This is a genomic window from Acinetobacter sp. CIP 102529, from assembly GCF_000368325.1.
Taxonomy (GTDB): domain Bacteria; phylum Pseudomonadota; class Gammaproteobacteria; order Pseudomonadales; family Moraxellaceae; genus Acinetobacter; species Acinetobacter parvus.
This window is the reverse complement of sequence record NZ_KB849354.1, coordinates 565707-608543: the sequence shown is the minus strand read 5'-3', so window position 1 is coordinate 608543 and position 42837 is coordinate 565707. Positions and strand designations below refer to the sequence as shown.

Below are 42837 nucleotides of genomic sequence, written 5' to 3'. Positions count from 1 at the left end.
AAAACTAGTTAAAATGCTGAACACAAAGTTAGACTCAATATCTAATCCGTTAATAACTCTTTGGTTCGTAAGTAAGGCAGACATGAAGTGAAAACACAACATGATCAATAAGACCCCAAAACACCACAACAGTTTGCTGGCGACAATAGCAAGAGTGAACCACCTGATCCCTTCCCGAACTCAGAAGTGAAACCTCTTCGCGCTGATGGTAGTGTGGCGTTTGCCATGTGAGAGTAAGTCATCGCCAGCTTTTAAATACTAAACCTCCCAACCAATGTTGGGAGGTTTTTTATTTCTATTTTAACTCAAGTATTTATCTCAAAATCAAGTAGGAATGAGAATTATAAAATCACAGTTTCCTTGTCTTGGTATTTATTGAACAATATTTTTGCATTATAAGTAACAAAAAAATTTAAATATTTTTTTGCCAAATAGTTCACTTTTTTGACGATAAAAGTGGTATTACGAATTGATAAAATATATTATTTCGAGTAAATTTTTGTACAAAAGTCTTAATTCTATTGTAAGACTATTATATTAAATAAGATGGATATTACTGATATGGCATATTTGAAAAATTTAAAGAAAATTGGGGTAAATACTACGGTATTAACAACTTCCCTTGCTCTTGCTGCCTGTGGTGGTGGTGGTGGGTATTATGGGGATACAAACTCTAATACAAACACAAATAATCCTAATGATTCAGGCACTGTAAAAGAAGTTGCAGGAGTTACAATTCAATTAAGTAAAAGTACTTTAAAAGCTACAGGAGATACCGTTGAAATTATTGCAAAAGCAGTAGACAAAGACGGTGGAGGGGTTTCAGGAAAAGAAATTAATTTAAATATTAAAGATAGTGCTACTAATGGAGCTACAAGTGATGCTTCTACAAAAACAACAGGTGATGATGGTACAGTTAAATTTACAGTTACCCTTGATGGTTCAAATAAAGCGCTGACGGAGTTACTATTTACCACTACAATTGTGGGTACAAAAATTCAAAATCAAAGTAAAGCAACGGTTACAGGTGCTGGAACAGTTGTTCAGAGTCAATATGAACTAAAGTTTGATGATATTACACCTTTACAAGTATCTGGTAGTGAAGGGGCTGTACGTGTTCGTGTGTTAGACAATAATGGTGGTGGTGTTCCAAATGAGAATGTATCGCTTACGGTAAAAGATTTTAAGAATAATAATGTAACAATTAAAGGTGCCTCTAGTGCAGTAACTGATAATGAAGGCTATGTTGTATTCACTCTAGTACTACCAAAAGGTAAAGAAGCTGATCGAGCAGCATTAATTGCATCAGGTATTGCACTTGAAGCGACTTTGACAGAACAATCTGGAGCTATTAAAACCCAAATTTCTACAGCTCAAGTCATTTCAGTTAAGAATACAATGAGCAGTTTGACATTGTCTACCTCAGCAAATAATAAGATAGATGCGATTGGTGGTACAATTAACGTAGAGGTTATTGCAAAAAACCCTGAGGGCTTGGTTGTTGCAGGTAAGGATATTACTTTAAAGCTGGATGATGCAGCCGTTGAATATGGAGCAAAATTAGCGAATGCCACTGTAAAAACAGATGAAAATGGTAAGGCTATTTTTACAATTAAAACTGAAGCAAATAGTTTAAATCCAACTGGTCAATTGTTGGTGAATAATGGGATCAATATTACAGCAACTTCAGCGGATGGTACTGTTTCATCTCAGGTCAGTAAGATAACCGTTGTTTCTGTAGCAACGGAAGATGTATCTTATTTGATGGCGATTGGTTCAAATACAATTGATGTCGATAATGGTGAAGCAACTGTTACAGTCACTGCTAAAGATGCAAAAGGTGGAACTGTTGCAAATAAACAAATTAATTTAACTGTGCCAAACAGTCAAAATAATGGGCTGACGATTACAAATGGTTCTAAAATAACAACTGATGCAAATGGTCAGGCGGCTTTTACTTTAAAATTCAATAAGGCTAGTGTTTCTGCTAATGAACTGAATAATTTACTTGCAAATGGTGTAACTGTTGTTGCAAGTTATAACACCGTTAATAGTAATACATTAACCCAAACCACCCGAATTAATTTTACTAATAAAAATGCAGTATTGGAAAAAGATGTACAACGTATAGAGTTGACTCCAACGAAAGGTGTTGTTTCAGCAAAAAATGATACTGTTCAGGTGAAAGTACGTGCTATCAGTGCTGATGGTAGTTTTGTTGCAAATAAATCAATCACACTTGGTTTAGCTCCAGCGGTTACCGAGAATGGTGTATCAGTCGGTGGTGATAAAGCAGTAGTTAAACAAACAGATGCTAGTGGTTATGCAATATTTACTTTAAATGTAGATGCCTTTAATCAGCAATCTATTGATAATTTAGTAAAATCAGGTATTGCAGTTGCTGTGAGTACGACGCTGGCAGATGGTTCAACTGTTAAGCAAAACACACAAATTATGGTCGAGGCCGCACCATTACAAGCGGTTGATGTGAGTTATTTAAGTATTAATCCAAATTCAATGATTAATGTAAAAGGCGGGCAGACAACAGTTACCGTTCGAGCTGTCGATCAAAATGGTGGTGTACTTACAGATCAGGATATTACACTAAATATTGATCAGGCTCAGGCTTATGGCTTAACAATTAAAAATGGTTCTAAAGCGAAAACTAATGCTCAAGGTGAGGCAGCTTTCATTGTTGAATATGATGGCCGTACTTTAGATTCTGCTGTATTAAATGAGCTTAAGACAAAAGGGGTTTTACTTACTGCAAAATATCAACCAACAACTGGCGCTGCAATCACTCAAACTTCCTATGTGCGTTATTATGAGCAAAGTGATAATGTTGAGGTAAAACAACTTGCTATTTCTTTAGGTAAAGGCGTTGTGGTTGCTTCAAATGATATGTTTGAAGTTTCAGTCAAAGCGATTGATGAGAATGGTCAGCCAATTAATGGACGTAAAATTAATTTAACGCTTTCTGATGTGGCAAAAAATAATGGAGTAAAACTTGTTAAACCAACAGAACTCACTGTTAATGGTGAGGCGAAGTTTACAGTACAGTTGGCTGCGCCTAATACAGATGCAGTAAAGGCTTTAGTCGATGCTGGCTTGTTAGTTACTGCATCTGTAGATAATACAAATGTTTCGCAAACAGCAAAAGTCATGGTTGTGGCTTCAAATCAGGGAACTGTTGATGTTGCTTATTTAGCGATTGAGCAACTTGATGCAATTAATGTTGCCAACAATGCTGAAAGAATAGTGACAGTTAAGGCGTATAATAGTAGTGGTATTGCGCTTACGAATAAAGATATTGCATTAAGCTTATCGCAATCGAAAGGAATTCGTATTAAGGAAGGGGCTGTACTGACCACAAATGCTGCTGGTGAAGTGAAATTTACAGTAGTGTATGAGCCAACAAATCTTTCCAAGGTAGATCAAGCAAAATTATTACAAGATGGTTTAGTGATTGACGCGAAGTATGGAAATAGTGTTTCACAAACAGTTAAGTTGACTTATTTTGAAACAGAAGTAAATATTCAGCGCATGGATTTGGTTGTTGACCAACCTGTCTTGGTTGTGAAAGCTGGGGTTGCGCAAACTGTCAAAGCAACTGGAACGCTAAAAGATGATGCTGGAAATGTGATTCAGAACCGTCAAGTCACTGTGGCAATTAATCCAGAAGCCTTGCAAAATGGCGTGAGTATTAATGGCGCAATAGGTGGTTCAATGACTGTGGTGACCAATGCAAGTGGTCAATTTACAGTTGATTTAACGGTTCAACCCAAAGATGGTAATGCAGTTGCTGCGTTAATTGCTTCAGGTCTTGGCATTGGTGCATCTGCTTTACAAGCGGATGGCAGTAATATTGTTCAAAGTACTAAGGTTAGTATTTTGTCTCAGGCAGCTTTAAATGAAGTCAGTTATTTAACCACGGACAGTGATAATACGATTTCGACAACAGGCGGTTCAACCAAGATTACAGTTAAAGCATTCAGTGCGAATGGAATAGCTTTAAGTGGTAAAGCAGTTAAATTGAACCTGAATAATGTACCAGCAGGTTTGAAAATTCAGGCTGATGCAGCTACTAAAACCACAGGTGCAGATGGTACAGCACAGTTTGTCGTGACTTATATTGCGCCAACAAGTTTAACGGCTGATCAGATCAAAGGTTTATTGGCAGGCGTTCAAGCAGCTGCTACTTATACATCTGATGCAGGTACAAATGTTACTCAAAGTACCATGTTACAATTTGCTGTTGATCAGATGAATATCCAGCGTATGGACTTGGTGGTTGATAAATCAGCCTTGGTTGTGAATACCACAGCGGCACAAACCGTTAAAACCACAGTCACCTTGAAAGATCGCGATGGTCAGGCCATTAAAAACCGTCAAGTGACCTTGGCCCTGAATGCAGAAGCTGTCCAAAATGGCGTGAGCTTCGCTGCTGCTGGTGGTTTAATTGCGGTTTCAACTGATGCAAATGGTCAAGCGATTATTGATTTAAATGTCAAACCAACAACTCAAGCGGCAGTGGATGCTCTGGTTGCATCAGGAATTGGTATTGGCGCATCAGCCATTCAGGCGGATGGCAGTGGTACCATCACCCAAAATATTAAAGTCAATATTTTATCTGCGGCCACACAAGGTGAAGTTGCATATTTGACTAGTGATAGTGACCGTACAATTGCCACAACAGGCGGAACGTCAACCATTACCGTTAAAGCTTTTAATAGTGATGGCACAGCCTTAGGCGGTAAAACAGTTAAATTGAACCTAAACAATGTCCCAGCAGGTCTGGATGTTAAGGTTGATGCCGCAACGAAAACAACGGCTGCGGATGGTACAGCTCAGTTTAACGTGACCTATACGGCACCAACAGTTTTAACACCTGAACAGATCAAGGCATTATTAGCAGGCATTCAAGCCCTTGCAACGTATACCAATAGTGCAGGCAAGAATACTACTCAGAGTACTATGCTACAGTTCTATGCTGATCAAGTGAATATTCAGCGTATGGACTTGGTGGTTGAAAAAGGCTTGGCTTTAGTCGTAAACACTACGACATCACAGGAGTTATTAACAACCGTCACCTTAAAAGATAAAGATGGTAATCTGATTAAAAACCGTCAAGTGACAGTATCACTGGATGATCTAGGTACAGATAACAACATCCTATTTACAAGTGTGAATTTTAAAGGCGTGATTGGTGGTTCAACTGTTGTTTCAACAGATGCCAATGGTCAGGCAGTGGTGACACTGGAAGTTCATCCAGATACTCAGAAAGCAGTTGATGCGCTTGTTGCCTCGGGGATCGGTATCCGTGCTGCGGCAGTACAAGGTGATGGTTCAGGCACAGTGACGCAAAGCTTAAAAATCAATGTGTTATCTGAGGCATCTCAAAATGAAGTGGGTTATTTAACCTCTGAGAGTAATAACACGATTGCCACAACAGGTGGTTCATCGATTATTACGGTGAAAGCCTTTAGTGCAGACAATAAAGCACTGAGTGGTAAAGCGGTTAAATTAAGCCTGAATAATGTACCAGCAGGTGTCAATATTCAAGTTGATCAAGCCAGCCAAACAACAGATGCAACAGGTAGTGCTAAATTTAATGTGACTTATAATGCCTCTACCAGTTTAACCCCTGAACAGATCAAGGCGTTGCTGGCTGGTATTCAGGCAAGTGCAACCTACACGACTAGCGCAAATAAGGCAATTACACAAAATACCGTCATCCAGTTCTATGCGGATCAAGTCAATATTCAACGTATGGACTTGGTGGTTGATAAATCAGCTTTAGTGATGAATACCACAGCGGCACAAACCGTTAAAACCACAGTCACCTTGAAAGATCGCGATGGTCAGGCCATTAAAAACCGTCAAGTGACCTTGGCCCTGAATGCAGAAGCTGTCCAAAATGGCGTGAGCTTCGCTGCTGCTGCTGGTGGTTTAATTGCGGTTTCAACTGATGCAAATGGTCAAGCGGAAATTATTTTAAGTATCAATCCAACCTCTCAAGCGGCAGTGGATGCTCTGGTTGCATCAGGAATTGGTATTGGTGCATCAGCCATTCAGGCAGATGGCAGTGGTACCATCACCCAAAATGTTAAAGTCAATATTTTGTCAGAAGCATCTCAAAATGAAGTGGCGTCCCTAATTACTGAAAGTAACAATGCGATTGGTACCGCAGGTGGTACATCAACAATTACTGTTAAAACATTGAATAGTGATGGTAAGGCACTAGGTGGTAAAGCGGTTAAGTTAAGTCTGAATAACGTGCCAGTTGGTTTGGATGTTAAAGTTGATACTGCAACTCAAACAACTGCTCTGGATGGTACAGCACAGTTTATCGTGACTTATACTGCACCAACTAATTTAACAGCTGAACAGATCAAGGCATTGCTGGCTGGTATTCAAGCCAATGCGGTCTATACCACCAGCACCAACAAAAATATCACACAGAGCACCATGTTGCAGTTCTACGTTGATCAGGCAAATATCCAGCGTATGGACTTGGTGGTTGATAAAGCCGCATTGGTTGTGAATACTACAGCTGCACAAACGGTTAAAACTACGGTTACGCTCAAAGACCAAAATGGTCAGGTGATCAAGAATCGTCAAGTGACCTTGGCGTTGAATGCAGAAGCTGTCCAAAATGGCGTGAGCTTCGCAGGTGCGACAGGTGGCCTTGTTGTAGTTTCAACGAATGCCAACGGTCAGGCGATTATTGATTTAAATGTCAATCCAACAACTGAAAATGCAGTGAATGCCTTAATGGCATCGGGAATTGGTATCACTGCTTCCGCAGTACAATCTGATGGTAGTGGGACAGTTACACAAAATACCAAAGTAAGCATTAGCTCTGAAGCAGTTGGTTATATGACTGTGAACAGTTCTGGACTGATTGCGACAACTGGCGGTACTTCAACCATTATCGTTAAAGCGTTTAATAGTACAGGTACAGCTTTAAGTGGTAAAACGATTCAGTTAGGCCTTAATAATGTGCCAACAGGTTTAGATATTAAACTTGATATGGCAAGCAAACCAACAAATGGCAATGGTGAAGCAACATTTACGGTGACTTATAATGCAGCAAAAGTTTTAACACCTGAACAGATCCAGGGCTTATTGTCAGGGGTTCAAGTGATTGCAACGTATACCAATAATAAAGGTATTAATACAACGCAAAACATGACGCAACAATTTGCTATTGATCAAGTCAATATTCAACGTATGGATTTGGTCGTTGAAAAACCTAGCTTGGTAATGGATACCAGCACACCTCAAACAGTTTTGACCACAGTCACCTTAAAAGACAAAGATGGTAATTTGATTAAAAACCGTCAAGTGACTTTAGCGATTGATAACTGGAGTGTTGATAATAACGTCATTAAAAATAGTGTTAATTTTGAAGGTGTTATCGGTGGATCAACTGTTGTTGAAACCAATGCGAATGGTCAGGCAATCGCTGTCTTGGAAGTAAAAACTACGACAAAAGAAGCGGTAGATGCTTTAGTGGCATCAGGTATTGGTATTAGTGCATTAGCGATTCAAGGTGACGGCACAGGTAGTGTAACGCAAAAGACACAAATTACGGTGAGTTCTGCGGCAACATTATCAGAATTAAGTTATTTGACCTTAGACAATGTAACTGGTGCAATTAAAACAACAGGTAGTAATACTGCAACTCTTACAGTAAAAGCCTTTAATAGCAAGGGTAAAGTGCTTGCAGGTAAGCTGGTTAAATTAGTTTTAAGTAATGTTCCAGCAGGTTTGACAATTAATGTTAGCCCAGCTCAAACAACTGGCACTGACGGTTCAGCAAGCTTTACGATCACTTATACAGCTCCAGCAAATTTAAGTGCTGAACAAATTAAAGGCTTATTGGCGGGTGTTCAAGCAAGAGCAATCTACACCACTGATGCAGGTACAACGGTAACACAAACAACCGTATTGCAGTTTGTGACGGATGATTTGGAAGCAGCTAAGGATGCACAGCGTTTGGAATTAATTACTTCCAAAGGTATTGTCACTGCTGATAATGATACTTTTACATTTACAGCAAAAGTTTTTGATAAAGATGGTAATCCGCTTCAAAATAAACAGGTTGGTTTTGGTTTAAATGCCGCAGCGACTGCAAATGGTGTAACCTTTGTGGGTGGTGCAAGTAAAAAGACAGATGTAAATGGCAATGCAACCTTTACAGTAAACGTAAAAGCTGGCAATGATCAAATGATTGAAAATTTGGTTGCTAATGGTATTACACTTGCTGCATCTGTTGTACAGGCTGATGGTTCTGTACTGAGTCAAACCATTCAGGTGATGGTGAAAGCCCCAGTTGCAAAAGATGTTGTAGCATTAACCACAACATTGTCAGAGCCAGTAATTTCAGTTTTAGGTGGTACAAGCATTTTAGCTGTTAAGGCTGAAGATGCGAATGGCAATCCTTTAGCAAATAAAGAAATTGATTTTGGTTTGGCAGGAGGTTTAAGTTCACGAGTCAAAGTGGATAAGACTAGCGCGACAACCAATGCGAATGGTATCGCTTATTTTACTGTGACAGTCGAGAATGGTGATAGTATTGATCAACTATTGGTTGAAAAAGGTATTACCTATGCTGTTTCAACCTATAATAATAACAGTACGACGCAGCCTGTTGTTACACAAGTTGGTAGAGTGAATGTTTCTGTGCCAACAGAAGCGATGAATTTAACAATGGATAAAACCAAAGCTGATTTATTGGCAAGTGGCGATACTTCTGAAGTATTTGCTAAATTAGTTGATAATACTGCGGCTGGTGTTAAGAATTATCCTGTTACTTTCACTGTTGTTGATTCTGCATTAAATGGTGTCACGATTAATGGTCAGGCAACATCTGTTGTTACAACAGATGCGAGTGGTAATGCAAAAGTCGCGCTGAAATTAACTAAAATTACTGGCAAACAATATACGGACTTATTGGCAAATGGTGTTACTGTTCGTGCTTCAATTACTTTACCAAATGGGGTTGTTCGTACCCAAACAGTTCACTTTAATGTGAATGAAGCCAGCAGTAATTACCATCTTGTATTTAGTAATGTCAGTAAGTCAGCCATGGATGTGAATGGTGATCGTTCAATTGTGACGGTGACGTTGTTGGATCGAGCTAATCAACCTGTACGCAATCAGGAAGTCATACTTGCCGCAAATAATGCAGGTGGATTAATTATTGGTAATCCTGGTTCTAGTAGTCCAGTCAATACAAGTGGTGAACCACTTGCAGTCAAAACGGATTCAAATGGTAATGCTTTCTTCTCTGTTGCAATTGATGAAACAACGGTTGATAAACAGTTGTTGCTTGCAAGTGGTATTGAGTTAACAGCAACGAATACGGATGAAATTGGTGGAAAAGCTACCCAGATCTATCGTATTGCAACAGTTGATAATTCAGGTACACCAACAGTACAACCTGCTCGATATTCTTTACGTATTGCAGCAAAACCAACCATGAGTGTACGTGATGACACAGCAGATGTTACTGTGACTTTACTTGATACGAATGGTGGTGGTGTTTCTGGAAAATATATTACGCTAGGTCTTACTGATTTTGCTCGCAATGGTGCTGTTATTGTTGGTGCTTCAGGTTTAACCACTGATGCGAATGGTCAGGCTGTGTTTAAAATCAAGGTAGATGAAAATGCACGCCGAAATTATACAGCTACCGAATTCGTTAATGATGATTTGCATTTGACAGCACGCTTTAATGAAACAGGCTATGCCGATGCCACACAAATCTCAATGATTGATATCGTACAGGCTGCAGTACAAGCACCTGTTGCTTCAATTGTAATTGGTGTCAATCCAACAGAAGTCGCATCTTCAAGTGATGGAGTTTATTACACCAAGAATATGTCTGTGAGTGTGGTTGATTTTGATGGTAAGCCATTAGCTAATCAAGTCGTCACTTTAGATTCTACACCACTGACGTATATCAAAGGACGGAACTTATGGGCATTGGCTCCGAAAGCTGGTTCTGATCCAGCAGAGAAATGGGTGTTTGGTAATCAAGAGTATTATAATTTGTCAGCTCCTAATATTTATCTGGATGCTAATGGTAGACCAATGAATAACAATGGTACACCAAGTGATTTAACGGATGATTATATGGCAAGTACTACAACCAACAGTATACATGCTTGTGTGGCAAGCCCAGCAGGTACGGCTGTGGGAGCGAATAATACGCCTGTGAAAGTGGTGACGTTTGTGAGCCAGTCTGGTGCTGAGCAAAATACATTTACCACTGATGCTAATGGTAAGTTTGACTTTGCCATGCGTTATCCAAAAATCTATGCACAGTGGTTAACAGTGCAGGTAGGAGCATCAGCAACTGTTGCATCATTACCAAATCGTACGACTTATAGTTTAGGTCTAGCTTCACTAGCAAGTGATTATTCTAGTGATGGTACATATTCACCAAATGAAGTTAGTCCTTATGGTACATCATTCACTTGTCCATAATGCCTGAATGAAAAAAATGGAAGCTTTCGAGCTTCCATTTTTATTTGAAGATTTTTTATTAATCCTCCAACAAATCCATTTGCTTTGCTAGCTGATATAGGTTGTTAGAACGATTACCTGTGCGGCAGAACATCAGGATTGGCTTTGGCAATTCGTTATAGTGATTAGCAAATGTGCGAACATCCAGCTCTGTAATCTGACCTGCAACAACTGGTTGATGCACATAATCCAAACCTGCATTACGTGCTGACTCTTCAATCTGTGCGCTTGTAGGTTGTTCAGAACCACCTTCCATGTCTGGACGATTATTGATAATAGATTTAAAGCCTTTTTCGACAACTTGATCTACATGCTCAGGGCCGATTTGACCTGCAAAACCAACATTTTCTGACATCTTGTCACTCCCAAAACAAACAAAACATTTTATGCTCTATCATAGCATTAAGCTTGATCTTGAGTTTAAATGTCTATAGTAAATAAATGATGATAAGTCATAAGATAAAACATTGGAGCGCGCATGCACACCTACACAGTTGAGCCGTTGTATGTTCCTAGTGGCGAAGAAACCATAGCAGCAGATTTCTACCTACCAAAGACCAATATTAAACCTGCTGTAATTCTTATGGCACACGGATTTGCTGGTTTACGTCAATTCAAACTGGTTCAGTATGCACAGCGTTTTGCACAGGCAGGTTATGCCGTTATCCTGTTTGACTATCGTTATTGGGGGGGGAGCACAGGAAAACCGCGTGAATTGGTTTCACTTGGTGCTCAACTGGATGACTGGAAAACCATTGTTCAATATGCTTCGAATTGTAAATTAATTGATAGTCGACGTATTATTTTATGGGGAACTTCTCTAAGCGGTGGATATGCGCTTAGTTTAGCCACTGACCTTAAAAATATTCAGGCCGTGATGGTACAAGTACCTTATGTAGATGGCGCTGAAACAGCAAAATTATACCCATTACAACGTTATCCAGAGGCTTTAAAGCGTTCTAGTCAGGATTACATGGGGTCTAAGATGGGTTTAGTACCTAAAACTTTGCCAGTTGTAGATCAACATAAACTATGCTTTTTACCGACCTCCGATAGTTATTATGGTTATCATTCGATTGTAAATCCTGACTATTATTGGAGTGGTGAAGTTCCTGCACGTGTATTTTTTAATTTAATGCGCTATCGTCCAATTCAATTTGTACGCAAAATTAATATTCCTGTTTTGTTTATTGCTGCGAAACATGATTCTTTGATTCCAATTGCATCCAGTCGTGAAGCTGCGACCAATATTGCACCATTTGTAAGCTATCATGAGTGGGATATGAAACATTTTGAGGTTTATCACGGTTCATGGTTTGAAAAAGCAGTCACAACCCAATTAGAATTTTTACATCAACATATCGGAGTGATGTAAATGATTATTGTCTGTGCATCCTGTGGTGCAAAAAATCGTGTACCTGAAGAAAAATTAGCAGTTCATCCCAACTGTGGGCAATGCCATCAACCCTTATTAACGTTAGCGCCAATTGAACTCAATGAACAAAACTTTAGTCAGTTTATTGCCAATACTGATTTACCTGTGCTGATCGATTTATGGGCAGAGTGGTGTGGACCTTGTAAGATGATGGCTCCCCATTTTGCCCAGGCGGCAAAGCAAAATCCGTATGTGGTTTTTGCCAAGATTGATACCGAGGCAAATCCACGTTTAAGTGCTGCATTTAATGTCCGCAGTATTCCGACTTTAGTCTTAATGAATAAGACGACTGAATTGGCCAGAATAAGTGGTGCATTACGTACACCAGAGCTACAGCAATGGTTAAATCAGCAATTACAGCACCATCAAGGACATTAACATGACTGAACGTTCAAATCATCCAGAAGGGGTTTTATCCTTGCAGAATATTGCTATGCCAGCAGATACAAACTGGAGTGGTGATGTATTTGGAGGATGGATTGTTTCACAGATGGATCTCGCAGGAGCGATTCATGTTGAGCGTTTGAGTAAGGGACGATGTGCAACAATTGCGATTAATGAAATGACTTTCCTTGTGCCTGTTAAGGTTGGAAATGTGATTAGTTGCTATACTAAAATTTTGAAAGTCGGCAATACTTCCGTACAGGTGCAAATCGAGGTATGGAATAGTCACGACAATTCACGTGAACCGATTCGAATTACTCAAGGTGTTTTTACATTTGTTGCTGTGGATGTGAATGGTAATAAACGACAAATCTCAGAACAAATTAAGCAAGATTTTTTAGCAAGCTGATAAAACAATAAAGCCCAAATTGAATTGGGCTTTATTTTAAAATCTAAGATTATTTTTTACGTTTTGGTAACCATGCCCAAAGCATTTGGCATTGGATCGGCTCGTTACCAGAATCATCAATAACGGTCACAGGAATCAATAACTCGCCTTTTTCATTGTCAGCGATAAACTTTTGTTGATCGGCTGATAAAGTTGCTGTTGCTGTTAAACCACCTTGCGCAACCTTTAAATAGTCTACGTGCAGTGATTTGATCAACAAAATCCGATCATCAGGAATATGTAGACCTGTTAGGAAACCCGTTGCCGTTTCAGCGAGTAAGGCCATTGCTGCTGCGTGAACCCCTTTAATATGATTTTGCATATTACGTTGGTTTTCAATGCGCACAGTGACATGGTCTTTATCGACTTCCAAATAGCGAATGTTTGCAGTGCCCACCATTGGAACAACTCGTCCAAAGGCTTTGCTCCATAATGTACTGCGAATACCTTTTGGAAATTTAGAAGTGGTTTTAACCAGCGTATAAAGACGGTTATCTTTTGCCATAGTGAACCTATTGCTTAGTCTTTGAAATTATTAAATTGAAGCGGTAGACCAAATTGCTGTTCACGTAAAAAGTTCATGACCTGTTGCAAAGTATCACGCTTTTTATCAGTGACACGGATTTTGTCTCCTTGGATAGAAGATTGCACCTTGATGCCACTTTCTTTAATGGCTTTATTAATTTTTTTTGCGGTATCTGAGTCAAGTCCATCTTTCAGCTTGATCACTTGGACCACATTTTTACCAGAAGCAGTGGCTTTTTGTGGATCTAAAGCTTGTACATCAATCTTACGTTTATAGAAGTGATTTTCAAGCATGGTATAGACTTGTTCACATTGGAAGTCACTTTCAGTTGAGATTTTGATTTCTTTATTTTTTTCATTTAACTCAATTGAAACGTCTTGTCCACGGAAGTCAAAACGTGTTGCAATCTCTTTTTCTGTATTTTGTACAGCGTGATTGACTTCAAATAACTCTAATTCAGAAACAATATCAAAAGAAGGCATGGTTAGACCTTTACAAAGGGAAAGAATATTTGAGATGCTAAGGGTGTTTTCTTCATTTGCCAAGTGTTGTTTACATCAAAGGAGTGCACAATGATCCGTAAACAAGAAATTACAACATTTGAGTTCCCAGAAGGCGCAGTCATTTGGGATGTCCGAGATGCCAAAGCTTATGCAGAGGCACACGTCAAAGGGGCGTTGAATCGTCCAATTGCTGAATTAACTGCGGATAGTTTGACTCAGGTTGCAGCGGATCAGCCGATTTATATTCTATGTGGTGGTGGTAGTAAAGCACCACGCGCAGCAGAGCTTTTAGACGGTTTAGATGATTCTCGTGAATATGTTGTATTGATGGGAGGTACTCGTGCAGCACGTGATGCTGGCTTAGCTTTAGAACAGGGCGCATAGATCAGTTAAATTTGCCAAAATACTTGGATATTTTGGCAAATTTAAAGAATGAACAACAAAAATAATAATTTACCCAGAATAATAAGGTTTTTTAGCTTTTAATTTCTTTTCAAATCTTTGAGGATTTAATTTATCCAATAAACTTTGAGGAACTGGGCAAAGTTCACCTAAAATTAATGCTGCCAAGATTTCACTACATAATGGCGCAAATAAGAAACCTTTCGATCCTAAACCAGCAAAAGTATAGATTTGACCAAGATTTTGTATTTTCCCAACTAAGGGGAAATAATCTAAACTTTGTGCGCGAACCGATGCTCTTCCTTGCCAAGTATCTACAGAGGGAAGTCCTTGCGCATATTTTGGAAAGACATTGTGGATAAGTTCGTAGTTATGCACATGGTCTTCTGTTAGCACTTCTGCATCATCCCGATTAGGATAAAAAGATGCGCCTAGAATCAATTGAGCAGTATCCAGTTGCATGCAATAGCCGCCATAACTATAAGCCTGATCCAGTGCTAAAGGCCGCTGGCTATTCTCAACCCAGCTGACTTGTCCTCGAATTGGTTTTAGGACAGGATAATTTTCAAATAACTCAGCACTTTGTTTAGCACAACAGACAATCGCATGATCCGTTATGGCAATTATTTGTTGGTCTTGCCAGAGTGTAACTTGGCTATCAGTCGACTCTAATCGAGAAATTTTTACTTTTTCTATTCGAATATTAGCATGTTGTAAAATCTCATCACGTAACTGATGAGGGGAAACTGCACCTGCCTGATTTAAGGTTATGCTTGAAAACTCAGTCTGCGGAATAGAGTTGTCTGTTTGCTTTGTATTTGCAGATAATACTTTTTCAGGATATTGCTCAACCAGACCTAACAATTCATCCGCATTTTTTAAGGCAATCTGTTGAACCTGAATGGATCTAAAAGCCTTGAATCTGGGATAAAAATTCAAGGCATGTTGCCAACTCAAGGTCATCAAGTGTTCATGCGCCTGTTCAATTGGGCATAGTTTTGGATTGAGCAACGCCAGTGGATTGCCAGATGCACCTGAAAGTGGCTCATTTTGCTCGTAGATCGTAACTTGATGTCCTCGTTGAGCAAATGCCCACGCTGAGCTTAAACCTGCGATTCCTGCGCCAATGATGGCGATTTTACGTTGCTTTGATGTTTCGGACTTTGGTGGAGCTGCAATAGTTGTTTCTGAATCTTGCGACTGGGTTTCAGTTTGGGAGGTATCTAGCCAAATCGCCTTGAGCATTTCTCGTTTATGACCAAAACCTCGTGGACGGCTGATTTGGATGCCGTGTTGTTTAAGCCCACGTTTGAGTACACCTGCGACACTAAAGGATGCGAAAGTTGTTCCAAAATCAGATAAACGCACCATATGATCTAAGACATTTGCTTGCCACATATCTGGATTACAAGATGGGGCAAAACCGTCCAAAAACCATGCATTCACTGTTTGGGTTTTGGGAATCGTTGGAAAAATATCCTGAGCATCACCTAGCCATAAATCAATACTAAAACGCTCTTCAGGAAAACTTAAGCGATGACAACCTGCAATTGGCAAGGGATATTGCTGAATCAGTTTTTCTGCTAAAGGTTTGAGTTCAGTCCAAACATTCAGTGCACGGATCAAATCAGCTTTATTTAATGGAAATTTTTCAACGCTGACAACATGTAAATGGCTGTGATTATCTAAGCGAACTTGTTGCCAGAGTTGCCACAGGGTCAAAATATTGAGTCCTGTACCAAAACCAGTTTCACCTACACAAAAATATTGATAATCATGTAATTGAGAAAGGCGTTCGGTTAAATCATTGCCATTTAAAAATACATGTCGGGTTTCAAGCAAACCATTGTCTTTAGAGAAGTAAACATCACCGAATTGCTTAGAAATAGGAATTTCGATGTCATCGACTATTTCCCAGTCTAATTCAGCAGTTTGCAATTTTGATGAGTGAGACATAAATAAAGAAATCGTGTTTTACCACTGACGGCGGCGTTTAGTGTGAACATAACTGGCAATAAAGAAACCTAGAATTACCCCGACCGCAATGGTCATCGCGCCATAAAGGAACATTTGGGCACTGCGTTCACTTTGTAGAACCTGCACCTGAACAGTAAGATTGTCATTTTTGAGTTGTAATTCTTGATTTTGCGAGAGCGCTTCAAGATTGGCATTTTCAAGTTGTTTTAGGCGATTGGCTTGATCTTGAACCAATGCTTTGACTTTGGCTTCTTGTTGCTGTTTTGCCTTGGCAATTTGTTCAGCCGTCAGAGGCTTTGCTGCCGTGCCAGTCACATTTGTAGCAGTGGCTGTAACAGATGATTTCGGTTGTACTGCTGGTGTGGGAGATGGAGGTTCAACGGCCCATACGCTTGAGCTGAATAAACAAAAAGCGAATAGACTTTTAATGGCAACTTGCATGACTTACCCTTTTGGAAAAGCTTTGTTGAAAGGTTTTACTTCAATCTTTGCGTAAATCCCTTCTTTTAAAAATGGCTCTTCCTGAATCCATGCATCCAGTGCTTCACGACTCTCAAATTCAACAATGATGGTGCTGCCTAAAAATCCAGCCTGTGGATCATTCGGGTCTTTTGGATGCGCACCCGCAGCAATTAAGCGACCCTCATCATCCAGCTTTTGTAGACGCTCTACATGCTGGGGGCGAATTGCTAAACGTTTTTCTAAGGTACCTTCGTGATCAGTACAGGTCAGGACAAAATATGGCATAGTAGTCGCTCAAATGATTCAGGTTAGTCAGTGGCTTTAAAATGCTTTCTTAAGCAAATCAGTATAACAGCAAGGTAACTGATAGAAACGATAATATCGCCGAAAGCCGTGAATTCGCCCCAGTATTTTCCCTGCATAAATACAAAGCCAAAGAAGAAATGCAGTGACGCCAACAAGAAGAACTGCCCACACCATGCCCAGTTTAGACGCATCCAGCCTTTTGGTGTCAGTTCAAGCAACGAACCCAAAAGTTTTTTAATAATCGGTTCACGTTCTTTGTTAAACAGGGGCGTAACCAGAAAACCTATTCCAATCCCGATATTGATAATGACCGCTTTCATTTTGATATAGGTCACATCACTGAATGCCAGTGTAATTCCACCAAAAACCACTGACATGACAACGATAAACCACTGCATTTTTTCCAGTTTGAACTTCTGGAAAAAGAACAGGCAACCATAGACCACAAGGGTCGAGATCAGTAGCGCACAGGTCGCAACCAGAATATGGTTTTGATCAGTATTTCCTGCACTGCCCACAAGCTCCAGTAATGGATGGTGACTATCTTTGGGATCGGTGGTTTTATAAAAATAAAAGAAGATAATCAGTGGGAGGTAGTCGAGCAACGCTTTCATGTTACAGTACAGTGGTGAAATAGGTCAGATAGCATAATACAAACCATGTTCGGTGTCGATTTACATACGCATAGTTTCATTTCAGACGGTACCTTGTCTCCTGAACAATTGGTACAGGCTGCGGTTGACTTAAAAATCCAGACCTTAGCCCTGACCGACCATGACACGATGGACGGTGTGGCAAGGGCGAGAGATTATGCTCAAGATCATGATATTCAAATTATTTCTGGTGTGGAAATTTCTAGTCAGTGGTCACGTCCCAGCACTAAAAAGAGTTATGGGGTGCATATCGTTGCATTGAATATGCAGGATGAGGTTCCTATCAAGGCAATGCTGGAAAATCAGAAAAAAGTGCGGGCTGAGCGGGCAAAACTGATTTGTGAGTTATTGGAAAAATGTATCGGTTTTGATATTTATCCAGATGTATTGGCAAAAGTGGATGGTCAGGCAGATCGGGTGACGCGAACCCATATTGCCAAAACTTTGGTTGAAAAAAATGTTGTCGCTCGTCCTCAACAGGCATTTGACCGTTTCCTGAAAGAGGGCAAAAAGGCTTTTGTCAAATTTGATGGGGTAGGTTTAAAAGAGACCATTGATGTGATTCATGCCAGCCAGGGCTTTGCGGTATTGGCACATCCGACCCGTTATGATTTGTCTGCAACCAATATCCGTTATTTGATTCAGTTATTTGCTGAGTTTGGTGGTGATGCGGTTGAGCTTCCTGGCAGTAGTGAAGCGCTTTCTACGCGACACATGGTGGATCGGATGATTCAGGAATATGGTTTAGCGGTTTCAATTGGCAGCGATTTTCATGGAGACAACATGCCGTGGATTAAGCTTGGTAATACCCCAAAAGTTGCTGATGGACAAAAAGGGGTGTGGGAAAGTTTTAGATGATAATGGAATGAAAAAGTTAGAAATATTTTTGATCAATTATATTCTTCATGATTCTGTTATGGAAAGCGCATTGGATGCCTCATGGATTTCCATTGTTCTATACTACGACTGCCAAATAATATCTTGAGTCTGCTGGTTCTTAATGGTCAGGTATTGCTTTTGTGAGAACATTAAAAGCTTGGTGAAGAAAATTGTTTCCATCAGCTTAAGTTGGTTTTCATCCACTGGTATTTGAAAATTTTGTTGTTTAAGCCAAATGCACAATCGTGTCTCTGTTTGAGAAGTGCCGATTTCAACTTTTTGAATATTGTTATATCGACACTTTTTATATTGACCACATAAGTGAAAAAATTATAATTTACAACAGATTATGATCATGTGCCTGAATCGGTGGTGGTGTTGGACGACCTAAGGTACTCAATAATTCAATTTCAATGGTACGTACCATTGCATCCAGTGGCAGGTCATTACTCTGAGTACCGAAAGGCTCTTCAATTTCTGTACTTAAGGCATCGAGGCCTAGAAAGGTATAAGCCAAAATTCCAACCAAGAGGGGTGTCACCAAACCCAGTAAAGAACCCAGGCTAAAAGGCAACATAAAGCAGAAGAAATAAACGGTTCGGTTCAGCAAAACTGAATAGGCAAAAGGAATGGGAGTATTGGCAATCCGATCACAACCCGTATGCATTTCACTTAAGGCCGCGACATGGTGATTCATCTGCGTATAAATAATATCGGAGATTTCCCCATCTTTCAGGGCCTGTAACAGCTCCCACTGGATCAGGCTCAGGGTATATTGTGGCGCATTGTGCTGCTGGTAAAGCTGGTTAAGCGCCTGCTGGCTTAAACCACTGGTTTCTGTCAGTTCAGTTGGGTTGGCGGTTTGATGGCGTAAACGGTCGCGTAACACATTGGCAAATACAATCACATGCTGAATCACACGTTCACGCCGTGCCTGGGTCAAGATTCGGCAATCGCGGTCAAAGTGTCGTGATGTGGCAATCAAAACGCCCCAAAGTTTACGTGCTTCCCACCAGCGGTCATAGCATGCGGTATTTTTAAAACCAAGGAAGATTGAAAGCACAACACCAATCAGGGTAAAGCCGACAAGGGGGATTTCAGGGAAGCGGTATAGATCAATATATTCAATTCCACCAATAATGGCGGAGATCAACATGACAAAACCAAGAGAGGGTAAAATTTTGGGTAAAATCGTCCCACGCCATGAAAATAAAACCTTAAAAATACTTGGCTGGTCACGGACAATCATGTTGTTTGAATCATTAATTTTATCTGCTGATGTTCCTGTTTGCTCTAGGCTTTGTCAAGACCAGATTGTTTGATTCGGACAGGTTTGAGTAGTTGTTGCTCAGAAAAGGAAAAATGGTTTTCAGGTGAAATAATAAAGTGATCAAGCAACTGGATTTCAAGTAACTGGCAGGCTTGTTTCAATTGCTGGGTGAGATAAATGTCTTCGGGTGAGGGCTGGGCAATGCCATAAGGATGATTATGTGCAATCACGATTTGGCAGGCCTGTTGCTGAAGCACATAACGCAAGGTCTGGTTAATGGATACACTGCAACTATGCTGTGATCCAAAAAACAGTTTCTTAAAATGCAGTTTCCTGAGCTCAGCATCCAGACACAGCACCGCAAACACTTCCTGTTTTTCACCTTGCAGTTCATAGCGTAGATAGTCAAGCACCAATGTAGATGTATCTAGGCAAAGCCGTTGCTGGTGAAAGTAATTATTCAGATAACGCCGTCCAAGTTCCTTTACCGCCATCAGTTGTGCGTATTTGGTATCGGCAATGCCGTTAAACTGGGAAAGTTCTTCAAGTGATGCATCAAAAATTGGGTTGAGTCCACCGAAATGCTGGATCAGAATACGGGCAAGCTCAACCGCTGAGTGCTGTCTGGAGCCTGAGCGCAGGAAAATCGCCAGTAACTCAGCATCGGATAAACTCTGCGCCCCCTGTGATAATAAGCGTTCCCGTGGTCGTTCTTGTTCTGGCCATGCCTTGATGGACTGTTTTATGGATTGATTCATGGTGAATATTCACGTTCATTTTATTGTAGTGTATGTTTTTCCGAGCGCATGGCTTGGGTATGACCGTATTTAATGCTATTGTGAGCGCCACTGCAACAGCAAGGTATCCTGTTTGTGAGCTTCGATCTTAGTGTTATTCCTCATAAAAACATTATATTGGCGGTTACGGGTGGCATTGCTGCTTATAAAAGTGCCATTCTGGTTCGTCGTCTAAAAGATTATGGCTTTGATGTCCGTGTAGTGATGACACAGGGCGCACAGGCTTTTATTACCCCGCTTACTTTTCAGGCCCTTTCAGGTAATCCAGTGCATACTGAACTGCTTGACCCAGAAGCCGAAGCAGGCATGGGGCATATTGAGCTGGCACGCTGGGCAGATTTGATTCTGGTTGCGCCTGCAAGCTGTGACAGCATTGCCAAGTTTGCCAATGGCTTGGCGGACGATTTGCTGAGTACTTTATATTTAGCCACCAAAGCACCTGTCTGGGTTGCGCCTGCCATGAACCAGCAAATGTGGGCAGCCAAGGCGACACAGCGCAACTTGCAAACACTGGTAGAAGACGGTGTGCATGTGATTATGCCAGATGCAGGTGAGCAGGCGTGTGGTGATGTTGGGTTGGGGCGTATGCCTGAACCTGAGGACTTGGCGCGTCAGGTGGCGGCCTATTTCCATAAAGCCCAGCGTGCTATTGCAGAAAAGTTTGGTTTATTGGCGGGTAAACGTGTCACCATTACCGCTGGCCCGACCCGCGAAGCGATTGATCCTGTACGTTATATTTCCAACCACAGCACTGGAAAAATGGGCTTTGCCTTGGCGGCAGCCTGTTATGCCGCAGGGGCAAAAGTGACTCTGGTGGCAGGGCCTGTCAGTCTGGATACTCCAAATGGTGTGCAACGTATCAATGTCAGTTCAGCCATGCAAATGCTGGATGTCAGCATGAACCAGTTGCAACAGGGCTGTGACATCTTTATTGCCACGGCTGCGGTGGCGGACTACCGTGTGGCACAGGTTGCAGAGCATAAAATCAAGAAAGCGGGTGACGAGCTTGCAGTATCCTTGGTGAAAAACCCCGATATTGTGGCGACCATTGCTCAGCAACAGCAGCGCCCATTTATGGTCGGTTTTGCTGCTGAAACCCAGAATGTTGAGGAATATGCCGCAGGCAAACTGGTCGCGAAAAAGCTGGATATGATCGCCTGTAATGATGTGTCGCGCCCTGATATTGGTTTTGCATCTGATGAAAACGCCATGACGGTGTTCTTTGCCCAGTCCTATCACATGAATAAGCGTGAACTGGAAAAAGCCTCAAAACAGGAAATCTCACAACAATTGGTTGAGTCTATTGCCGATGCGTTGCGTCGTCGTTTATAAAAAGCCTGGGAGGGCGTGTGTTTACGCCCTCTTTTTTTTAAATTTGAGCTGATATAAGCAAATGGATGTGCCAACCATTGCCATAAAAATGCAGCTATAAAAAAGAGCAGAATAAGAAGTTGATAAATGAATAGCATCTTTCGGATTTTCTTGGCGCAAGAAGCTTGTTAGTGTGGAGAGACAGCAGCAATTAGAGGATAGAGAAATGCAACAGCAGCGTACTTATGATCGTATTGCTCAAGCGATTGCCTATATCCAGCAAAATTTTCAGCAGCAGCCACAACTGGGTGAAGTGGCAGCACATATTCATTTAAGCCCAGCACATTTCCAGCGTTTGTTTACCGATTGGGTGGGAACCAGCCCTAAAAAATTCCTGCAATACACCAGTGTTGAATATGCCAAAAATATTTTAAAACAACAGGGCAGTGTGCTGGATGCGACCTTTGAGACAGGACTTTCCAGTACCAGTCGTTTGCATGACCTGTTTATCCAGATTGAGGGCATGACCCCAGCCGAATATAAACAGGGCGGACAAGATTTAATAATTCATTATTCCTTTGCTGAAACCTTGTTCGGTGAGGTGCTGGTTGCTTCCACACATAAAGGCATCTGCGCATTAAGCTTTGTGGAAGATCAGGCGGAGGCCTTGCAGCAATTGAAATTACAGTTTCCTAAAGCTCAGCTTGTTGAGCAAATAGATGAATTTCAGACTAATGCGCTGGCTTTCTTTCAAAAAGACTGGGAAAAACTGCCTGAAATTAAACTACATCTAAAAGCAACCGATTTTCAACTGAAAGTCTGGCAAAGCCTGCTTCGGATTCCAATGGGGCAGCTTTCCACCTATGGGCAGATTGCGCAAAATATAGACCATGCCAAGGCAGCCCGTGCGGTGGGCACAGCGATTGGCAGTAATCCCGTGGCTTTCCTGATTCCATGTCATCGGGTGATTCGGTCCACGGGTCTTTTGGGTGGCTATGAATGGGGAATCCTAAGGAAAACAGCGATGATTGGCTGGGAGGGAGCACAGACGCATGCAATTGTTTGATATTGAAGCTGACCCAAGGCATAACCATTTACCCTATGATGGAACGGTGCAGTATTATGGCAAAGTCATACAGGAAATGGTCGCTGATGATTATTTTGAAAAGTTGATGCAAAATATTGCTTGGGAAAATGATCAGGCCATTATCTTTGGTCGGCAGATCACCACCAAAAGAAAAGTGGCATGGTATGGCGATCAGGGGTATGAATATACCTACTCCAATGTCAACAGATACGCCTTGCCGTGGACGGTTGAACTGCTTGAGTTAAGGCAACGGGTGCAGCAGTTGACAGGTGAGCGCTTTAATTCATGTCTACTGAATCTTTACCATACAGGTGAGGAGGGAATGTCCTGGCACAGTGATGATGAAACCGACTTGAAGAAAAATAGCGCGATTGCATCACTCAGTTTTGGTGCGGAACGGAGATTTGCCTTTAAACATAAACAAAGCAAGGAAAAGGTGGAGCTGTATCTGGAACATGGCAGTCTACTGGTGATGAAAGACACCACACAAAGCCACTGGCTGCACCGTTTGCCACCCACCAAGAAAGTGTCGACTGCCCGTATCAACCTGACCTTTAGAACGATTGTTGAATAGCATCATCAGTGGCCTTAAACATAGTGATAAAGCTCAACGTCCGTAAAAGTCTGGTTAAATGCCTCGATCAGGCGATTAATTTGTTCAGCCTGATCTGGCACCAGCATCCAGTAAGGGTTTTCATTCGAGATTAATAACAGTGCCAGCCCATGTTGTTCTGCAACCGCATAGATGTTGTCAAAGTGGATGGCATAGATATATTCCCTAACATCAGGCTCATTTTGAGCATCTAAGTCTGAATTATCATCTTCAGCAAAAAGTTGTTCTATTTGCTCCTCAATACGGTTGTTCAACTGTTCAATATCTACCTTGGCCTGTTATAGTTGGTGGCATTCATCTGTGCCATTGTCATAATATTGTTTTAATTCGACATATTGGATGTTTGAGTATGGGCTATTAACCCATTCAATAAATTGATAAAAATCATGTAGCTTACGAGGGACAAGGCTTGTGGCAAGCTCAGGAAATACCTGCTGGCAAAGGGTATATGGTACTGTGGACATTATTTGTTCTCATTTTATCTTATCCATATCGTTCTCATTATAAAATAATAAAAAACCACAGCAGGTGCTGTGGTTTTTTGCGCGCTTAAAGTGTTATGCCTGACCTTGGGCATCACCTTCAGCTTGTAGACGCTGCATATTGGCTTCAAATTCAGCATCAAAGTTAATTGGGGTAAGCAACAATTGTGGAAAGCTACCCTTGGTCACTAGATCATTCACTGCTTCACGCAAGAACGGGAACAGGATATTCGGGCAGTAAGCACCCAGAACGTACGGAAGACGATCTTCCTCCACGCCATCAACCAGGAAAATCCCTGACTGGGTCACATCAACAATGAATGCGGTCTCACTTTCATTGGTGGCCTGAACCACAACTTTTAAAGAAACTTCATAATGATTTGGATCAATCTTTTCTGCCGCAGAAGATAAATTGATGTTGAGTTCTGGCTGCCACTGCTTGGTAAATACCTGTGCCCCTGGAACTTCAAAAGAAATATCTTTGGTGTAAATACGTTCTAACGCGAGTTGTGGTTGAACTTGTTCTTCGCTCATTGTTTTTCCTTAAATCGTGGAGTGTTGTTAAGCTAATAATTGGTCGAGTTTCCCTTCACGCTCTAAGGCATAAAGTTGGTCAAAACCACCGATAAACTGGTCTTTGATAAAAATTTGAGGCACGGTACGGTGATTGGTACGTTGCATTAACTCAATACGAACTTCAGGCGCCTCATTGGAAAGGTTAATTTCCTTATAGGCAACACCCTTACGCTCAAGGAGCTGTTTTGCTCTCACACAATATGGGCAAGAAAGCGTTGAATAAATGGTGACGTTGGTATCGGTCATTTTATTTCTCCTTAAGCTTTGGTTTTGCTTTTAACTAAGGGTAAGCCCTGGGCTTTCCAATTGCTGACACCACCATCTAGACGGTAGCTGTCGGCATGGCCGACTTTCTGCAATGCGGAGCCTGCAACTTGCCCTAGGTTGCAAATAAACACCAATGGACGGTCACTTGCTTTTAATTCATCAACATGAGTTGTGATTTGGCTGTATGGAATGTTGCGGCTACCGCTGATGTGACCATCACGGAAATCTTTCGCATCACGAAGGTCAATCAGCATGGCATTTTTTGCCTTGACCAAAATACCGAGTGATTGTGGTGAAATTTTACGACCATTGCGCTGACCCTCTAAAATGAAGAACAGCACGATGAGCACGCCGAGCGTACCAAACAAAAAGGGGTGGTTCCCCATAAACTCTAACCAGCGTTCCACAAGTCACCTAAAGTTAAAATCAAAATTGACCCTGAGTATAACTTATCTCTATGGTGATCAAAAATGTTAGTTCAAGGGTAAAAACCCAAGAAAACTAACTTTTTTGCTGGGCTTCCTGAATTTCATCCATTAGGCGTAGATAGCTGTCCAAACGTCTTGGTAAAATCTCACCTGCATCAACTGCCTGTTTTAAGGCACAATTTTTCTCATGGCTATGGGTGCAGTTACGGAACTGGCAATGACCCAGATGGGTTTCAATCTCAGGAAAACCTGTTCGCACCTTTTCCAGGCTCAAATGCCACAGACCAAATTCACGGATTCCTGGGGAGTCAATCAGTGCGCCGTTTGTTCCAAATTTAATCAAACGGGTTGAGGTGGTGGTGTGTTGTCCCAGTGCCGAGTTTTCGGAAATGACATTGGTCTTCTGTGCCGCATCTGGAACAATGGTGTTAATCAATGAGCTTTTACCCACGCCTGACTGACCAACAAATGCAACCGTTTCATTGTCGATTCGTGCTGAAAGTGCGGATAAATCACCTTTTGCATGACAGATCAGAGTTTCATAGCCCAGGGTTTCATATTCACTGAGCATGGTCAGGATCGGATCATTTTCAGTGAGCAGGTCTGATTTGTTCAGTACCAGCAAGGCGGGAATGTTGGCATCGGCACAGGCGACCAGATAACGGTCAATCAGTGTTGGTGCGGGTTCTGGCAGTGGTGCGAACACAATCACAATCAGGCTGATATTGGCGGCAACGGGTTTTACCTTGTGGTAGCGGTCTGGGCGGGTCAATAATGATTGTCTTGGATAAATCGCAGTGATAATCCCCAGGCCTGTATTTGGGTCGGCCTGCCATTTCACACGGTCACCCGTCACCAGCAACTCCAGGTTGGTACGGGTATGACAGCGCCAAATACTGTCCAGTTCAATCGGTTTCCAGAATGGTTCAGGTTCGCCCTCTGCCACCTGTGGTTTTTCAGGGTGCTGTTCAGGTATGGACAGGGCTTGTACTTCGAGTTGACGGCCATAATGCTGAACAACCAGCCCATCTAAATCCTGCGACGTGTCAATATCATCCTGACGCGATTTATGCTGTTTTTCAATACGGCGCTGCTGTTGCTCGGTTAAACGACGCTTACGAATTAAAGCCATTCATATCCCAGAAAATCCACATGTTGAAGACCGCAAAAATAGCATGAAGCCGCTATGGAATTACAGCCAAGATGTAATTAATTTGCTACTATTGGTGTTTTTAAGCACTTTAGAATCAGCATTCATGAGCAGTACCCCTGATACACGATTAATCTGGATTGACCTGGAAATGACAGGCCTTGATACCGATAACGACAAGATCATTGAAATCGCAACCATTGTTACAGATGACCATTTAAATATTTTGGCTGAAGGGCCTGTTTTGGCTGTACATCAATCTGACCTAATCCTGAACGCAATGGATGAGTGGAATACCAAGCAGCATGGACAGTCGGGACTGATTGAACGGGTGCGCCGCAGTAAACTCACCGCTCAGGACGTAGAGCAGCAAACGCTGGAATTTCTGAAAAAATGGGTCAATCCAAAATCATCACCCATGTGTGGCAACTCGATTTGTCAGGATCGCCGTTTCCTGCATCGTTTAATGCCTGAACTGGAACAGTTTTTTCATTACCGCAATCTGGATGTATCTTCAGTCAAGGAACTGGCGAAGCGCTGGAGACCTGAAATCATGAGTGGTCTCAAGAAAAATGCTTCACACTTGGCAATGGATGATATTCGTGATTCGATTGCTGAATTAAAATATTACCGTGAATACTTTTTTATTATGAATAAATAAATTAAGGGGCATAAGCCCCTTTTTTTATGTGAATAAAAGATTTGGGCCTGATCAAAAAATCGCTTAAACTCGGTTTTTTATTGCCAACTATAAAAAGAGAGTGTACATGCAAAGTCATAATCCTATTTTAACCCGGGTGGAAAGCTACAGCGATTTGGCTGAACCAATGACCATTCAGGGGGCAATTCAGAAGTCAGTGCTTTTAACTGTGATTGCCGCTGTTTTAGGTATCGCATTGTTTTTCTATTGTGCCATCACTGCAAACCTGTCCATTGCCTATGCGGCCGCGATTGTCGGGGCTGTGGGTAGTTTTATTCTGGCCTTGATCACGACATTTAAAACAAAAACAGCCCCTGCTTTAGCCATTCCTTATGCTTTATTTGAAGGGGCATTTTTAGGCGGCATTTCGTTTATATTCCAATTGAAATTTCCTGGTGTACCTTTACAAGCCTTGTTGGCGACTTTTGTCACCACTTTGGTGTTATTTGCCTTGTATAAAATGCAAATTATTCGCGCCACTGAAAAATTCAAAGCCGTGGTAATTTCTGCCTCTGTGGCAATTGCATTGGTGTTTGTGGTGCAAATCATCTTGCGTTTAGCATTTGGTTCAAGCATTCCATTTATTTTTGAAAGTAACTGGTTAGGCATTGGCTTTGCTGCATTTGTAGCGGTGATTGCATCGTTAAATTTGATTTTAGACTTCGATCTAATTGAAAGTGCGACGGCGCAAGGCGCACCGAAAGCATTTGAATGGGTCTGTGGTATTGCCTTATTGGCAACTTTGGTTTGGATGTATTATTCATTTATGCGTTTGTTAAGCCTGATTCAAGGTGATGATTAAGCTTCAATGAATATAAAATACAAATCGCTTTCTAATTGAGAGCGATTTTTTTTATGCAAGCATGTAAAAATGAACAATGATGCAATTCCGTAATTGATGAAATATTGGCATCATGGTGGGAAAATTTTTCGAGTGAGAAGATTATGTCGCAAGGGCTTTTAGCGGGTAAACGGTTTTTAATTGCAGGAATTGCCAGTAAATTATCCATTGCTTATGGAATTGCTGCGGCACTGCATCGTGAGGGTGCAGAGTTGGCATTTACTTACCCCAATGAAAAACTAAAAAAACGAGTCGATGATTTTGCAGCACAATTTGGTTCAAGCCTTGTTTTCCCTTGCGATGTGGCAATTGATGCAGAAATTGACAATACTTTTGTTGAGTTGGCAAAACACTGGGATGGTTTAGATGGTGTTGTGCATTCGATTGGTTTTGCACCTGCACATACGCTAGATGGTGACTTTACCGACGTAACGGATCGTGAGGGTTTTAAAATTGCACATGATATTAGTGCCTATAGTTTTGTCGCGATGGCTCGTGCGGCAAAACCATTATTACAAGCACGTAAGGGTTGTTTATTGACTTTGACTTATCAAGGTTCTGAGCGTGTGATGCCAAACTATAACGTTATGGGTATGGCCAAAGCATCTTTAGAAGCGGGTGTTCGTTATTTAGCGCTAAGCTTGGGTAAAGAGGGGATTCGTGTGAATGCGATCTCTGCGGGTCCAATCCGTACATTGGCAGCTTCTGGTATCAAATCATTCCGTAAAATGTTGGATGCCAATGAAAAAGTTGCGCCGTTAAAACGTAATGTCACGATAGAAGAAGTGGGCAATGCAGCATTATTCCTTTGTTCGCCGTGGGCTTCGGGTATTACGGGTGAAATTTTATATGTCGATGCAGGGTTTAATACTGTTGGTATGAGCCAGTCGATGTTGGGTGATGAGTGATTAGATTTATCCAAATTTTTTGACAAAGCCGCTTTTATAGCGGCTTTGTTTTTCAAGATTGTGAGATCTTCAAATTATAAAGTTGGGGTTAAGGCGGCGCGAAGCGTCCGCCTTAAATGAGTTGTTAGATTACTTTGTTGTACCCACAGTGCGATAGTTGCAGCACACGCAGGAGTGGATAATTCTCAGATATTGCGTTGCTCCTCATGACGCCACACCCAATAATTTTTGAGCGAATCTCTGCCATTAGCTCATCAATGGATAAAATCTGAGCGCCAGCAATAGTGTGCCTATCTTTCGGGTGTGATGGGAATACGGCAATTTGACGTAGTGGTGTTTCTGGCGGTAGCCAAGAAAAAACCTCCAAGAAGATGAGCTTTCTAGCGGCATCAAATTTCTTCTTGTATCTCATTTCTCTAGTTTCCCAAGTATGGGCATCTACAGATGGTTCATAGTGAACAAGATCACCGCAGTGGGGATTGAAGCCTATGACATCAAGTTCCATTTCCCATCCACCATGCTTCAATCGTCCGACTTTAGTATTTCTGCGAACGAGATAGCCTTGCCAATCAAGGTATTCAACGATAAGTGACTCTAGATGTGACATAAAAGTAATCTAACGTTAAAGGTAACCGGCCTGCCGGAGGCAGGTCCGGTTGACCGACAGGTTAGCGCCGTACTGCCTAACCTTTAAATCCATCAAGTCTAGCGCCCGATATCATTGCCAATTGCCGACCGCCATAGCAGTGCTGACAAAATAAGCGCATGGCATCATTCAAATGACCTGCACTATGTGTGTCTAGCCTTAGAGCAATATCGTTTGCTTCCGCCTCACTTTTCCCATCAAGTCTGGCCGCAAGATACACGTAAGCCTGAACGGCCTTTACTCCTCGTTTCATTAGGAAAGCGAATGCGGCGATGATTGCAATTACAGTCAATATGACTACTTCCATGATCTCTCCATGTTTCTAATGCATTTAATGCGCGACCAATGATACCGACGTGATCGACAATCCTCCCGCTCCTGAGGCATGAAATCTCACTGAGTCTTTAAGGGCTGCCTCAATGACCGCTTGATCTGTCGTTGTTGGTTCTTGCGCTGACTCGAACTCAACCTGACCGGAAAATAAACCATTTCCGGTTCTGCACTCATAACAAATGAGGAATTTCATGTGTTCCACCTTTGCTTGATAGGCGCTAACTACAGTTATACGGCAAGTCTGCCGCATAACCAAAATGAAAATGCCATATAACCAATTTGAATCCTATTGGATGTAACTATATTTTGATAAGCATATAAAATAGCAATATTTGCATCAACACACAAACAATGTGAGATTAAATCAAAAGCGATCAACCCATTAAAAATTAACTAGAAGTTGAAAGGAATAATCATTAAAACAAGAGCACGCTCAATGCTATTGTTCAGGTAATTCTTTCACAGGACTCCCACCCAAAGCCTGCATTAAGGTCACATAGGCATTGTATTGATTCTGCTTGGTTTCCACCAAGCTCAGTCGTGCATTACGTGTAGTCGCTTGCGCATCTAGTAAGTTCTTTAATGCGATTGCACCGTTACGATAACGTACTTCGGTAAGTCGCTCAGTTTTATTAGCTAACTCGACATTACGTTGTTGCAGTTGTACTTGCTGATTCAGTTGAGTGCGATTCGACAAGGCATTTTCCACATCGGCAAAAGCTTGGTACAGCGTTTGGCGATATTGAATAATGGCTTTTTCATACTCAAGATCACTAATCGCAATATCTTTCTTCATATCATTATATTGAAGAAAAGGTAGGCTCAGGCTTGCACCTAAAGTTAAAGTAGGGTTCTTTAACAGTTGTGTTAAAGAGGTGCTAGAAGAACCTAGATTTCCCGTTAAATTGATGGATGGATAATAGCTGGCTTTGGTCGCATCTTTATTTGCTAAGGTTTTGCGTAGGCGTAATTCAGAAGCTTGTAAGTCTGGACGACGCGATAAAATATCAGCAGGGAGTCCAACCGCGATATTCGGTAGGGGATTGCGCGGTAACTGTGCGGGTTCCTGAATATTCAGTTGCTGTACAGGCATATGTAGCAATACAGCAATCGCAGTACGCGCTTCAACACGAAGCTGCTCAATTTGGCTTAAACTTGCTTTTTGGCTTTGCACCGATTGTTCCGCTTGAGTTAAATCTAAACCTGAAACCGCACCCGCTTTGTATTGTGATTGCACCAATGAATAAATTTTTTGAGTAGAAGCTAAGTTTTGCTGAATGGTTTGGTAGCGTTCATTCAAATAGCCCAATTGCCAATATAATTTTGCCGTTGTGCCCACAAGGCTTTGTGCAGTGGCTTGTAAGTCTTGCTCACTGGCTAAGGCTTCCCAGCGGCTCGCTTCAGTTTGATTCATCAATTTACCGAATAAATCCAGTTCATAACTGACCCCAACACTGGTCGATAAACCACGGTCAGAACCATCGCCTGAACGGAGGTCATAGTTATGACCTGTGGAAACACTCGAACTGGTACGAATGCCTTGTTTATTTTCAGCCAAACCTGCCTGTAAACGAGCTTGTTTAAGGGTAATCCCTGCAACGCTTAAATCACTATTTTTAGCGAGAACCTGATCGACCAATTGATTCAGTTGGGTATCATTAAACAGTGTCCACCACTGATCAGTTAGATTCACATTCTTATTTTTTTGCGCATCATACTGAAACTGTTGTGGCACTTGGACGGTTGGGGCGTTATAGGGGGTTTTCACCACAGCAGAACAGCCAACTAGAGAGCTACTTAAACATAACGCAAGACTAAGCTTTTTCATTTCAGGTGTCCTTTATAGAAACAGGGCGGTGTCTTGCCGAGTTCTCATCGTATTACAGAGTAAGCCGTCGGCTTGACCTACTTTTCTTTCGGGATGAGGAGCGAAGCTCCGCAAGGGCAACCATCTTGCGCAGCTATCGCTGCTCACCGCAAAACTCGTTGACTACCGTCACTTAAGCTAATGAATCGCAGAAACAATACTTTATTAACGGAGTCCTGTCTCAAACAATTGCGGATGACGTTTCCGAGTATCATATTTTTTGATCAGTCCTAGTGGGCTTGAATTTATTCTCTCGCTAAAGCAGCAACTGGATCGAGTTGTGCCGCATTTCGTGCTGGCAAGAAGCCAAATACAATACCAATCATGCTTGAGCAGACAAAGGCCGCTACGATTGAGGTGGTCGAATAACTCATTTCAATGATGCCTTTGGCGAAGTGTCCGATGATCTGTCCAATACCCAGAGAAAGCAGCACACCCAGCACACCACCCAATAAGCAGACTAAAATTGCTTCAATCAGAAATTGCTGCAAAATGTCACTTTGTCGAGCGCCAACGGCCATACGTACGCCAATCTCTTGGGTTCGTTCGGTCACAGAAACCAGCATAATGTTCATCACGCCAATACCACCGACCACCAGAGAAATCACCGCAATCGCTGAAATCAGCAGGGTCATAGTGGCTGTGGTTTGCTGAATGGTTTCCCGAATACTGTCGGAGTTTTGGGTAAATACGTCCTGTGCGCCGTGACGTTGTTCAAGTAGAGTCAAAATGGCATTTTCAGCGGCACTACTTGGATATTCATCTTTGATACGAACAATAATGCTGCGTACATTAGACTGCCCCAGCATACGGCTCATGACTGTCGAATAAGGCAAGTAAACATTCAAGCTGTCAGAGTTGCCCATAAAGCCTTGTTGAGCATCAATCACGCCAATAATACGGCTGGGTACACTGCCCAACAACAACACTTGACCAACAGGGTTGGTCCCATCAGCAAAGAAAGTTTTTTCCGTATTGGTATCAATCACCACGTCTTGGGCACGCTGAGTAACACTATTTTTGTCAAAAGCCTGTCCTGATTTAAATGTCATGCCACGGACATAGAAGAAATCTGCACTGACACCATTTACGGTTGCCGATGCTTCGGTATCCTTATAACGCAAGGTGACGCTGGTGTTGGCAGAGGGACTGACTCCATCCACATAGGGTTGTTCTGCCAAGGCTTCTGCATCAGCAGGCACTAGGGTTTTGACTTGTGAGGCACGTGAGTTATCGCCAAAGCCACGTCCCTGATATATAGTAATAGTGTTGGTGCCGAGACTGCTGATATTTGCCAGAATCTGCTTTTGCGAACCATTGCCCAGTGCAACCACCGAGACCACGGATGCGATCCCGATAATAATCCCGAGCATTGTCAGGAAAGTCCGCATGCGGTGGGCATTCATGGCCAGCAGTGCCATACGGAATGCTTCACCGAGACGGTCAAAGAAAGAACGCCAAGCCGAGGTTTTCTTTTGTGGTGTGCGTTGCAGGGTTGGATGTTCTAAATCTGAATCTGCATTTTCAGGTGTATTGGCACGGTCTGAAATAATATTACCGTCACTGATTTCAATAATACGGGTCGCGTTTTTTGCTACATTGAGATCATGTGTCACTAAGATGATGGTATGACCTTTAGCATTGAGTTCACGCAAAATACGCATCACTTCAATACCGCTATTCTTATCCAATGCTCCTGTTGGCTCATCGGCAAGAATCACATCACCGCCATTCATCAAGGCACGGGCGATTGAAACACGTTGTTGCTGACCACCAGAAAGTTGGCTTGGGCGATGGTGTAAACGTTCTTCGAGTCCGAGTTCTGAGAGTAGCTCAGCAGAACGCTGTTGGCGAAGATGACTATCGACCCCTGCATAAATTGCAGGGACTTCAACGTTACCAGAAGCGCTCAAATCACCGAGTAAGTGATAACGCTGGAAAATAAAACCAAAATATTCACGGCGTAGTTGTGCCAGTTCATCAGGCTCTAACTGGCGGGTTTCCCGACCATTGACCTGATAGCTACCTGCTGTTGGTTTATCCAGACAGCCCAGAATATTCATTAGGGTGGATTTACCAGAACCTGACTGACCGACGATGGCAACCAGCTCACCTGCATAAATCTTTAGATTGATACCTTTGAGAATCTGGACTGTACCCTCACCTGCGGGAAACTCACGGGTGAGGTTGCTGATTTTAAGCAGTGGCTGTGATGAATGTATTTGATCTCGGGTCATATTACATTCTCATTACACGTTGATTGCTACGTTTTGCTGATTCGTTTGAGCTATCAGTTGCATCTGCAATCACCACTTGATCGCCTTGCTTCAAACCTCTAAGTACTTGCGCTGTGACACGGTTGTTCAGGCCAATCAGCACAGGTTGCGGCTGGGCTGTACCATCAGCCTGTAGTACCCGAACCATTGCTATTGAAGCCTTGCCTTGTGCAATCAGGGCCTTGTCATCCTCAGTTAAATCCAGACGTTTCGGATGCTGGGTTGTTTCAGCACCTGATTTTTTCGCCTGATCGCTGGATTTATTAGCATTGGCTGAACTGTCCTTACGATTTGCACGCTGGCTTTGGATCGCTGCCGCTGGAATGGTCAGTACATTTTTTGCCTCATTTAACACAATGTAGACCTGTGCAGTCATGTCAATACGCAGTTTGCCATCTTCATTTGGGACATCAAACAGGGCATTGTAGTACACGGCTGAACTTGAAGAAGATGAACTGCCACTGGTTGTTTCTGTATTAATGGAATTTGGTGCTGGTTCAACCTGACGCAGTTTTGCATAATGTTTTTTATCACTATTACCTAATGTAGTGAAATAAACGGTTTGGCCCTGTTCAACTTTCATCACATCGGCTTCTGAAATCTGTGCCTTGATGGTCATGGTATCCAGTTTTGCCAGCTTCACAATGGTTGGTGCAGACTGATTGGCATTTACCGTCTGGCCTTCTTCCGTGACAATCGCCACAATGGTTCCATCCATCGGTGCAACAATACGGGTATAACCCAGGTTTTCCTTTGTGGTTGCAAGGCTCAAACGCGATTGTTCAATCTGTGCATTAATCGAGGCAATCTGGGCCTGTGCCGTTTTATAGTTTGCCAATGCCGCCTCAAGTTCAGCGCGTGAGGTGGCATCCTGACTAAACATTGCCTGTTGACGTTTATATTCAGCTTCAACCTTGGCTAAGTTGGCCTGTTGCACTGCCAGTTGTGCCTGTTGGTTTTTAATGTTGGCTTCGGCGGTTTTAAGCTCATTCTCCTGACGAATGGAGTCAATCTGGGCAATCAATCGGCCCTGTTTAACCTGATCGCCCAACTGCACATACATCTTTTTCACCTGACCTGAAACTTGCGCACCGACACTCACCATTTTGGTGGCCTCAAGTACACCTGTTGCCAGCACTGAATCTTCAATATCACCTTTGCTGACTTCGGCACTAATGTACTGAGGCGCTTGATCTTTAGGTTTAAAGAAAAACCATGCAACGGCTGCAATAATCGCTACACCGATAGCGATTATTATTATTTTACTGAATGGTATTTTTTTAGAACTTGTTTTTTGCATGGCCACAGGTCAAAAATGAGAAACTTGGGCTAGTATAAAAGTGAAATGAGAAGAAAGCGTGGATGTTTTTAATCTATAATGAGAATTATTTGCTATTTTATGGAGGATTTATTGCATAAAAATCTGATAAATACTTTGAGAGATGGTTCCACTTGTTTGAACAACTAAAAGCTTATTTATAAGTGATATTCTGCTCTAGTTAAGCTACCTTATTTTGTTGTGGTAGCTGGAATAGAAAAACTCATCTGGAGTCATTTTGTCCAGACTCGAATGAGGCCGTTTCAAATTACAAAATTCAAAATATGCGTTTAATTGCTTCTTCGCATCCAAAACATTGCTGTAGGCTTTGAGATACACCTCTTCATATTTAACGCTTCTCCATAACCGTTCAACCATCACATTATCAATCCATGAGCAGTATATCGATGTTTATAACATCATTTGGGGAGCAAAATATCACTTATAGCTGTTGTTCAAATTTCCTGATTCACCTCTCTGCTTAATGTTGCGAATGTAGTGATTTTATCGGAATATGATTTAAAAGATTGTCAGAATGACCGTATTAAAACCTCAATGAAGCAATCTTTTGATGAAAGTTCTTATGCTCAAACATATCATTTAAAAGCCGTGATCATTGAAAAAAAGCAGAAAAAAGCAAGACAAGGTTATTTATTAAGATGTAATGCAAATATTACTTTGAATAATAGCGAAACCTTGTCTTTCACTTTCAATTTCTCCAAAAAAAATGATCAGTATTTAATTGAGGGGACACCAAATTATTAAGTTGTGTTGGGAAATAGTCTTTTTCCACACAATTCCCCAACAGCCTGCAACATCAAATATTCAGGCTTTTCTTTCGACATACCTTTAATGGCGGCATCAATACGCAACAGTAAATCAGACCAGGTCAGAAACTGGCGTGGATTCAAGCGCCGTAACGCCTGTTGATATTGTGAAACCTTGGTGTTCCAGATACCAAGCTGTAGGGCATTGTGTGGTTGCTCAAACAACTGCATCAATAGACGCATTTCCTTGCTGAGTGTCCATAAAATCAGGCTGTCAGGCTCGCCAGCCGCAATCAGGTACTGATAAATCTTGACCGACTGTGCTAGGTTGCCTGCCAACAAGGCATCACTTAAATCATAAGTAGTATAACGGGATTGATCCTGTAAACAGGCATACAGTTGTTCAGTCTGAATTTGCTTAAGATCTGGAAATGTGTCCGCAACCCGCATCAGGCTGTTTTTTGCAGCCAGTAAATTATGTTCATGGTGCTGCATCAGCCATTGCCATGCATCATTGTTGAGTTGAATCCCTAGTTTTTCTGCCTCAATGCCTAGGATACGTTGCCGATCCTGCGGGTAGGTGGCGGTTAGCGCAACCACCACACCATTGGCTTCCACGGTCTGAAAAAAGGCTGTCTTTAAACTGCTGCTGTCCTGTTTGGGTAAAACAATCAGGAGTAAGTTGTGTTCATTATGCTGAATATAATTTTTAAGCTGTTTTAGACCGTTGGCATCTGGCTTGATATTGCCATGCACTTCAATCGCAAGCTGTTGTGAAAATAATGACAAACTATTCAGCGCATTAAAGACATTTTTCCAGTCATTCACGTTGCCAATATCGTAGCGTTGCCGCTCAACTTCCTGCTGTTGCCAGCTTTTGCGAAAGGCATCCAGCAGGTTTTGTTCAAGCAGGGGTTCCTGACCGTGCATAATCCATGCACCACGGGCTTCATGGACACGCTTTAGGGCTTGAACATAATCCAGCTTCATAATGACAGCTTAGGGTTGAGCTTTAGGCAAGCGGTTTGCGGCAATTTGACGCGTCAATTGTTGTGCCAGATCATCAATCACAATACGGTTGAGATAGGCTTCTTGCTGGTTGTCAGTGTTGACGGTTGCCACATCATATTGATAGCTACGGGAAGCTGTTAAGGTACGTGGTTCAGTCATCTTGCGACCCTGATGGTCCTCAATCTGAAAAGTCACCGTTAAACGCAGTAGCACCTCTGTCAATTTACCATTCAACAACTGGCGGCGAGGGGTGTAATCCAGAATACGCAATACATAGGCATCATTGGCATTGCTGAGCTGCACACCCGTTGCACTGAGGTAGATACTTAAACGATTTTCAAGCTCATCGGTATTGTCAGGTAGAACCAGGGTGAGTTTATTGTAGACCAATGGCGTTGCAGCTGGGTTGCTTCCCTTGAGATGAAAACCACAACCGACTAAGCCAGCACTTAGACCCAAAGTTAAAACAATAGCAGCGAGACGTTGCGCTAAGTGCATAAATATCCCTCATAGACAATGAGGGCGTATACAATACGCCCCTACAGTTTAAACGACTAAATTCACCAATTTGTTTGGCACAACAATTTCTTTCTTGGTTGGACCTGTCAGGAATTGCTGAACTTCTGCCAAGGCTTTTGCCTGTGCCAATAAATCTTCTTTGGAAATATCAACAGCAACTTCCAGCTTACCACGAAGCTTGCCATTCACCTGTACAACAATCGTTTGCGTATTGCGGGTCAAGGCTGACTCGTCCACCTGAGGGAATTCAGCCGAGGTTAAATCAATACCAAACTGAGCTAACAGGGTCTGGCTTAAATGTGGTGCAAATGGTGCAAGTAATGTCAGCAAGGTTGTGATTGCTTCACGTTCAACCGCAACATCGTGATCATCCTTGGCTTCAAACTTGTTGGTTGCATTCAACAATTCCATTAATGCGGCAATGGCAGTGTTAAAGGCGTGACGACGTTCAATGTCATCACCCACTTTCTGAATCGTTTCATGGGTTTTACGGCGTAGATCCTGTGCATCTTTAGAAAGATTTGCGCTATCAATTGCACTCGTCTGATTGCCTTTTTCAAGGAAACTAGTAGCCAAACGCCATACACGTTTTAGGAAGCGGTTGGCACCTTCAACCCCTGCATCTGACCATTCCAAAGACTGGTCAGGTGGGGCAGCAAACATCATAAACACACGGGCGGTATCTGCGCCGTACTGGTCGATAATCGCCTGCGGGTCAATGCCGTTGTTTTTCGACTTGGACATTTTTTCTTGTCCACCGATAACCACATCCTGACCATCACCTGAATATTTTGCTGAAAGCACACGGCCTTTTTCATCTTTTTCTAAAATAATGTCGGCAGGGTTGAACCAAGTTTTTTTGCCATTTTCAGCTTCACGGTAGAACGTATCCGCCAAAACCATGCCCTGTGTCAACAAGTTGGTAAATGGTTCGTTGCCCTGAACAACACCCTCATCACGCATCAACTTATGGAAGAAACGTGCATAAAGTAAGTGCAAAATTGCGTGCTCTACACCACCGATATATTGATTCACAGGAAGCCAGCTTTGCGCCGCTTCTGGTTTAACCATTCCGTCAGTAAAGTCTGGAGATGCATAACGCGCATAATACCAAGATGATTCTACAAAGGTATCCAAGGTGTCTGTTTCACGACGCGCATCGCCGCCACAGCTTGGACACTTAGTTTCATAGAATTCAGGCATCCTATTCAATGGGTTACCAGAACCATCTGGAACCACATCAGTTGGTAATACCACTGGCAATTGATCTTCTGGCACTGGGACTTGACCACAGCTGTTACAGTTGATCATTGGAATTGGACAACCCCAGTAACGCTGACGAGATACACCCCAGTCACGTAAACGGAATTGAACCTTAGCATTTGCTAAGTGCTGTGGTTCTAATTTTGCAAGGAAAGCATCAAACGCTGCTTGGAATACTAAACCGTCGAACTCACCCGAATTGACGAGTTTACCTTCTTTTGAACTATACCATTCCTGCCATACGGTTGCAGAAAAATCAGCGTCATCCGTGCCTTTGGCATCAATGACTTGTTTGATTGGCAGGTTAAATTTGTTGGCAAACTCAAAGTCGCGTTCATCGTGGGCAGGCACAGCCATCACCGCACCTGAACCGTAAGACATCAACACATAGTTGGCAATCCAAACAGGAAGTTCTTCACCTGTCACTGGATGCTTCACGAATAAACCTGTTGCCATGCCTTTCTTTTCGGCAGTCGCTAAATCAGCTTCAGCCACTGATCCCATACGACATTCTTCGATAAATGCAGCCAATTCAGGATTGTTTTCTGCTGCTTTAAGCGCAAGAGGGTGCTCTGCTGCAACAGCAACATAAGTCACACCCATTAAGGTATCAGCACGCGTTGTGTAAACGGTTAAGCCATCAGCATAAATTTCTGTATTTGCAGATGGGAAAGTAATTTCCATTCCCGTAGAGCGGCCGATCCAATTGCGTTGCATGGTCAACACTTGTTGTGGCCAGCCATCCTGCAAGGTGTCTAGATCATCCAGCAACTCTTGTGCGTAGTCGGTGATGCGGAAGTAGTACATTGGGATGTCGCGTTTTTCTACCAATGCACCCGAACGCCAGCCACGACCATTTTCAACTTGCTCGTTGGCCAACACAGTCTGGTCTACAGGATCCCAGTTCACTGTTGACAGCTTACGGTAGATCAAGCCTTTCTTATAAAGCTGTACGAATAACCATTGTTCCCAGTGATAATACTCTGGGGTACAAGTCGCAAATTCACGATCCCAATCGACCGACAAGCCCAATTTTTTTAATTGGTCACGCATATAGGCGATGTTTTCAAAAGTCCATTTTGCTGGCGCAACTTGATGCGCAATGGCAGCATTTTCAGCAGGTAAACCAAAGGCATCCCAACCCATTGGTTGCAATACAGTTTCGCCTTTTAAACGATAAAAACGGCTAATCACATCGCCAATGGTGTAGTTACGCACATGCCCCATATGCAGTTTGCCACTTGGATAAGGGAACATCGACAGGATATAGCGATGTTTGCCCTCTACAGTGTCGGCAACTTTGAAAACTTTGCGATTGTCCCAGTCTTGTTGAACTTGGGGCTCAATGGCACTTGCTTGATATTCGGTGTCAATGTGAGAAGTCGTCATAGGGATATGCGATACAACAAAAATTAAGATTAAGATTGCTGCACAGCATAGCGCAAAACTGGGTGAAATGTCAGTTTTTAGATTGGGATTTTATCTTCAAGGCGGTTAGATACCGCCTTGATCTATTTAGGCTACTTTATCGGTCTGAATGTGATGGTGCAGATGGTGCCTGAGCAGGAGGTGAGGTTGTTGCAGTCGCTTCAACCGCCACATTTGCTACTTGTGATACATGTTGCGGAGCATTCTGGGCTTGCTGTGGGGCCTGATTTGCTGTTGTGGCTGGTGCTTGTGTCGGCTGATTTCCACCATAGGTTGAAACTTTGTTTAAACGTTTTGTACCTTTAGGTGGAGGTGTGGTGGTGTAGTGGGTCGATCCATTTGCATCGACCCATTTGTAGTACTGTTGAGCATGGTTTTGAGTTGAACAAAACAACAGTGCTGTTGTAGCAATCGTATATAAGCCCGTTTTTAAATAAGATGGTTTCATGTTTGATCTCTCCAAGAGAATTCTGTCTATATTCGATCAAAGTGTATTCAGGATGCAATTTACAATGCATCGTTTTATGTAAAAAGAAAATGAATTTTTGATAAATGGACGTTTCAATAGACTAAACCACAACCTTGAATAAGCCTAAAAAAACAACAGCTAAAAAATATTATAGAAAAACCTTTCCTTTATTCTTGACTTTGTGTATGAAAGCAACAAAAATGCTTGCTTTAGTTTTATATGCGCTTATTTGATCACCCTTCGAATAAATGTCATGGCTTGCAATGGACATTCTTTCTAGCCGAGAGAATGATTTTTTGAAATATGCTTATCCCAGCATATTTTGATTCGAGATGTAAAAACAGCTTATACGGCTGATGAGTCAGAAAATTTTTCCTATTGCAGCAAAAACGAGTAGAATACGCACACTTAAAAAAGTGCATAAGTTAATGAATGAAACACGGTTTATGTCTCCTATAAACTGTGCAAATACTAGGGTGAATCACGTTGGAACTTTTATCTGGTGGTGAAATGCTCGTTCGTGCGCTTGCGGACGAAGGCGTAGAGCATGTTTTTGGTTATCCAGGCGGCGCAGTTTTACATATTTATGATGCGCTTTTTCAACAAGACAAAATCAATCATTACCTTGTACGTCATGAGCAAGCTGCTGGCCACATGGCAGATGCTTACTCGCGCGTAACAGGGAAAACTGGTGTTGTTCTTGTGACTTCTGGTCCAGGTGCGACAAATACTGTGACTCCTATCGCAACAGCGTATATGGACTCGATCCCAATGGTGATTTTGTCTGGACAGGTTGCAACTCATTTAATTGGTGAAGATGCATTCCAGGAAACGGACATGGTCGGAATTTCCCGTCCAATTGTAAAACACAGTTTCCAGGTTCGTCATGCCAGCGAAATTCCTGCAATTATCAAGAAAGCATTCTATATCGCGTCTTCTGGCCGTCCAGGTCCAGTTGTGGTTGATATTCCTAAGGATGCAACCAACCCTACGGATAAATTTGCCTACGAATATCCTGAAAAAGTGAAGATGCGCTCATATCAACCGCCTTCACGTGGACATTCAGGTCAAATCCGTAAGGCGATTGATGAACTGATTACCGCTAAACGCCCAATTATCTATACGGGTGGTGGTGTTGTTCAGGGTAATGCTTCTGCATTATTGACTGAACTTGCACATCTATTGGGTTATCCAGTAACCAATACCTTGATGGGCTTAGGTGCTTTCCCTGGCAATGATCCACAGTTTGTAGGCATGTTAGGGATGCATGGTACCTATGAAGCCAATATGACGATGCACAATGCAGACGTGATTTTGGCCATTGGTGCACGTTTCGATGACCGTGTAACCAATAACCCTGCGAAATTCTGTTTGAATGCGAAAGTTATTCATATTGATGTAGATCCAGCGACCATTTCTAAAACCATCATGGCGCACATTCCTATCGTTGGTGCGGTTGAGCCAGTTCTTCAAGAAATGTTAGCTCAGCTTAAACAGATGAATGTGTCTAAGCCAAATCCTGAAGCAATTGCTGAATGGTGGTCTCAGATTAATGAGTGGCGTAAAGTTCATGGCTTACGCTATGAAGCGGCTCAAAATGGTGAAATGAAACCACAACAAGTGGTGGAAGCGCTTGATCGTGTGACCAATGGTGAAGCGATCATCACATCTGACGTAGGTCAGCACCAAATGTTTGGTGCAAACTACTACAAATACAAACGTCCACGCCAATGGATTAACTCTGGTGGTCTAGGCACCATGGGTGTTGGTTTGCCGTATGCAATGGCAGCGAAGCTTGCATTCCCAGATCAACAAGTAGTGTGTATCACAGGTGAAGCATCAATTCAGATGTGTATCCAAGAATTATCAACATGTAAGCAATATGGCTTAAATGTGAAAATTCTTTGCTTGAATAACCAAGCTTTAGGCATGGTGAAGCAGTGGCAAGACATGAACTATGAAGGGCGTCATTCAAGCTCTTATGTAGATTCTTTACCTG

38 protein-coding genes, 1 rRNA gene and 1 pseudogene (1 of these 40 cut by a window edge) are annotated in these 42837 nt (G+C 42.2%); 15 read left to right on the top strand and 25 right to left on the bottom strand.

Annotated elements, in window-relative coordinates; all coding sequences use genetic code 11:
- The first annotated feature begins 135 nt into the window (after positions 1-135).
- Both rrf and F972_RS05025 read left to right on the top strand, forming a co-directional pair.
- Positions 136-250, top strand: a 5S ribosomal RNA gene (rrf, locus tag F972_RS05030).
- A 311-nt stretch (positions 251-561) separates the two neighbouring features.
- Positions 562-10497, top strand: coding sequence for a hypothetical protein (locus tag F972_RS05025; protein WP_004756146.1), 9936 nt, complete (start codon positions 562-564; stop codon positions 10495-10497).
- 58 nt (positions 10498-10555) lie between these two features.
- Here the strand turns inward: F972_RS05025 and F972_RS05020 are convergent, their stop codons facing one another.
- Positions 10556-10891 (bottom strand): protein tyrosine phosphatase family protein, encoded by a 336-nt coding sequence (locus F972_RS05020; protein WP_004756143.1) that lies wholly within the window; start codon positions 10889-10891, stop codon positions 10556-10558.
- A 123-nt stretch (positions 10892-11014) separates the two neighbouring features.
- Here F972_RS05020 and F972_RS05015 point away from each other — a divergent pair, with 123 nt between their 5' ends.
- The 3 genes from F972_RS05015 to F972_RS05005 are packed head-to-tail and all read left to right on the top strand — an operon-like array spanning position 11015 to position 12764.
- Positions 11015-11911, top strand: coding sequence for an alpha/beta hydrolase (locus F972_RS05015; RefSeq protein WP_004756141.1), 897 nt, complete (start codon positions 11015-11017; stop codon positions 11909-11911).
- A complete protein-coding gene (trxC, locus tag F972_RS05010; protein WP_004756139.1) occupies positions 11912-12349 on the top strand; it encodes a thioredoxin TrxC in 438 nt (145 codons plus the stop codon). It abuts the gene before it with no gap.
- A 1-nt stretch (position 12350) separates the two neighbouring features.
- Positions 12351-12764 carry an acyl-CoA thioesterase gene (locus tag F972_RS05005; RefSeq protein ID WP_004678459.1) on the top strand — a complete coding sequence of 138 codons (414 nt, stop codon included), beginning with the start codon at positions 12351-12353 and terminating at the stop codon, positions 12762-12764.
- Positions 12765-12813: 49 nt separating this feature from the next.
- On the opposite strand, the gene F972_RS05000 is transcribed toward F972_RS05005, so the two are convergent.
- Both F972_RS05000 and F972_RS04995 read right to left on the bottom strand, forming a co-directional pair.
- Positions 12814-13308, bottom strand: coding sequence for a DUF4442 domain-containing protein (locus F972_RS05000; protein ID WP_004681821.1), 495 nt, complete (start codon positions 13306-13308; stop codon positions 12814-12816).
- Positions 13309-13322: 14 nt separating this feature from the next.
- Complete coding sequence (locus tag F972_RS04995) at positions 13323-13811, bottom strand: YajQ family cyclic di-GMP-binding protein (RefSeq protein WP_004756136.1); 489 nt, start codon at positions 13809-13811, stop codon at positions 13323-13325.
- Between the two features lie 90 nt (positions 13812-13901).
- Here F972_RS04995 and F972_RS04990 point away from each other — a divergent pair, with 90 nt between their 5' ends.
- A complete protein-coding gene (locus F972_RS04990) occupies positions 13902-14216 on the top strand; it encodes a rhodanese-like domain-containing protein (RefSeq protein ID WP_004678456.1) in 315 nt (104 codons plus the stop codon).
- Between the two features lie 69 nt (positions 14217-14285).
- Here the strand turns inward: F972_RS04990 and mnmC are convergent, their stop codons facing one another.
- Genes mnmC through F972_RS04970 form a run of 4 tightly spaced genes read right to left on the bottom strand, consistent with a single transcriptional unit; the run spans position 14286 to position 17593 of the window.
- Complete coding sequence (gene mnmC / locus F972_RS04985) at positions 14286-16190, bottom strand: bifunctional tRNA (5-methylaminomethyl-2-thiouridine)(34)-methyltransferase MnmC2/FAD-dependent 5-carboxymethylaminomethyl-2-thiouridine(34) oxidoreductase MnmC1 (RefSeq protein WP_004764162.1); 1905 nt, start codon at positions 16188-16190, stop codon at positions 14286-14288.
- Between the two features lie 18 nt (positions 16191-16208).
- Complete coding sequence (locus F972_RS04980; RefSeq protein WP_004681815.1) at positions 16209-16652, bottom strand: SH3 domain-containing protein; 444 nt, start codon at positions 16650-16652, stop codon at positions 16209-16211.
- A 3-nt stretch (positions 16653-16655) separates the two neighbouring features.
- Positions 16656-16958: a YciI family protein gene (locus tag F972_RS04975; protein ID WP_004681814.1), complete on the bottom strand. Its 303-nt coding sequence runs from the start codon at positions 16956-16958 to the stop codon at positions 16656-16658.
- A gap of 23 nt (positions 16959-16981) precedes the next feature.
- Entirely contained in the window at positions 16982-17593 is a 612-nt protein-coding gene (locus F972_RS04970; protein ID WP_004678451.1) for a septation protein IspZ, read from the bottom strand.
- Between the two features lie 45 nt (positions 17594-17638).
- Here F972_RS04970 and F972_RS04965 point away from each other — a divergent pair, with 45 nt between their 5' ends.
- A complete protein-coding gene (locus tag F972_RS04965) occupies positions 17639-18490 on the top strand; it encodes a PHP domain-containing protein (protein ID WP_004756131.1) in 852 nt (283 codons plus the stop codon).
- Between the two features lie 358 nt (positions 18491-18848).
- On the opposite strand, the gene F972_RS04960 is transcribed toward F972_RS04965, so the two are convergent.
- Together F972_RS04960 and radC are read right to left on the bottom strand one after the other, a co-directional pair.
- On the bottom strand, positions 18849-19760 hold the full coding sequence (locus tag F972_RS04960) for a bestrophin family protein (RefSeq protein ID WP_004681812.1): 912 nt from the start codon (positions 19758-19760) through the stop codon (positions 18849-18851).
- 44 nt (positions 19761-19804) lie between these two features.
- Positions 19805-20539 carry a RadC family protein gene (radC, locus tag F972_RS04955; protein ID WP_004756126.1) on the bottom strand — a complete coding sequence of 245 codons (735 nt, stop codon included), beginning with the start codon at positions 20537-20539 and terminating at the stop codon, positions 19805-19807.
- A 114-nt stretch (positions 20540-20653) separates the two neighbouring features.
- Between radC and coaBC the strand changes: the two genes are divergently transcribed.
- The 3 genes from coaBC to F972_RS04940 all read left to right on the top strand — a co-directional run bounded on the left by coaBC (position 20654) and on the right by F972_RS04940 (position 23550).
- Entirely contained in the window at positions 20654-21910 is a 1257-nt protein-coding gene (gene coaBC, locus F972_RS04950) for a bifunctional phosphopantothenoylcysteine decarboxylase/phosphopantothenate--cysteine ligase CoaBC (protein WP_004678447.1), read from the top strand.
- A 205-nt stretch (positions 21911-22115) separates the two neighbouring features.
- Positions 22116-22955, top strand: coding sequence for a bifunctional transcriptional activator/DNA repair enzyme AdaA (locus tag F972_RS04945; RefSeq protein WP_004681809.1), 840 nt, complete (start codon positions 22116-22118; stop codon positions 22953-22955).
- Positions 22942-23550, top strand: coding sequence for an alpha-ketoglutarate-dependent dioxygenase AlkB family protein (locus F972_RS04940; protein ID WP_004764159.1), 609 nt, complete (start codon positions 22942-22944; stop codon positions 23548-23550). The genes F972_RS04945 and F972_RS04940 overlap by 14 nt, the downstream gene beginning before the upstream one ends.
- Positions 23551-23564: 14 nt before the next feature.
- On the opposite strand, the gene F972_RS04935 is transcribed toward F972_RS04940, so the two are convergent.
- The 6 genes from F972_RS04935 to rsgA form a co-directional block, all read right to left on the bottom strand.
- Complete coding sequence (locus tag F972_RS04935) at positions 23565-23843, bottom strand: hypothetical protein (RefSeq protein WP_004681806.1); 279 nt, start codon at positions 23841-23843, stop codon at positions 23565-23567.
- 24 nt (positions 23844-23867) lie between these two features.
- On the bottom strand, positions 23868-24053 hold the full coding sequence (locus F972_RS04930; protein ID WP_004681805.1) for a hypothetical protein: 186 nt from the start codon (positions 24051-24053) through the stop codon (positions 23868-23870).
- A 93-nt stretch (positions 24054-24146) separates the two neighbouring features.
- The gene (gene secB / locus F972_RS04925; RefSeq protein WP_004681803.1) at positions 24147-24605 is read right to left on the bottom strand and encodes a protein-export chaperone SecB; all 459 of its coding nucleotides are present in this window, start codon (positions 24603-24605) and stop codon (positions 24147-24149) included.
- Positions 24606-24632: 27 nt separating this feature from the next.
- Positions 24633-24893, bottom strand: a complete 261-nt coding sequence (gene grxC, locus F972_RS04920) for a glutaredoxin 3 (protein ID WP_004681801.1) — start codon at positions 24891-24893, stop codon at positions 24633-24635.
- A gap of 11 nt (positions 24894-24904) precedes the next feature.
- Entirely contained in the window at positions 24905-25321 is a 417-nt protein-coding gene (locus F972_RS04915; protein ID WP_004678438.1) for a rhodanese-like domain-containing protein, read from the bottom strand.
- Positions 25322-25415: 94 nt separating this feature from the next.
- Positions 25416-26474: a ribosome small subunit-dependent GTPase A gene (rsgA, locus tag F972_RS04910; protein WP_004681799.1), complete on the bottom strand. Its 1059-nt coding sequence runs from the start codon at positions 26472-26474 to the stop codon at positions 25416-25418.
- A gap of 124 nt (positions 26475-26598) precedes the next feature.
- Here rsgA and orn point away from each other — a divergent pair, with 124 nt between their 5' ends.
- The 3 genes from orn (at position 26599) to F972_RS04895 (ending at position 28941) form a co-directional block, all read left to right on the top strand.
- On the top strand, positions 26599-27153 hold the full coding sequence (orn, locus tag F972_RS04905) for an oligoribonuclease (RefSeq protein ID WP_010589338.1): 555 nt from the start codon (positions 26599-26601) through the stop codon (positions 27151-27153).
- A 106-nt stretch (positions 27154-27259) separates the two neighbouring features.
- Positions 27260-27994, top strand: coding sequence for a Bax inhibitor-1/YccA family protein (locus tag F972_RS04900; protein WP_004681795.1), 735 nt, complete (start codon positions 27260-27262; stop codon positions 27992-27994).
- A gap of 143 nt (positions 27995-28137) precedes the next feature.
- On the top strand, positions 28138-28941 hold the full coding sequence (locus F972_RS04895) for an enoyl-ACP reductase FabI (RefSeq protein ID WP_004681793.1): 804 nt from the start codon (positions 28138-28140) through the stop codon (positions 28939-28941).
- 124 nt (positions 28942-29065) lie between these two features.
- On the opposite strand, the gene F972_RS04890 is transcribed toward F972_RS04895, so the two are convergent.
- The 6 genes and pseudogenes from F972_RS04890 to F972_RS04860 form a co-directional block, all read right to left on the bottom strand.
- A complete protein-coding gene (locus F972_RS04890; RefSeq protein WP_004681791.1) occupies positions 29066-29548 on the bottom strand; it encodes a hypothetical protein in 483 nt (160 codons plus the stop codon).
- A 76-nt stretch (positions 29549-29624) separates the two neighbouring features.
- On the bottom strand, positions 29625-29894 hold the full coding sequence (locus tag F972_RS04885; RefSeq protein ID WP_004681789.1) for a hypothetical protein: 270 nt from the start codon (positions 29892-29894) through the stop codon (positions 29625-29627).
- Positions 29895-30359: 465 nt separating this feature from the next.
- Entirely contained in the window at positions 30360-31748 is a 1389-nt protein-coding gene (locus F972_RS04875) for an efflux transporter outer membrane subunit (RefSeq protein WP_004764155.1), read from the bottom strand.
- Positions 31749-32032: 284 nt separating this feature from the next.
- Positions 32033-34024 (bottom strand): MacB family efflux pump subunit, encoded by a 1992-nt coding sequence (locus F972_RS04870; protein ID WP_004756118.1) that lies wholly within the window; start codon positions 34022-34024, stop codon positions 32033-32035.
- Position 34025: 1 nt separating this feature from the next.
- On the bottom strand, positions 34026-35363 hold the full coding sequence (locus tag F972_RS04865) for a MacA family efflux pump subunit (RefSeq protein ID WP_004681782.1): 1338 nt from the start codon (positions 35361-35363) through the stop codon (positions 34026-34028).
- 199 nt (positions 35364-35562) lie between these two features.
- A pseudogene (locus tag F972_RS04860) lies at positions 35563-35774 on the bottom strand (integrase core domain-containing protein); the annotation flags it as partial.
- A 105-nt stretch (positions 35775-35879) separates the two neighbouring features.
- Here F972_RS04860 and F972_RS04855 point away from each other — a divergent pair.
- Complete coding sequence (locus F972_RS04855; RefSeq protein ID WP_004681781.1) at positions 35880-36146, top strand: hypothetical protein; 267 nt, start codon at positions 35880-35882, stop codon at positions 36144-36146.
- Here the strand turns inward: F972_RS04855 and holA are convergent.
- The 4 genes from holA to F972_RS04835 form a co-directional block, all read right to left on the bottom strand.
- Positions 36143-37138 (bottom strand): DNA polymerase III subunit delta, encoded by a 996-nt coding sequence (holA, locus tag F972_RS04850; RefSeq protein WP_004681779.1) that lies wholly within the window; start codon positions 37136-37138, stop codon positions 36143-36145. The two genes, F972_RS04855 and holA, sit on opposite strands and share 4 nt — an antisense overlap.
- 9 nt (positions 37139-37147) lie before the next feature.
- Complete coding sequence (lptE, locus tag F972_RS04845) at positions 37148-37657, bottom strand: LPS-assembly lipoprotein LptE (RefSeq protein WP_004681778.1); 510 nt, start codon at positions 37655-37657, stop codon at positions 37148-37150.
- Positions 37658-37705: 48 nt separating this feature from the next.
- Complete coding sequence (leuS, locus tag F972_RS04840) at positions 37706-40330, bottom strand: leucine--tRNA ligase (protein ID WP_004681776.1); 2625 nt, start codon at positions 40328-40330, stop codon at positions 37706-37708.
- 136 nt (positions 40331-40466) lie between these two features.
- A complete protein-coding gene (locus tag F972_RS04835; RefSeq protein WP_004681775.1) occupies positions 40467-40817 on the bottom strand; it encodes a DUF4124 domain-containing protein in 351 nt (116 codons plus the stop codon).
- 507 nt (positions 40818-41324) lie between these two features.
- Here F972_RS04835 and F972_RS04830 point away from each other — a divergent pair.
- A protein-coding gene (locus F972_RS04830) for an acetolactate synthase 3 large subunit (protein ID WP_004764151.1) crosses the window boundary here: on the top strand, positions 41325-42837 show its 5' portion. Its footprint extends 215 nt past the window's final position; the window shows 1513 of its 1728 coding nt (coding positions 1-1513); the start codon lies at positions 41325-41327; its stop codon lies beyond the right edge, outside the window.

What these genes read in the sequence shown, in the direction of transcription:
- F972_RS05025 (WP_004756146.1), top strand. Translation starts at nt 562, where the DNA reads ATGGCATATTTGAAAAATTTAAAGAAAATTGGGGTAAATACTACGGTA.
- F972_RS05020 (WP_004756143.1), bottom strand. Translation starts at nt 10,891, where the DNA reads ATGTCAGAAAATGTTGGTTTTGCAGGTCAAATCGGCCCTGAGCATGTA.
- F972_RS05015 (WP_004756141.1), top strand. Translation starts at nt 11,015, where the DNA reads ATGCACACCTACACAGTTGAGCCGTTGTATGTTCCTAGTGGCGAAGAA.
- trxC (WP_004756139.1), top strand. Translation starts at nt 11,912, where the DNA reads ATGATTATTGTCTGTGCATCCTGTGGTGCAAAAAATCGTGTACCTGAA.
- F972_RS05005 (WP_004678459.1), top strand. Translation starts at nt 12,351, where the DNA reads ATGACTGAACGTTCAAATCATCCAGAAGGGGTTTTATCCTTGCAGAAT.
- F972_RS05000 (WP_004681821.1), bottom strand. Translation starts at nt 13,308, where the DNA reads ATGGCAAAAGATAACCGTCTTTATACGCTGGTTAAAACCACTTCTAAA.
- F972_RS04995 (WP_004756136.1), bottom strand. Translation starts at nt 13,811, where the DNA reads ATGCCTTCTTTTGATATTGTTTCTGAATTAGAGTTATTTGAAGTCAAT.
- F972_RS04990 (WP_004678456.1), top strand. Translation starts at nt 13,902, where the DNA reads ATGATCCGTAAACAAGAAATTACAACATTTGAGTTCCCAGAAGGCGCA.
- mnmC (WP_004764162.1), bottom strand. Translation starts at nt 16,190, where the DNA reads ATGTCTCACTCATCAAAATTGCAAACTGCTGAATTAGACTGGGAAATA.
- F972_RS04980 (WP_004681815.1), bottom strand. Translation starts at nt 16,652, where the DNA reads ATGCAAGTTGCCATTAAAAGTCTATTCGCTTTTTGTTTATTCAGCTCA.
- F972_RS04975 (WP_004681814.1), bottom strand. Translation starts at nt 16,958, where the DNA reads ATGCCATATTTTGTCCTGACCTGTACTGATCACGAAGGTACCTTAGAA.
- F972_RS04970 (WP_004678451.1), bottom strand. Translation starts at nt 17,593, where the DNA reads ATGAAAGCGTTGCTCGACTACCTCCCACTGATTATCTTCTTTTATTTT.
- F972_RS04965 (WP_004756131.1), top strand. Translation starts at nt 17,639, where the DNA reads ATGTTCGGTGTCGATTTACATACGCATAGTTTCATTTCAGACGGTACC.
- F972_RS04960 (WP_004681812.1), bottom strand. Translation starts at nt 19,760, where the DNA reads ATGATTGTCCGTGACCAGCCAAGTATTTTTAAGGTTTTATTTTCATGG.
- radC (WP_004756126.1), bottom strand. Translation starts at nt 20,539, where the DNA reads ATGAATCAATCCATAAAACAGTCCATCAAGGCATGGCCAGAACAAGAA.
- F972_RS04945 (WP_004681809.1), top strand. Translation starts at nt 22,116, where the DNA reads ATGCAACAGCAGCGTACTTATGATCGTATTGCTCAAGCGATTGCCTAT.
- F972_RS04940 (WP_004764159.1), top strand. Translation starts at nt 22,942, where the DNA reads ATGCAATTGTTTGATATTGAAGCTGACCCAAGGCATAACCATTTACCC.
- F972_RS04930 (WP_004681805.1), bottom strand. Translation starts at nt 24,053, where the DNA reads ATGTCCACAGTACCATATACCCTTTGCCAGCAGGTATTTCCTGAGCTT.
- secB (WP_004681803.1), bottom strand. Translation starts at nt 24,605, where the DNA reads ATGAGCGAAGAACAAGTTCAACCACAACTCGCGTTAGAACGTATTTAC.
- grxC (WP_004681801.1), bottom strand. Translation starts at nt 24,893, where the DNA reads ATGACCGATACCAACGTCACCATTTATTCAACGCTTTCTTGCCCATAT.
- rsgA (WP_004681799.1), bottom strand. Translation starts at nt 26,474, where the DNA reads ATGGCTTTAATTCGTAAGCGTCGTTTAACCGAGCAACAGCAGCGCCGT.
- orn (WP_010589338.1), top strand. Translation starts at nt 26,599, where the DNA reads ATGAGCAGTACCCCTGATACACGATTAATCTGGATTGACCTGGAAATG.
- F972_RS04900 (WP_004681795.1), top strand. Translation starts at nt 27,260, where the DNA reads ATGCAAAGTCATAATCCTATTTTAACCCGGGTGGAAAGCTACAGCGAT.
- F972_RS04895 (WP_004681793.1), top strand. Translation starts at nt 28,138, where the DNA reads ATGTCGCAAGGGCTTTTAGCGGGTAAACGGTTTTTAATTGCAGGAATT.
- F972_RS04890 (WP_004681791.1), bottom strand. Translation starts at nt 29,548, where the DNA reads ATGTCACATCTAGAGTCACTTATCGTTGAATACCTTGATTGGCAAGGC.
- F972_RS04885 (WP_004681789.1), bottom strand. Translation starts at nt 29,894, where the DNA reads ATGGAAGTAGTCATATTGACTGTAATTGCAATCATCGCCGCATTCGCT.
- F972_RS04875 (WP_004764155.1), bottom strand. Translation starts at nt 31,748, where the DNA reads ATGAAAAAGCTTAGTCTTGCGTTATGTTTAAGTAGCTCTCTAGTTGGC.
- F972_RS04870 (WP_004756118.1), bottom strand. Translation starts at nt 34,024, where the DNA reads ATGACCCGAGATCAAATACATTCATCACAGCCACTGCTTAAAATCAGC.
- F972_RS04865 (WP_004681782.1), bottom strand. Translation starts at nt 35,363, where the DNA reads ATGCAAAAAACAAGTTCTAAAAAAATACCATTCAGTAAAATAATAATA.
- holA (WP_004681779.1), bottom strand. Translation starts at nt 37,138, where the DNA reads ATGAAGCTGGATTATGTTCAAGCCCTAAAGCGTGTCCATGAAGCCCGT.
- lptE (WP_004681778.1), bottom strand. Translation starts at nt 37,657, where the DNA reads ATGCACTTAGCGCAACGTCTCGCTGCTATTGTTTTAACTTTGGGTCTA.
- leuS (WP_004681776.1), bottom strand. Translation starts at nt 40,330, where the DNA reads ATGACGACTTCTCACATTGACACCGAATATCAAGCAAGTGCCATTGAG.
- F972_RS04835 (WP_004681775.1), bottom strand. Translation starts at nt 40,817, where the DNA reads ATGAAACCATCTTATTTAAAAACGGGCTTATATACGATTGCTACAACA.